Source organism: Thioalkalicoccus limnaeus, assembly GCF_041197575.1.
Lineage (GTDB): Bacteria > Pseudomonadota > Gammaproteobacteria > Chromatiales > Chromatiaceae > Thioalkalicoccus > Thioalkalicoccus limnaeus.
On sequence record NZ_JBDKXB010000006.1, the window covers coordinates 1 to 57,671 of the forward strand.

The window sequence follows — 57,671 nt, forward strand, 5'->3', positions numbered from 1 at the left end:
CGACACCAACAGCCGAGCCGTTACCGACATGACGATGTCCGCCCCCCCCAGATCCGACAAACCAGGAGCGGCCGCAAGCGACCGCGACACGGGTTACGAGCCGGAGATCATCGCGGCCGCCAAATCGTTGCAGGCGGATCCGGCGGATCTGCGGCATCTGCTGCGCTTCATCGAGACCAAACAAGTTACACGCGAGCAGGTGCCGGACCTGCTCCGGCAGGGCCATGCGCGGCTCGGCGCGCTGCGTCAAGAAGGCGCGGACCTCGCCGACATCGCCGCACGGGTACCGCCGGCGGCGGCGCCGATCGAGCAGGCCGCGCAGGCGTTGCAAAGTGGCGCGGCGCTGTCGGTCGATCACGCCTTCGAGGCCTACGAGCAGGCGTTCCAGCGCTGTGTCCAAGGCCAGGGTTCGCGCGAGGATAGGGATAACTCGAAAACAAGCGGTACAGCTCGGCCCCCGATGTCGGGTTACGCTGCGCTAACCCGACCTACGAGTGCTCCGCGCGAAGGTTCTCGGATGGCCTTGTCGCGACCGTCGGCGAGAGGGATCTCGCCGTCGAGCCTACAGGGAGGTATTCACGGCGTGTCGCAGCAAGGCCATGCGAGGACCGAGCAACCCCCGCAGCCCGATGAAGCTGCGCTAACCCGACCTACGGAAGCACCGGGTGTGGCTCGCCCGATCGATAGGGCCCGGATCCGCGCCAGCCAGGCCCAGATCGCCGCGATCCGGCTCGAGCATCGGCGCGCCGCCGAGCTGTTCGCCGAGGCCGCGGCAATGGCCGGCCTCGACGCGCCGACGCAATGGCGGTACCAGACCGAGCGCGCGCTGATTCTGGAAGCGCTCGGCCGCGACCTCGTCGACAGCCCGGCCATCGAAGAGGCGATCGACCTCTACGAGAACAAGATCCTCGCGCTTGTGCCCCGCGACACCCGGCCCGACGATTGGGCCACGACCCAAAACCACCTCGGCACGGCGCTCGGGCTGCTCGGCCGGCGCCAATCCGGCACCGCGTTGCTCGAGCGCTCGGTGGCCGCCTTCGAGCAGGCGCTGGCCGCATATCATCGCGAGCGCGCGCCGCTCGAATGGGCCGCCGCGCAGAACAATCTCGGCAACGCCCTCGGAATCCTCGGACAACGCCGACACGACATCGAGATGCTGGAGCGCGCGGCCGCAGCGTTCGAGCAAGCACTCGAAGAACGCACCCGCGAACGCGCACCGCGCGACTGGGCCATGACCCAGAACAACCTCGGCGCCGTGCTGCAGGCGCTCGGGCAGCGCAAGAAGGAGCCGGCGTCGCTGCAACGGGCTATCGACGCCTACAAGGCGGCGCTAGAGGAATGGACGCGCGCGCGCGCGCCGCAGGACTGGGCAACGACGCTCGATAACATCGGCACCGCGCTGCGCTTGCTCGGCGAGCATGGCGAAGACCCGCGGGCGCTGGAACAGTCCGTCGCGGCCTACCGCAACGCACTGACCGAACGGACCCGCGAACGCGCGCCGCAGGACTGGGCGATGACCCAGAACAACCTCGGCGCCGCGCTGCACAAGCTCGGCGAACGCCAGGACACCCCGGCCGCTGTCGCCCAGGCGATCGAGGCCTACGAAAAGGCCCTCGAGGAATGGACCCGCGAACGGATGCCATTCGTCTGGGCCATGACCAAAGCCAACCTCGGGGCCGCGCGCAAACTTCTTGCCCGACACACGCGCGACGCCGACATCGCCCGTCTCGCCGTTGCCGACTTCGACGCCGTCCGCGACTTCTTCCGCCACGCGAGCCACGCCCAATATTACGAGCTCGCCGAAGAACAGCTCGCCCAGGCGCTGACCCTGCTCGACGAGTTGCTAGACGGTTGATGCCCGCGCGACGGGCCTCGCTCACCCGTTCTTCTGCAAGGCCAGCGCGTTGATGCAATAGCGCAGGCCGGTCGGCTCCGGGCCATCGGGGAAGACATGCCCGAGATGGGCTCCACAAGTGCGACACAGGGTCTCGACCCGCGTCATCCCGAATCCGTGATCGGCGCGATAGGCGATCGCGTCCTCGGTGACCGGCTGCGAGAAGGACGGCCAGCCGGTGCCCGAGTCGAACTTGTCGTCGGCCTCGAACAAGGGCGTGCCGCAGCCGACACAGGCGTAACGCCCCGGCTCCACCGACTGACACATCGCCGAGCTGAACGGCCGTTCGGTACCCTGCTCGCGGGTGATGCGATACTGCTCCGGCGTCAAGTGCGCGCGCCACTCGGCATCGGTCCTTGTCAGGATGGGCTCCGGAAGCGGCTGTTCGGTCAACCGTAGGACTGCTCGCCAAGTCAACATGATGGGTTCCTCGCTTAGATCAGCGTCTCCTCAGAGCTCCCGCGTAGCCAGGAAACGGACCTCTGGCCAGCGTTCCTCGGTGAGCGCCAGGTTGGCCCGCGTCGGGGCCAGGTAGACGAGCTGTTCATCGCCGTCGAGCGCGAGATTCTCGTAGGCCTTTTCCTTGAATTGCGCAAGGCGCTTGTCGTCGTCGCAGACGACCCAACGGGCCGTGTAGACGCCAACCGGTTCGACGATCGCCTCGACGCCGTATTCGTCCTTGAGCCGGTAGGCCGCTACATCGAACTGAAGCACGCCGACGGCCCCGAGGATCAGGTCGTTGTTCTTCAGCGGCCGAAAGACCTGGGTCGCCCCCTCCTCGCTCAGCTGGACGACCCCCTTTTGCAGCGCCTTCATCCGCAGCGGGTCCTTGAGCACGACGCGGCGGAAGAGCTCCGGCGCAAAATACGGGATGCCCTCGTACTTGAAGTCCTCGCCCTCGGTGAAGGTGTCACCGATCTGGATGGTGCCGTGGTTGTGCAAGCCGATGATATCGCCGGGCCAAGCCTCATCGACATGGCGGCGCTCATCGGCCTGGAAGGTGATCGCGTTGGCCACCTGCACCGTCTTGCCGAGCCGCACGTGGCGCATCTTCATGCCCTTGGTGTAGGACCCTGAACAGACCCGCAGGAAGGCGACCCGATCACGGTGCGCGGGGTCCATGTTGGCCTGGATCTTGAATACGAACCCGGAGAAACGCGCTTCGTCCGGCGCGACGACCCGCTGTTGCGTGGCCCGCGGTCGCGGCGGCGGGGCATAGTCGACGAAGGCGTCGAGCAGCTCCTTGACCCCGAAGTTGTTGATCGCCGAGCCGAAGAAGACCGGCGTCTGGCGGCCGGCACGGTAGGCATCGAGATCGAGCGGGTGGCTCGCACCTTCGACCAACTCGAGTTCGGCGCGCAGTTCCTCGGCCTGATCGCCAAGCAACTCGTCGAGCCGCGGGTTATCGAGACCCTCGATCACCTCGCCGGTTTGGATCCGACCGCCATGCTGGGCGCTGAACAGGTGTGTCTTGCCGGTGCGCAGATCATAGACCCCCTTGAAGCGTTGGCCCATGCCGATCGGCCAGGTCACTGGCGCACATTGGATACGCAGGACCTCCTCGATCTCGTCGAGGATCTCGATCGCGTCGCGCCCTTCGCGGTCGAGCTTGTTGACGAAGGTCAGGATCGGCGTATCCCGCAGGCGGCACACATCCATCAGCTTGATCGTCCGGTCCTCGACGCCCTTGGCCGCATCGATCACCATCAAGGCCGAGTCGACGGCCGTCAGCGTCCGATAGGTGTCCTCCGAGAAATCCTCGTGGCCCGGCGTGTCGAGCAGGTTCACGATGGCATCGCCATAAGGAAACTGCATGACCGACGAGGTCACCGAGATCCCGCGCTGCTTTTCGAGCTCCATCCAGTCCGAGGTCGCGTGGCGCGCCGCCTTGCGACCCTTGACGGTCCCGGCCATCTGGATGGCGCCGCCGAACAACAAGAGCTTTTCGGTCAGGGTCGTCTTGCCGGCGTCCGGGTGCGAGATGATCGCAAAGGTGCGACGCCTGTTCAGTTGTTCGTTGAGCTGGGTCATCTAGGAGGCCATCGCCAAGGAAAAACCGGATATGTTAACGCTTAAGGAGACGCTGATCTATTGACCGTCTTGGCCAAAGATCGGCACGGAAATCGACAGCGCGGCTTCCGACTTCTGTCTTGTTCCATCGCTGGTCGCGACCGAACACGTTGGAATTCCTGGCCCGCGCGGGAAGCGCTACGTTCTTCAGCACCGCCCTGACCATCCGGGCTGGGGCGACGGGTTTTCCTGTCAGCGCGTCAACAGCCGCAGCTCGCTTCGTTCATCATCGATGGTCAAACGGTAACGGCCAAGCACGTTCATACCCAATAGGGCGTGGCCCCCGAGACGCTCGTCATCGATGAAGGCGACATCGACATCGGCCACCCGTTTCTGGTCGAGCCAGATCCCGGACAACTGCCCGAGCCGGGCCAGGGTCCGGCCATTCGCGGTCTGAACCTCGCGATCCTCGAGCTGTGCCGGATCGAGCCCCAGCCTCGGCAGCAAGGAGGTCGGCAATACGACAAGCTCGGCCCCGGTATCGATCACCATCGCCTGTTGGACCCGCTGCCCACCGGTCCCTTCCAAGGCGACGACCACGGCATGCTGAGCACCGTGGCGGGTCGTCGCCAGGACGATGTCACCGATGTCACCGCCCTGCGCGGCGTCACCCGTGCTTGGCCGACCCGCGCCCGGCGGGGGTTCCGGCGGAGTCCACGGTGATTTCGCCCCGAGGATGATCAGCCGCGTGACGGCGCCGCCAGGGCCTGCAACCATGACGTAATCGTACTCCTCGAGGAGGGTCCGCAGGCGGCGTTGAAGATTCGCGTCCTCGACGCGCCCCCAGGCCCCTGCGGTATGAGACAGCCCGGTCACCGAGAAACCGTACTGACTCGCCAGCCGTTCGACCTCGTCGATGACCGGGACGCGATTCGCCGCGCGGGCATCGAGGAGGCCGAACCCAACCAAGGCACAAAGGCCCAGGATCGCACCACGGCCTGCACTGGACATATCGAGTCGCCTCCGGCTTTCTGGCACTTGGCCCATTAGGGAAGCGCCGAACGATTCAGCGCTTGCCGTGCGGGGCAGGAGCCCCGCCGTGTTCCGTCGCGATAAGGTGCGGCTTCAGCTGATGATTGCGGCTGAAGCCGCACCTACACCGATTCGCCTGCATCAGCCCCCGGCCGCCCCGGCGGGCAAACGCAGCGGACAGGTCGTTCGATCGTAGCGGTCGCCGAGCCGATCCCACGCATACTCCAACGCATGGATCACACGGGCAAAGAAATGATCCTCGCCCATGACCCGGATCAAGCCGGTTCGGCGAATCGTGTCCATGAATTGCTTCTTCATCCGCGCCACCAGCAATTCGATCCCCTGCGCCCGCAGCCGCTCGGCCAGGTGATGCAAGACCTCCTCGCCGGTCGCATCCAGCTCATGGATTCCCGCGCCGTCGAGGATGATGAACTCGAGCTCCGGGTTATCGGCGACGACGCCAAGGATCCGGGTCTCGAAATAACCGGCATTCGCGAAGTAGAGGGGCCCATCGAAGCGCACCACGGCAATCTTCGGACTGGTGGGCAAGGGATGGACTCGGACATCGCGCAGGGTGCCGTCGGAAAAACGCGACAACACCGCAAAACGCGGGCGCATACTGCGCGCCAGAAACAGGACCAACGACAACCCGACACCAGCGAGGATACCCTTGTCGAGATCAGGTGCCCAGAGCAGCGTCAGCGCGAAGGTCGTGACGGCGATGATCCCATCGGTCCGTACCGCCTTCCAGGCATGGATCACCGGCTGGATCTTGATCAGGTTGACGACGGCCATGATGATGACGGCGGCGAGCGTCGCCTGCGGCAGATGGAACAGCAACGGCGTCAACCAGAGCAAGGACGCGGCGACCACGAGACCCGTGACCACGGAGGCGAATCCGGTCACGGCCCCGGCGTTGATGTTGACCGCCGAGCGCGAAAAAGACCCCGACACCGGATAGCCGGAAAAACTCCCAGCCGTCAGATTGGCCAAGCCCTGGCCGACCAACTCCTGATTCGCGTCCAAGCGTTGGCGTGTCCGCGCGGCCATCGCCTTGGCAATCGACATGGCCTCCATGAACCCGACCAGCGAGATGGTCACCGCCGCCGTCATCAGGTGAACGATCGCGGACCAGTCGAAGACCGGCGCCACGAAGCTCGGCAGGCCGGCCGGGATATCACCGACGACGGCCCCACCGGCGGCTTGAAAGCCGGTGAAGTAGGACAACAGGGTGGTGACCACGACGGCTACGAGCACGGCCGGAACCTGGGGCGCGACCTGACGGAGGCCGAGCATGATAGCGAAGGCCAAGAGCCCCATCCACAAGGTCGGCACATGGGTCGAGGTGATGACGGCCTGGATCGTGTACCACAGCGTCTCGTAATGGTGCTCGGCCATCGGCACGCTGACGCCGAACAGCTTCCCGATCTGCGACGTCGCGATGATCAGGGCCGCCGCGTTCGTGAACCCGATCACGACCGGATGGGCGAGAAAATCGACGAGGATCCCGAACCGCAACAGACCGAGCATCAACTGAAACAGCCCCACCATCAACGCCAACAGCAGCGCGTAGGCCAGATAGCCTTCCGGGTTGGCGGTCGCGAGCGGCCCGAGCGCCGCCGCCGTCATCAAAGAGACAACGGCCACCGGCCCCGTCGCCAATTGCCGCGACGACCCGAACAAGGCGGCGACGATCGGCGGCAGGAAGGCGGCATAGAGCCCGTAGTGCACGGGGAGCCCGGCTAGCTGCGCGTAGGCCATCGACTGCGGGACCAACACCAGAGCGACGGTGATGCCAGCGATCAGGTCGGCTCGCAGCGTGCGCGTGTTCTTGAGCTCACCGATCCAGCCGAGGAACGGGAACAGCCGCCCGAGCCGTTGTCGGTTGATGATGGGATTGTCACGCACGGGTCGCTCTCCTCAGAGAAGAATCGCAGAAATAAACAAAATCGAATCGGTTAATATTAAAATACGGTTAAATGCTTTGGTAGACTGGACGCAGGCGATCGTCCGAGCCGCATCCCGGAAAGCCAAGGCGTGATCGTGATAGGATCGTAAATGGGCTGGTGACCGGGACTCAACCGGACCACATCCATAGATCCCCACCGCATTCCAGCATTGGGCTAGGGCGGCAGGCGCCGTTTCAGCCGACCAGTCGGATTGGCAATTGCAGGTATTTTCGATGTTGCATGTGATACGCGACCGGTCGGGACGCGACTTGCTCGTCGCCATCCTGTTCGCCGGCGCCGCGCTGTACCTCGGAACTCTGGTACCGACACCGGAGATCGCCTGGGTCCTGGCCTTCCTGCTGTTGACGATCTTCCTGTTCGCTTTCGAGATCGTGCCGATCGATGTCGCCGCGATCTCCGTCATGGTGCTCCTCGGTCTGACCGGACTGGTTGCGCCGCTGATGGGGATCGAGCAGGGACTGGTCCCACCGGAGCATCTGTTCGACGGCTTCGCGAGCAATGCCGTGGTCTCGATCATCGCCGTCATGATCATCGGGGCCGGCCTCGATCGCACCGGCCTGATGTCGCGGGTCGCCGCGGCCATCATGCGCGTCGGCGGGACCACCGAGCAACGGATCATCCCGCTGGTCTCCGGCACGGTGGCCGGGATCTCCAGCTTCATGCAGAACGTCGGCGCGGCCGCGCTCTTTCTGCCCGTGGTCAGCCGCATCGCCGCCCGCACCGGGTTGCCGATGTCGCGACTGCTGATGCCGATGGGCTTCTGCGCGATCCTCGGCGGTACCATGACGATGGTCGGATCGAGCCCCTTGATCCTCCTCAACGACCTGATTCAGACCTCGAACCGGTCGCTGCCGGACGATGTCGCGCCGATGGCGACCTTCAACCTGTTCGACGTGACCCCGGTCGGCTTGGCCTTGGTCGCCGCGGGCATCCTCTACTTCGTGATCGCCGGGCGCTTCGTGTTGCCGTCGCGCGGTACCGACAAGCTCGAGGGTAGCGACGCGACGCGCTATTTCGCGGAGCACTACGGGCTGTCCGGCTTCACGATCAACGAGGTTCGTGTGCTCGCCGAATCGCCGCTGATCGGCCTCGGCGTCGACGAGATCGAACAGACCTGGCGAGTGCGAGTCGTCGGCGTCGACAAGGGTGACGGCTTGCGGGTCGGCGCCGACGGAGTGGATCGCACCCTGGGCGTCGAACCCGGCTCGACCCTGGTGCTCTTGAGCGCACCCGCGCCCTTCAAGCGTTTCGCCGCCGCCAACCAGGCGCAAATCAAGCCACAACTGGATACGTTCGCCGAGGTCCTGGCGCCGACCAAGGCCGGGATCGCCGAGATCGTGATCCCGCCCGGCTCGTCGCTGGTCGGCAAGACGGCTCGCGACATCTGGATGCGCAAGACCTATGGGCTATCGCTGCTGGCGATCCATCGCGGCGACGACATCATCAACTTCGAGACCGGTGGTGTGCGCAACACGCCGTTTCGCCCCGGCGATGCCTTGGTCGTGCACACCACTTGGGTCGATCTGGCCCGGCTCGAGCGCAATCGCGATTTCGTCATCGTCACCACCGAGTACCCGCATGAGGAGCTGCGCCCGAACAAGGTGCCCCATGCGCTCTTCTTCTTCGCGGTGACGCTGGCCTTGGTGCTCTTCACGGACCTGATGTTGTCCGTGGCCTTGCTGGTCGGCGCGATTGGCATGATCCTCTCCCGGGTCCTATCGATCGAAGAGGCCTACCAGGCGGTCAGCTGGAAGACCGTGTTCCTGCTCGCGTCGCTGATCCCGCTCGGTCTCGCGGTCGAAAACTCGGGCACGGCGCGCTGGATCGCCGAACAGACGCTGGTATGGTTGGGCGATCAACCGATCTGGATCATCCAGGCGGCGCTGGCGATCCTCGCGACCTTCTTCACGCTGGTGATGTCGAATGTCGGCGCGACCGTGCTGTTGGTCCCGCTGGCCGTCAACATCGCGCTCGGCGTCGGGGCCGACCCGGCGCTGTTCGCGCTGACCGTCGCAATCGCCACCTCGAACTCCTTCCTGATCCCGACCCATCAGGTCAATGCGCTAATCATGGGACCAGGCGGCTACCGAGTCCCGGATTACCTGCGCGCCGGCGGCATCATGACGATCCTGTTTCTCGTCGTGGCGCTGTCCGTGCTGAACCTGATCTTTTGACGCAGGTTCGAAGGAGCGCGCCGGCATCGAGAGGCATCAAACCTCCTGAAGTGCGCACCGATCGGCCCATGAAGCTCTGCCGTCCTTCGAGGCAAATCCCGGGGTCGCGCCATACGCGGCACCTCGTAAACCGGGATCCCGACCGTCAGCGCGTCATACCGGAACTCTAGCCCGGACCCAGATCCCGGAACGAGTCCGGAACCAGCCCGTGATCCAGGCCCGACACGAAATATCGGAGCGTATTCGGACGCCGGTGGTACAGGTAGCGCTCAAACTCGGCCGTATTCGTGACATAAGGCCGCACCGGACCATAATAATCGACCTCCGGCCCGGCTGGGATGAAGCGAAAACCGATCCGCTTCAACATAAGGTGCAGGCCCCGCTCCATGGCAACCATCCAGTGCGTGATCGCGCGCCGCTTGGTCTCCTGATAGATCAAGCGCGACGCCCCAAGCAAGATCTCCGGACCGTCTCCGGGCTGCAGACTGAAATCCCGGCCATCGTGCCTCGGGTCTTCTGGCCTCCTCGGGGGGCCGCCATACTCGCTGTCGCCCTCGCGTTGCCGAAAGGTCTTCGAGACGGCCAGTCGGGATATCTCGGCAAACTTGGCCAGCGCCGGATGTCGCGGGTCGTTCAGGAACTCGTACTCGCCGGAAAACGTGCAATACCGCATCAACGGGAATCCCAGTGGCGACGGCAGAACGAGGCGCGCCGTGCCCGCCGGGTGGCCCGACCGATGCGTGGCGAGAATATGGATCGAGTGGTCGTCGTATTCGTCGCGCTCGACCCCCCCTGGACAATGCGCGGCCGAGACAAAACCGCGTTCGACGCAGTAGACCTGGTAGCGCATCCGATACACGGCCTCCAACTCGGAGGAGTCCCGCGCGAGAAAGTACACAAAGAAACCATCCGTCTGCTCGCCGACCCGAGCGGGCGCATCAACGGCGATACTATCCAGACTCATATCGGCCTGCCTTGATTCTGCGATCTCGAGGATCCCTCGGGCTGGACAACTCCCTTTCAGAGCTACTGGCAGTCATTTCAAAATCCAAAGCGACGGGAAGGAGGCTCGATTGCCCAACGGCCCGGGCAACGGGGCTACAGATACCAGTGGCCGAGAAACGAGGATCAGCCCATGAGACACTCACCACGGACGCTCCTCGGAGCGAGCGGCGCAGCTGGTCTTCCAGGCCGACGCTGATACCTCGTAAAGTGTAGGTTAACACGCCTCACGGGGCTCCCTCCAACCAGGTTCAGCCTCTTCCGTCCGCCGGTGAGGCCGAGAGATCGATCCCAGGTCCGGCCAGCACTGTCGGCAGGTCCATCACGAGCAGGTGCGGCGCCGGCGTCACCGGCTCGCCAGCGAGTAGGCGCACGACCAGGGTCGCGGCCAACGCGCCGACCGCGGCGGCACCGGGTGCGACCTGCGAGGCTGGGCAGGGGGCGCCGTCCGCCATCACCGTCAACGCTTGGGCGACGACCTCGACCACCCGCGGGTCGAGCCGATCGGCGAGCCGCTGCACCAGGGGCGCGAACGCGGCGGCATAAGAGACGTCGTCCACTGCGGCCTGGTCGGCAATCCCGAACACCCGGCGGAAAGGCCAGTCGCTATCCGGCGGAAAATAGATGCAACCAGCCCCCCACCCCACCGCCAGCGCGGTGATCGCAGGCTTGTGCAGGCTCCGACAAGTGTCATGCAGCCCGATGATGGCAGCCAGGTCGAGAAAATCGATCGTATCGAACACCAGGTCTGCGGCAGCGACCAGCTCCTGGGTGTTCGCCGCCCCGAGATTGGCCGCGACCTCACGGATCTTCACCTCGGGATTGATGGCGCGCAGCCGGTCGGCCAGCGCGCTGACCTTCGGTCGCCCGACATCGGCGGTGGCGAAGGCCTGACGATTCAGATTATGGCTGTCGACGACATCACCGTCAGCCAAGGTGAGGTGCTCGAACCCGAGCCGCACCGCCGTCTCGGCAAAGGTGCTGCCGATGCCGCAGCCGGCAACCAGCAGATGCGTGGTGCGAATACGATGCTGAACCGCAGGCGGAACATAACCGGTGTTCCGGCGGGTCAAAGTCTGGTAGTGTTCCATGGGGACTGTCGAGTTCTTGATTTTCGGCTATTGATCCATGACCGCGAGTGAGTGTACGGCTCGGCGAGGCTCCCGGACTCGTATCCGCGACACTGCGACCGTTGCGGCCCCATTCTACTCAGGTTCCCGCACCGAGGAGAATACTGCCCCAGTTTGCTACCCATCGTCGCATCAGGGCCACCTGGGCAGCGTGACAGACCTCTATCATCGTCGACCTCCTCGACGAAGAGGCCCAGCTTCAAGTCATCGGCTCCGCCGGGCGCGTCGCGCGCCGCTTCCTGGTCTTAAGCGGCCTCACGTCCTTATTGTGGTTCATTCCTGAATCGGAAATAACGAGTTCCACCGAAGTTTCATAGATCACGGACCTTGTGTTGTGCATTCGGGTCCGTTTAGACTCAAGCGACCCGTGTTCGGACCTTTGCGTGGCGCTGTTGGCCGAGTGAACCCCCCTCGCCGGACAATTGACCAGGATCGTTGGGATCGCGCCATGGGGCGGAGTCTCAAGGCATTGACGCTGCTAATCCTGTCTCTCGTGTCCCCAAGCGGGTCAACGCAGGTTTTCCTGATCGCTCACGAGAGCGCCGAGATCGCAAGCCTCACACGCAACGAGGCGAGACTGTTCTTCACGATGCGGCTCAAGAACTGGCCGAACGGGACCCTGACCAAGGTCTATGTCCTGAACGACAATCACGAGTTACATCGTCGTTTCGCCAACGAGATCCTGGGCCTTTACCCCTATCAGCTTCGGCGGGTCTGGGATCGTCAACTCTTCTCCGGGACCGGTCAGATCCCGATCACGGTCACGAACGAACAGGAAATGCTCGACCGCCTCCAGTCCACGCCCGGGGCCGTGGGCTACCTGAGTCATAAGATCGAACATTCGGCCCTTCGAGTGATTGAGGTGCAGTAAGCATAATGAGCCGCCGCGTTTTGACCATCGGCCTTGCCATTGGCCTCACCCCGCCGCTGACCCACGCCTTCGAGCTCGCGGATGGCCGTTTGCACATTCATGGATTCGCCAGTCAAACCGTGGTGCACAGCTCCGCGAACCGCTATTTCGGCAACAGCCCAAGCACTTCGTTCGATTTCACCGAACTGGGCCTCAACGCCTCCTATCAGATCGACCCGCGTCTCCTCCTAGGCGGCCAGGTCTTGTCCCGCCGCGCCGGCGAGATGTACGACGGCACCCCGTCGCTCGACTATGCCTTGATCGATTTCACGCCGATCGCTGATGCCGAACGGCGCGCCGGGTTACGGATCGGACGGATCAAGAATCCGATCGGGCTCTACAACGAGACCCGGGACGTCCCGTTCACGCGGCCGGGGATCTTCCTGCCACAGGCCATCTACTTCGACAAGATCCGCAACCTGCTCCTGTCATACGACGGCCTGATGTTCTACGGCGATCTGTTCAAAGACAACGGCAACCTGTCGCTCGCGCTCGGCGCCGGGCGCTCGGTGATCGACGAGAATGTCGAGTGGATCCTTTTCGGCACCGACTTCGACGGGGACCTGAAGGCGGAGGGCCCGAACTGGACGATCGGCAGCCTCTGGTATGCGACACCAGCCGAGACGTTCAAGATCGGCCTAAGTGCCTTGATGACCGAGATGTCCTTCGATGCCGGGCCAGCCTCGCCGGTTGCGCCGGGCTCCATCGACATCTCCGATTGGGTACTATCCGTGCAGTACAACGCCGAGCGTTGGACGCTGTCAAGCGAGTACGCGCGCACCCCGACCAGATGGAAAGACTTTGGACCCTTCTTCCCGTTCGAAAAACAGACTGCCGAGAGCTACTATCTGCAGGGCGCCTATCGACTGCGACCGAACCTCGAGATCATGACACGCTACGAGGAAGGGTTCGCGGACCGCACGGATCGCAGCGGGCGCAATTCCTCAGACCTGACCGGCGGTCTGGTCCCGCCCTTCGACTTCTTTACGAAGATCTGGACCCTGGGGCTGCGTTGGGACATCAATCCGCATACGATGTTGCGCCTCGAGTACCAGCGCCACGACGGGACCTATGCGCTGTCGATCCGCGAGAATCCAGACCCGAATTCGCTGGTCCGGGAATGGGACGTCTTCGCCGCGTCGATCTCGTTCCGCTTCTAAGGCCACGGCGTGGACGGCCCCAGCCCAGGACCCGGATCATCCCGCTACCTGAGTCTGCGTTGGAAATCGCTGATCGCGCTCAGTTTGGCGCTGATCCTGGTCAATGCCTCGCTAGCCCTGATCGCGAATGCCCAGTTCGCGCGCCAGTTCGAGCTCCAGCAAGGGTACGTCCGCGACCAGCAGGCGCGCCAGCTTCGTGCGCTGGTCGACGAGCGGAATCTGGAGATGTCGAAACTAGCCAGCCTCGTCCCGCTTCTCGGAACCGACGAAGTCGTGACCCCCGACCTGCTGGAGCGGATCGCCCAAGCCCTCGACAGCCACAGCGCCCTGCTCGATCTCGAATGGGACATCCGCTCGGTGCATTGGCTCCTCGCCGACGGGACCGAAACACTGGGCTGGCCGGAGAATGCAGCGGCCCTTCCCGCAGCCTTGATCGAGGACCTGCGGCACAACCCGGAACAGGCCCTCGCGGCCTTGTATTGCGACCCCGAATGCCGCCAATACCGCGCCACTCCCCTGCTCGTGGATGGGACCTTTGCCGGTAACCTCGTCCTGGGCCGGTCGGTCGCCGATGCCTTGCTGACCTTCCAGGCTTTGACCGGCGCCGAGGTCGCCATGGCTTGGGATGACGAACACGCCGCCGCCCATCGAGCACCGACCAATGACCTCGTTCACCCGTCATTTCCGGCGATGACCTTTCCCGATCAGACGCTTCCGGTCCTTCAGGCGGCGATGCCGGCTCTGACCACAAACCTGGGCCGGCAACCGATGTTGGTCCAGCATCGCAACCGTTGGTTCGAGGTCTTTCGCGTGCCATCGCTCGCTGCCGGCATCGACGCCCTGGTCGTCAACGACGTCACCGCTCAGCGGGCTGCGATCAATGCCGCGACGCTCGGCAGCCTGCTGATCGGGTTGCTCGGCCTCCTCCTCTCCGGCGGATTGTTGCTGCTGATCATCAAGGGACCGCTTTATCGGCTGCGGGATCTGGCGACCGTCGTCCCGCTCTTGGCCGAGAACCGCTTCGAGGATCTTCGCAATCAACTACCGCAGCGTCACCATTACCTCAAGCTCGGCGATGAAATCGATCTGATGACGGAGACGATCGGCAATCTGACCGATCGCATGGAGGAACTTCAGAGCGATCGCGAACGCGCTGAGAGCCGCTTGGTTTGGCTGGCCGATCACGATCCTTTGACTCACCTGTTCAACCGGCGCCGCTTCAACAAGGAGTTTCAACGGATCCTCGATCAAGCCAGGCGCTTCGGGCACCAGGGTGCCTTGCTCTTCATCGATCTGGATCAGTTCAAGGATGTCAATGACCTGAGCGGCCACCCCATCGGCGACTCGCTCCTGCAACAGGTGGCGGCACAATTGCGCCTGATCACCGAAACCAGTGACCTGCTCGCGCGCCTCGGCGGCGATGAGTTCGCGCTGGCGCTGCCCGAGGCTACCGAGGCCGATGCTGTCGTCAGCGCCGAATCGATCCAGCGGGCGATTCGGGGGATCAGCGTGCAGGCCAGCAACCGCCGCCACCAGGTCTCGGCCAGTATCGGGATCTGTCTCTTTCCGACCCAGGGCACGGAGGCCAGTCAACTGATGGCGTACGCCGATCTGGCCATGTATCAGGCCAAGGAACGAGGCCGCGGCCGTTGGTATCTGTTCTCCCCTCACGACCTCGAACAGGAGCGACTCGACGCACGCGTCCTGATGCGCGATCAGATCACGCGAGCCTTGCAAGAGGACAGCTTCGTGCTGCATGCGCAACCGATCATCGAGATCGCGACCGGGCGTGTCAGGTACTTGGAGACGCTATTGCGGATGCGCGGCAAGACAGGAGAGGTCGCGAGCCCCAGTCAGTTCATTCCGATTGCCGAACGGGACGGGTTGATTCATGCGATCGATCGCTGGGTCATCGACTCGGCGCTCGCCTGTCTCGATCGGGAACCGGACCTGCGCTTGTCCGTCAACCTGTCAGCCAACGCACTCGACGATCCATCCCTGCTGGGCTTCTTGCAGGAACGGCTGGCCGGCCGCGGTATCGCCCCGGAACGACTCATGTTCGAACTGACCGAGACGGCCGCGATCAATAGCCTGGCGCACGCAGCGCGACTCATGCAAGGAATGAAAGCGCTCGGCTGCCGCTTCGCCCTCGATGATTTCGGGAGTGGCTACGCCTCCTACGCCTATCTGCGCAATTTGCCGGTCGATGTCATCAAGATCGATGGGGCCTTTATCCGCGACATCGCGACGAACCCGGGAGACCGGATCCTGGTCAAGGCCATCACCGACATGGCCCACGGGCTCGGCAAACGGGTCGTCGCCGAGTTCGTCGAGAACGCGGCGATCCTCGAGGTCTTGGCCGAGCTGGGCGTCGACGACGCGCAGGGGTACCACCTCGGGAAGCCGCAACCCTTTTATCCGACACAGCGTGTCCTCAACACCGTCACCGGATGATGCTCCGGCGGCACGAAAGAATTGACGATGCCAATCATTGACCCAATCCGATTCCCTGTAGCATGCGAGGATAAGGCTATGGGCCAGACCAAACGGCGACCCCGTTGCGATACCCGGTATCGCCAATGGCCTGCGGCCACCCTGATGTTGCGGCTCGGTGACTCATGAAGCGTTTTGCGATCGTTACGGCCTCCGACCGAAAATACGGTGATTTCCTGATCGAGCATTGGCTTGCGTCGCTGGTGGACAATGTCCGCCTGACCGAAACCGATGTCGTCGTGCTCGACTACGGTCTGTCGGTCGCACAACGCTTCTATCTCGAGCATCAGGGCGTGCTGCTGCGTCCCGGAACGCGTGATGGGCATGTCACGGTGCTGCGTTACCGCGAGACCCTGGCCCTGCTCGCGGACCGTCCGTACGAGCAGATCTGCCTCTGCGATAGCGGCGACATCATCTTCCAGGACGACATCTCGACGCTTTTCGAGCGCAGCCCCGACCGGTTTCGTGCCGTTTGTGAAGACTACAAACCGGTCTTCTCGCTGTTTCTGAAGGACGAGGTCTTCCGCCCCGAGGACAAGCCGCGCATTGCCGAGGCCTTCGCCAAGAATCGGATGGTCAACTGTGGCTTCATCATCGGCCCGCGCGAACCGATGAAGGCGCTCTGCGAGCGGTTTCTGCAAATCCTCGTCGACAAGAGCCGGTTTGGCCCCGAACAGCTCGTCGTCAACTATCTGTTCCATCGCGACGGGTTCGACGAGCTCGAGCGTCGCTACAACTTCGTCATCGCCTCGTCGGCCGAGACGGTCCGGATCGAGGACGGGATCTTTCTCGATGAGCAGGGCCGACGCATCGCAGTCGTGCACAACGCCGGGCGGTACCCTTTCCTGCGGCCGATCGACAACTTCGGTTACGGCCGCCACTGCAACCTTCTGAAACGCGAGGTCTATACGACGTTGCGCGGCTTCTACGCCTCGCGTGTCGGGCTGGCCACTGCGCAAGAGACGGTGCAAAGGTCGCGCCGCGAATTGGCCGAGCTGATTCGGCGGCTCAAGCAGGACCAGGGGTAGGCCGACGTTCGACCCTCCGCGTCACAGCGCGTCGAGCGCCTCGCGGAGACCGCGGACCGGGACCAGTTCGAGGCCAGACACCCCGCCCTTCGGCGCGTTCTTGGCCGGCAGAATGGCCCGTTTGAGGCCGTGTTTGGCCGCCTCGCGCAGGCGGTCCAGGCCATTCGGCACAGGCCGCACCTCGCCGGACAAGCCCACCTCGCCGAAGACGACCAGATCGAGCGGCAGGGGTCGATCGCGAAAACTCGACAGCACCGCCGCGATCACCGCGAGATCGGCGGCGGTCTCACCGATCCGCACACCGCCGACGACATTGACGAACACATCGCGGTCGAACATTCCGATGCCACCATGGCGGTGGAGCACAGCCAACAGCATCGCCAGCCGATTCTGATCCAGGCCCAATGCCACGCGCCGAGGATTCGCCAACGGACTCTCGTCGACCAGCGCCTGGACCTCGATCAGCAGCGGACGGGTGCCCTCACGCGTCACCAGAACGACGCTGCCCGGCACGGGCTCATCGTGACGCGACAGGAAGATCGCAGACGGGTTCACGACCTCGCGCAGACCGCGGTCGGTCATCGCGAAGACGCCGAGTTCGTTGACCGCGCCGAACCGATTCTTGACCGACCGCACCAGGCGAAACTGGCTACCGGCCTCGCCCTCGAAATAGATGACCGTATCGACCATGTGCTCGAGGACACGCGGACCGGCGAGCGCCCCTTCCTTGGTCACATGCCCGACCAGGAAGACGCAGGTCGCGCTCTGCTTCGCGAAGCGGACCAACCGAGCGGCCGTCTCGCGGACCTGGGAGACGGAGCCCGGGGCCGATGACAGGTTCTCGGTGAACAGCGTCTGGATCGAGTCGATGACCATGACGCGTGGCCGTTCGCTGTCGGCGACGCCCAGGATCCGCTCGACACAGGTCTCGGCCAGGAGCCGCACCCCGTCCCCGGACACGCCGAGGCGCCGTGCACGCAGGCTGACCTGTTGCGGCGACTCCTCGCCGGTCACGTAAAGTACCGGCTGGTGCCGCCCGAGCGCGGCGCAGACCTGAAGCAACAGCGTCGACTTGCCGATCCCCGGATCCCCGCCGAGCAGAACGACCGACCCGGCGACCAGCCCGCCGCCGAGCACCCGATCCAGCTCCGCGATGCCGGAGCCACCACGCACCTCGCGTTCGGCGCCGACGGCCGTCAGATCCAGGACCTCCGGTTCGGCACCGGCATACCCACCATCCCGTGTGCCGCGAGCTGGCTCGGACAGCTCGAGGATGCTGTTCCAGGCCCCACAGTCAGGACACTGGCCGCTCCACTTGGGGAGCCGCGCGCCACAGGCCTCGCACGCGAAGGTCCCCCGGCGCCGTTTCGCAGCCTGTGTCACGGGGCACTGGGCGCCGGGCCTGATGAGCGCACCTCCAGCCGAACGCGGGGCGCCACGCGGCACAGCAATTCGTAAGGGATGGTGCCGGCGCAGGCAGCGACCTCCTCGACCGGCAGGCCACTCCCCCAAAGCGTCGCCAATTCGCCGACGGCTGCCTGCGGACACGGACGCAGATCGACGTGGATCATATCCATCGAGACCCGCCCGATCAGCGGTACCCGCCGACCGGCGATCAAGACCGGCGTGCCGGGGACCGCGTGACGCGGATAGCCATCGCCATAGCCGACGTTCACGACCCCGACCGGCATGTCCTCCGGACAGATATAGGTCCCGCCGTAGCCGACGGCCGCGCCGCGGCGCAATTGCTGGATCGCGATCAATCGCCCCTGCAGCGTCATGACCGGGACCAGCCCCAGATCCGCGCCGGTGCCGGTCGCGAACGGCGAGACCCCATAGAGCATGATCCCGGGACGCACCCAGTCCGAACGCGCCGCCGGCACCGCGATCAGCCCGGCCGAGTTACCGATGCTCAACGGCCATCGCGCTGCCCCGGCGAGCCGCCGCAGCTGCTCGCATTGTTCCGCCGAACGCGGATCCTCCGGCACATCGGCATTCGCGAGATGGGTCAGCAGGCCCGCGATCGGCACCCCTGAGCCGATCAGGTGATCCAACACCGCCGGCACCCGCTCGGGCGGGAAACCGAGCCGATGCATGCCGGTATCGACCTTGATCCAGACCTTGGGCAAGCGCCCGCGGACGACGGCCGGAAGCAGCTCGACCTGCCCCCACCGATGCAGCGCCAGCGTCAGGTCGAGCTCGACGGCGGCCTCGAGTTCATCGGTATCGACCGGACCTTCGAGGACCAGGATCGGGCGCGAGGCGCCGGCCCGCCGAAGCCTCGCCCCCTCGTCGGTGCGCGCGACGGCGAAGCCCTCGGCCGCGTTGAGCACTGCGGCGGCCCACTCGGCACCATGCCCATAGGCGTTCGCCTTGATGACGGCCCAGACGCGACTCGTCGGCGCATAGCGGCGAACCTGCGCCAGGTTGTGACGGAATGCGTCCGGGTCGAGCAGCGCCCGAGGAGTGAACCCGCTCAATAGCCCTCCTCGCCGTAGACATTGCCGATGAAGTTCTCGAACTTGGTGTAACGGCCAAGGAAGGTCAGGCGCGTCGTACCGATCGGGCCATTACGCTGTTTCGCGATGATGATCTCGGCCAACCCTTTATCCTTGCTGTCCTCGTGGTACACCTCATCGCGATAGATGAACACGATCAGGTCCGCATCCTGTTCGATGGCCCCAGACTCGCGCAGGTCCGACATCACTGGGCGCTTGTTCGGCCGTTGCTCCAGACTGCGATTGAGCTGCGACAAGGCGATGACCGGGACCTGGAGCTCCTTGGCGAGCGCTTTCAACGAGCGGGAGATCGCGGAGATCTCGGTGGTCCGGTTCTCACCGGACCCCGGTGCCTGCATCAGCTGGATATAGTCGAGCACGATCAGCGCCAGGTCGCCATGTTCGCGTTTCAGCCGCCGCGCACGGGCCCGAACCTCGGTCGGGGTCAGGGCCGGGGTGTCATCGATATAGAGCGGGACATCGGCAAGGATGTGGACCGCCGACGTCAAGCGCGGCCATTCATCGTCGGCCAGCTTGCCGGTTCGCACCTTGTGCTGGTCGATCCGGCCCAACGACGACATCATGCGCATCGCCAACGCATCACCCGGCATCTCCATGCTGAAGACCGCGACCGGCCGGCGCGTCTCGATCGCCGCATGCTCGGCCATGTTCATCGCAAACGAGGTCTTGCCCATCGACGGACGCCCGGCCACGATGATCAGATCGGACGGCTGCAGCCCCGACGTCATCATGTCGAAATCCTGAAAGCCGGTCGACAGCCCGGTGATCGGCTCATCGCTCTGAAACAGCTTATCGACGCGCTCGACGGCTTGCCGCAACAGATCCTTGATCGGCTGGAAGCCACCGCCGCCGCGCGACTGCTGCTCGGCGATCTCGAAGACCCGCCGCTCGGCCTCATCGAGCAGCTCCGCCACCTCCCGGCCCTGCGGATTGTAGGCGCTGTCGGCGATGTCAGTCCCGGCCGTGATCATCCGGCGCAGCACCGAATGCTCCCGAACGATCCGCGCGTAAGCCTTGATGTTCGCCGCGCTCGGCGTGTCTTTGACCAGGGTGCCCAGATACGGCAGCCCGCCGGCGTCATCGAGCTCGTCGCTGCGCTCGAGGTTTTCGGCCAGCGTGACCACGTCGAAGGGCTGATCGGCCTCCGCGAGCCGCGTGATCGCGCGGAAGATCAGCCGATGCTCGCGGCGGTAGAAATCCTGCTCCAACACCGCGTCGGCAACCCGCTCCCAGGTCGCATTGTCGAGCATCAAGCCGCCCAGCAAGGATTGTTCGGCCTGGAGGCTGTGCGGCGGGATACGCAAACCAGCCGCTCGGCCGTCGGTCTCCGACGGCATCGCGTGAACACTGACCATGGAATCAAGACGCCTGACAAGACGGTTGGAAACGAACTCGCAGCGCCAATCCGAGCGCCACACCAGGGCATGGCCCCGGGAAGAATCAGGCCCCGGCGAGCGGCACGCCGACGCGGCTGTATCGCGGCCCCGACGGCACGATCAGGGTTGACGGACTGACGGCCGCAGACTCGAGACCTGATCGGCCGCTGCGGCGCCACGAGATGGGATGCTACCTGAACGCAGGCCCGACGACCAGCGATGGATCGGCGCGCCTGTGCCGCCAATCGAACGGGCGGCGCGCGCCGTTCCCCGGCGCCCGGCGTGTCTGTTCAGACGCGATACGAGGCGGAGTCCACCGCACTCGAGCCTGTGCCTGGCCATCGCCGGCCGTGTTCACAGGCAAGAAACGGTGATCAGGCCTCGGCGACGATCTCGACCTTCAAGGTCGCCTCGACCTCGGGATGCAGGTGCAGCGCGACCTCGTGTTCGCCGGCCGCCCGCAACGGCCCACCGGGAAGTCGGACCTCCTTCTTCTCGAGATCCACACCGAGGGCCTGAACGGCCTCGGCGATATCGGCCGCACCGACAGAGCCGAACAAGCGCCCCTCATCCCCGGCCCGACGGGCGACGGTCACGGTCATGCCAGCGAGACGCTCACGACGTGCTTCGGCGGCGGCGAGAGCCGCGGCGGCCTCACGCTCCAGTTCCGCGCGACGCTCTTCGAAGGCATCCAGGTTCGCAGCCGTCGCGGCCACCGCATGCCCGCTCGGAATCAAGAAATTGCGGCCATAGCCGGCACGAACCGACACCTTGTCGCCGAGCGAACCGAGACCGACGACCTTTTTCAACAGAATGACTTCCACGGGAACGAATCCTCATTAAACAGAAACGCGATGTGATTGGTACAGGACACCGACGGCACCGGCGTCAGGGCCGTTCATCGTCTCGGCCCGAAAAACGGGAGCGCAGATCGACCCAGATATCGGCCAGACCAAGCCCGGCGACGATCATCTGTGGCAAGGGGAAGCCCAGAACGAAGAGCACATAGAGCCCCGCCAACCAACCCACGTGCGTCTGCCGAGCATAGGCCAGGGCATGGACAACGGCCAAGCCCTGCAAAACCAGCAAGGGACCGAGGATCAGCAACAGGGCGATGGCCCAGTGCGCCTCCCCCAGGAACACCACCAGCAGATAGACAGCGACCGTCACGACACCGAGCAGGGGATGAATGCGCAGCGCGCGGAATTCGGCCCCGAAGCCACCTGGGTTGTACAGCAAGGCCTGCCACCAACGGCCGATCAGCAACGATGAGACGACCATCAGGTAAACGGTCGCGGTCAGCAATCCCGGCATCCAGGCCGCCACGCGCTCGATCGCCGCGACGCTATCGGCCTCACCGAGCACCGCCGCTTCGACCAAGGCCAGCCGCAGAGGCTCGAGAATCTCGATCCACGGATCCCGAACCCCACCGGCGATCGCGTAGACCAAGACCAGGCCCAGCACCGCGAGGCCCGCAGCCGCCTGCACCGTCACGGACAAGGATCGACTCCAGCCCAGTGCGACCGCCAGCAGCCACACCGGAAACCAGAAGATCAGCAGGAAGCCGATCGCCGGCAACGGACTGCCCAAGGCCAGCCAGGCCAGAACGCCGCCACCGAGTCCGGCGAGCCCCGCCACGAGCAAACCCTCGCTCGGACCATGGCGAAGGGTAGCCAACGCTATCACGCCGGCGCTGATCAGCGCGGCCAGCAACCCGATGACCGGCAACACCGACAACACGGCCGTGGTTGCAGCGACCAGGGCCGCCTGGGAGCGACCGCGCATCGCGAAACGCGCAAGAACTTGCATGGATCGATCAGCCTAGCGGATCAGATGGCCGGGCGTTCCGGCCTTGCATCGAAGGCTCCGCACGCCGGCCTGGCGTCAATGGCCGTCCGTGTACGGCAATAAGGCCAGGAAGCGGGCGCGCTTGACGGCCAGGGCCAACTGCCGCTGGTAGCGGGCCGAGGTGCCCGTGATCCGGCTCGGCACGATTTTCCCGGACTCGCTGACGTAGGCCTTGAGCAGATTGAGATCCTTGTAGTCGATCTCCTCGATGCCCTCGGCACTGAAGCGGCAATAGCGTTTGCGGCGAAAAAAACGAGACATGGTGGTGTGCTCCTGATCGAGTGTCGTCGGTTACTCTTCGTCTTCGGTGAAATGGCCCACGCGCCCGGAGGCGTCGGCCGACTCCCGATCCTCGGCACCCTTCGCCAGCGGCGACGGGTCGGTGACCGCCGACTCACGTTTGACGATCAGGTTGCGCAATACCGCGTCGTTGAACCGGAAGGCGCTCTCGAGTTCGTCGAGCGCCTCCTGATCGCACTCGATATTGAGCAGGATGTAATGTGCCTTGTGCACCTTGTTGATCGGGTAGGCCAATTGACGCCGACCCCAATCCTCGAAACGGTGCACCTTGCCACCGCGCCGCTCCAGATTGCCGCGATAGCGCTCGACCATCGCCGGCACCTGTTCACTCTGGCTCGGATGCACCAGAAAGACCACTTCGTAATGTCGCATGAAAGCTCCTTACGGATCAGATAGCCTCCCACCGTCGGCGGTGAGGCAAGGAGTAAACCCCTGGCCGGGGTAAAACGGTTGATTATACGACCGATCAAGCCGCTGTCAAAAAGCGATTCGGCACCGGCGAATACCGAGCTTCGCGGGTCGCCGCCGAGGCATGCCCGTCCTACATGGGTTTTTCGCTAAGCGCGGCGCCCAGGCATAGTCGACTCGACGGCGAGGAGCCGCGACACCGCTACCGGATGCAGGAGTCGTGCATCGCGGCCGAAAATCCATCTGCCATCGGGTATCTATCAGGCACCCAGGCGACGCAGGGCGGCTTCGACGGTCGTGAAGGATCCGAACACCAGGATCCGGTCATCGGGATAGGCAGCCTGGGTCGCGCCGTCGAGCGCGGCATCGATCGTCGCGTGGTGGTTGATCCTTGTGGAATCGACCAGGCGCCCGAGGGCCTCGGCGAGTTCGGCCACCGGCAGCGCGCGTGGATCGCTGGTTTGGCCCAGATGCCAATGGTCGACGAGCGGGACGAGTGGCCCGGCAATGGCTTCGGGCTCCTTGTCGGCCAGGACAGCGAGCACGGCGTGCAGGCGGCCGTCGCGACCGAGGGTCTTGACGTTCCCGGCCAGGATTTCGGCGGCATCGCCATTGTGCGCGACATCGAGGATCCAGGTCGGGCGTCCGGGTCTGACCTCGAAACGACCGCGCAGCCGAACCCGGTGCAGGCCTTGACGCATCGCGTTCAGGGGCACCGACAAACGATCGGCGAGCCGGTTCACGGCCATCAGGACGGTGGCGGCGTTGTCGAGCTGAGCGGGGCCGCGCAGCGCCGGGTGCGGTAATGTCAGGCGGGTTCGGTCCGGACCCGTCCAGCTCCAGGCGCCGGGGTCGTCGCCAGGGCGCCAATCGAACTCGCGGCCCAACTGGAAAACCGGGGCGCCGAGGGCCTCGGGACGTGCACGCAGCGCCGGCGGCGCTTGGCGCTGACCGATCAGCGCCGGTCGGCCAGCGCGAAAGATGCCGGCCTTCTCGAGCGCGATGTCGTTCGGGTCCTCGCCGAGCCAGGCCATGTGATCGCGGCCGATCGTCGTGACCAACGCGACATCGGCATCGATCAGGTTGACTGCATCGAGCCGCCCGCCGAGCCCGACCTCGAGGATGACCAGATCCAGGCCGGCCCGCGCAAAGAGGTCGAGGGCCGCGAGCGTCCCGAACTCGAAGTAGGTCAACTCGGTGTCGCCGCGGGCCGCCTCGACACGCGCGAAGGCCTCGCACAGCGCGGCGTCATCGACCTCGGCACCGTCGACGCGAACCCGTTCGTTGTAGCGCAGCAGGTGCGGCGAGCTGTAGACGCCGGTGCGGTAGCCGGCGGCCTGGTAGATGGCCTCGGCGAGGGCGACACAAGACCCCTTGCCGTTGGTGCCGGCGACGGTCAGGACCGGACAGGACAAGCCATGTGGTCCCAACCGCGTCCAGATCTTGGCGACGCGTGCGAGGCCCAGCGCGATCGCACGCCGATGCTGGCGCTGTGCCCAATCGAGCCAATCGGCCAGTGTCCGGGGACGCATGCGAGGAGAACCAATGACGGGTGCGACAGACAGCCGCCGACGCAACCGCTAGGCCGTCGACTCGCGTGTCGCATCCGGTTCGCTGTCGGCCTCTGCGGCAGGCGTGTCCTCGGCAGCCGGCGGCGACTCGGGTTCCGGCGGTGCTTCGACGAACTTTGGCCGGTGTGCGAGGATCGCGAGCAGATCGGCGATCCGCTCGCGCAGTTCACGACGATCGACGATCCGATCCAAGGCGCCATGTTCGAGCAGGAATTCCGCGCGCTGGAACCCTTCGGGCAGCTTCTCCCGGACCGTCTGTTCGATGACCCGCGGCCCGGCGAAACCGATCAGGGCGTTGGGCTCGGCGATATTGACATCGCCGAGCATCGCCAGGCTGGCCGAGACCCCGCCCATCGTCGGGTCGGTCATCACCGAGATGAACGGCAGTCCCTCGGCACGCAGGCGTCCCAGCGCCGCGCTGGTCTTCGCCATCTGCATCAACGAAAACAGCGATTCCTGCATCCGCGCCCCGCCGCTTGCGGAGAAGCAGATCAAGGGCACCTGGTCAGCCAGCGCCGCCTCGACGCCGCGGACGAAACGCTCGCCGACCACGGACCCCATCGAGCCACCCATGAAGCCGAATTCGAAGGCCGCGGCCACGACCGGCTGCCGCTGCAAGGCCCCGCGAAAAACCACGAGCGCATCCTTCTCTCCGGTTTCCTTCTGCGCCACCGCCAGGCGGTCCTTGTATTTCTTCAGGTCACGAAACTTCAGTGGATCGACGGACTCGATATCGGGTGCGAGTTCCTCGCGCGGCTCCGGATCGAGAAAGGTGTCGAGTCGGCGACGGGCGGTCAGGCGATTGTGATGACTGCATTTGGGACAGACCTCGAGATTGCGCTCGAGCTCGGCCCGATACAGGATCGCATTGCAGCCGGGACACTTGGCCCAGATCCCCTCCGGCACCGCACGTTTGCTGACCACCTCGGTGCGGATGCGGCTCGGCATCAGCTTTTCGAACCAGTTCATCGTCATGTGGACCCGTCGTTGGGTTGTCAGGTGCGCGCGGCCGCGTCGATCGCCTGGCGCATGGCCGCAAGCCGTTCGCCGACCGCCGCGGGGACCGCCTCCGGAGTCGCCGCGAGCGATTCGATCAGGCCGACCAGCGCGCTGCCGACGATGACCGCGTCGGCGATCCCGGCGACGCGCGCGGCCGTCTCCGGGTCCTTGATGCCGAAGCCGACGCCGACCGGCAGCCGCGTATGGCGACGAATCCGCTTAAGCTTGTCGGCCACCTCATCGAGATTCAGATGACTCGCGCCGGTGACCCCCTTGATCGAGACGTAATAGACGAACCCGGAGGCCACCGCGGCGATCTGCGCGATCCGCGCATCACTCGAGGTCGGCGCGATCAGGTAGACGAGATCGAGCCCCTCGGCGCGCAGGGCCGCGACCAGTTCGCTGCCCTCCTCCGGCGGCACATCGACGACCAACGCGCCATCGACGCCGGCCTGCCGCGCCGCGGTCGCGAAGTCCGCATAGCCGAGAACCTCGATCGGATTCAGATAGCCCATCAGGACCACCGGGGTCTGATCGTCGCGTTCGCGGAACTGCCGCACCATCTCGAGGACGCGCCGGATCGAGACGCCCTGGGCCAAAGCCCGCTCGGTCGCGCGCTGGATCACGGGACCGTCGGCGATCGGATCGGAAAAGGGCACGCCGAGTTCGATCAGATCGGCGCCGGCCGCGACCAGACTGTGCATCAAGGGCACCGTGACCTCGGGGTGGGGATCCCCGGCCGTCACGAACGGGATCAAGGCCTTGCGGCCGCTTTCGGCCAGGTCGGCGAAACGCCGCGCGATTCGGCTCATAGCGAGAGTCCTTCGAGGGACGCGACCGTATGCATGTCTTTGTCGCCGCGTCCGGACAGGTTGATCAGGATACTCTGGTCGGGACGCATCGTCGGCGCGAGCCGCGCGGCATGGGCCAGCGCGTGGCTCGATTCGAGCGCCGGGATGATGCCCTCGATCCGGGTCAGGGCGTGGAACGCGGCGAGCGCGTCCCGGTCGGTGACCGCGACATAGTGCGCGCGACCGCTGTCCTTGAGCCACGCATGTTCCGGGCCGACGCCAGGGTAATCGAGCCCGGCGGAGACCGAATGGGTCTCGATGATCTGACCATCGGCATCCTCCATCAGGTAAGTCCGATTGCCGTGGAGCACGCCGGGCCGCCCGGCGCACAGGGGCGCGGCATGGCGGCCGGTCTCTAAACCTTCGCCGGCGGCCTCGACGCCGTGCAGCGCCACCTCGGCGTCATCGAGGAATGGATGGAAGAGGCCGATCGCATTGGATCCGCCACCGACACAGGCGACCAGCACATCGGGCAAGCGGCCGGTGCGTTCGAGCATCTGCGCGCGCGCCTCGCGCCCGATCACCGACTGGAAGTCGCGCACCATGGCCGGATACGGATGGGGACCTGCGACCGTGCCGATGATGTAGAAGGTGTCGTCGACATTCGTCACCCAGTCGCGCATCGCCTCGTTGAGCGCATCCTTCAGCGTCTTGGAGCCGGAGCCGACCTTCGCGACCCGAGCGCCGAGCAGGCGCATCCGGTAGACGTTCGCCTCTTGGCGCGCCGCATCGACCTCGCCCATGTAGACGACGCACTCGAGACCCAGGCGCGCCGCGACCGTGGCCGTCGCGACGCCGTGCTGCCCGGCACCGGTTTCGGCGATCAGGCGGGTTTTGTTCATGCGCCTCGCGAGCAGCGCCTGGCCGATCGTGTTGTTGACCTTGTGGGCGCCGGTGTGGTTTAGATCCTCGCGCTTGAGGAAGATCTGGGCACCGCCGAGCTCGCGGCTCCAGCGCGCCGCGTGATAGATCGGCGAGGGCCGCCCGACATAGTCGCGCAGATCGGCATCGAGCTCGGCGAGGAACTCGGGATCCGCGAGGTAGCGCTGATAGGCCTCGCGCAACTCCTCGAGCGGATACATCAGGGTCTCGGGCGCGAAACTACCCCCATAGGGACCGAAGTGCCCCCTGGCATCGGGCCAGTGGTAGCCATTATTCGGGCTGATCGCCATCTCTTACCCCTTGCATGAAGGCTGCTATCTTGGCCGCGTCTTTGACCCCCTTGGCCGCCTCGATCCCCCCGCTCACATCGACCGCGTAGGGTCGTACCTGGCGGATGGCCGTGGCGACATTCGCCGGCGTCAGACCACCGGCGAGGATGATGCGCCGCGCCAGGCGTACCGGGATCCGCGTCCAATCGAAACACTGGCCCGTGCCGCCCGGTCGTGCCGGATCATAGGCGTCGAGCAAGAGGCCGGCGGCCTCCTGGTAGCGCGTCGCGACCGCAGCCAAATCGACTCCGGGGCGCATCGCGACGGCCTTGATCCAGGGCCGCGCGAAACCGCGGCAATAGTCCGGATCCTCGTGACCGTGAAACTGCAACAGATCGAGCGGCACCTCCGACAGAACCCGCCGCACGGCTTCGGGCGTCTCGTCGACGAACAGGCCGACGGTCGTCACGAAGGGCGGCACGCCGCGGATCAGGGCCTGCGCCTGTGCCGGCGTCACGGCGCGGGGGCTCGGCGACCAGAACACCAGACCGATCGCATCGGCACCAGCGGCCACGGCGGCGTCGACATCGGCCTCACGGGTCAGACCGCACAGTTTAACCCGCGTGCGGCTCGGCGGTAAGGCCATCGACGGCGATCGATCGGTCATGGGCACCCCATCGGGCTCGGTGTTCGGCTGCAATCGGGCACCGGTGCGCACGGCAACCCGAAGGCGTCCGGATAGTCGACAGCGGCCAGATACAGACCATGCGGCGGGGCCGTCACACCGCCGCGGGTTCGATCACGCACCACGAGCAGGTCGCGCGTCCAGGAGGCCGGGGCCTCGCCGCGACCGATCGTGATCAGGACCCCGGCGATGTTGCGTACCATGTGGTGCAGGAACCCATTGGCCCCGATCCGCAGTTCGATGATCTCGCCGTCGCGTGCCAGTTCGAGATAATGCACCTCGCGAACCGGGCTCTTGGCCTGGCAAGCCAGCGCCCGAAAACTCGAGAAATCGTGCTCGCCGAGCAACGCGGCGGCGGCCTCCCGCATCGGTGCGAGGTCGAGCGGGCGATGTATCCAGACTGCCCGGTCGCGCGACAAGGCCGAGCGCGTTGGTCGCGTCAGGATCCGATAACGGTAGTGCCGCGCCGTGGCGCTGAAACGCGCGTGAAAGCGATCGTCGACCGGCACCGCCCAACGGACCGCGACATCCGGCGGCAGGTTCGAGTTCGTCCCCAGGACCCACGATCGCATCGGCCGCTCGGCGGCGGTGTCGAAATGGATCACCTGCTCCAACGCGTGGACCCCGGCATCGGTCCGCCCCGCGCAATGGACGGTCACCGGATGGGCGGCCACCCGTCCGATCGCGGTTTCGACGACCCGCTGGACCGTACGCTGCGCCGGCCCCTGCTCCTGCCAACCCGAGAAATCCCGACCATCGTATTCGAGCCCCATCGCGATGCGGCGGGCAGCAGACGGCACCGGAGCCACGATCGAGGGTCAACGAGCCGCGCCGCAACCGACCATGGGGCGCACGAGGATCCCACAGGACATCACTTGATCTGCGCGAGCAGCTGTCGCGCCTCGGCCCGTTGCGCATCGGTGCCCTCTTCGGCCACCTCATCGAGGATCGTCCGAGCGGCATCCGGGTCCTGCATCTCGAGGTAGGCCCGGGCCAAGTCGAGCTTGGTCGAGACCTCGTCCCAGGGGCTCGTATCCCGCTGCAACGAACTGGATTGCGCGAAATCCGACTCGGTTCCTTCGCTGAAGGAGAAGGGATCCAGCGGAGCTTCGTCCCGTGCACCCGGCTTGGATCCATGCCCGGATCGATCGCCGGACGACCCCTCGGGTCGACGACCGATCTCGTCAGCGGACACCAGCAGATCACCGAGATCGAGATCCAGCGGGGTCGGCTTCGCCGGCGCCGCGCCGGCCACCTCGCGTTGGCTTGCCCCGCCCTTGTCCAACTTGGGTCGACGCGGTTCCGGCTGGCCTTCGCGCCCCTCCCAGTTGATGCTGTTCCACTCCTGGTCCGCATCGACGTCCAACGTCAGGTCTGGCCCCTGGGGACGATCCGGTTTGGGCGCCGGCCTCGGCGGCACCCTTGACTGCCCACCCCCTCGCGACTGATTGGCTCGGTCCGATACCGAGCCGATCAGGTCGTCGAGATCGAGATCGAGATCCATCAGCGGCGGAACCCGTTGCGGCTCGCGCGGTTGAGCGAACGAATTCTTCTCGGTACGCACCTCGGTGCGCGGCGTGGCGGACGATGGAGTCGGCGTCACGGGCCGCTCCGCCGCGACTCTTGGCTGATTCGATTCCGCCATCGAGCCGCCGGTCGCCTCCCCAGCCCCGCCCGGGGGCTCGGTCATGGCAGTGGCTGGCGGTGTTGCACCCGGTGGCTCGCTGCGACCCGACGGCTCACCATCCGATGACGTGCTTTGCTTGCGCAGCGACGACAGCATCATGGTCACGCGGCGCCACTGCTCGGGGCTCGACTCCTCGGCCCCGGCGACCTTCATGGCATCGATCAGTTCGACCAGGGAATCGATGTCCTTCATCCCGAACAAGGCCTCAGCCAGTTTGAACTTGAGATCGAGCCTGGCTGGGGCGCGGGAGATCTCGTCGCGAAGCAAGGTCTCGGCCTCGCGATAGCGACCGTAGGCGATATAGATATCGGCCTCGGAGAAGACGTCGACCTCGGATTCCTCGTCACTCAGCCGCAGTGTCGAATCCGGGGAAATATCGGGCCCGGCCGGACTCGGCGCCGGGGCTGCGGCTGGCGCTCCCGCCGATCCCCTCGCCTCGGTCGCCGGCGGTGGCGTCGACGCCACGACCTCGTCGGGCGGCAACCCGTGGTCCGCATAGGGGACGACCTCGAGTCGGCGCCGCCGCCGAATCAAGTAGAGGGACCCGAGGCCGATCACCACCGCCAGCGCCGCACCCAGACCGAGCGGCGATGCGATACCGGCGCGCGTGGGCGAGTCGGCTGGGGATGTAGCGACCGGTGCGGCGGATTCGACCGCTTCCATCACCGGAGCCGGTGCGGGCTCGGTCGCGCTCACCGGCGCATCGTCGGGCGTCTGCGGCGCGACCGGTGGCACCTCCGGCCTGACGGGTTCATCGTCAGCCGGTGGGGACGCCCCCTCGAGGACGGACTCGGGTCGGTCGGCCGTGACAGGTGACATCTCATCCGGCAGCGCAAGGACCCCTTGATCGAGCCCGATCGGAAGACTGTCATCGGGCGGTGGCAAGACATCGGGTTCAACCTGGACTCGAGGAAGCTCGGTGTGTGGCGGCAGCCCTTCCCCGGGCTGCGCCGGCCGCGGCTCCGCGGCCAGGGCCTCGGCGAGCCGCAATTCGGCGAGTTGCTCGTCGCGCAGAATCAGCAGGGCCTGGATGTCGGTGAGTTGCTCCTCGAGCTGCCGGATACGGGTCTGGAGTTCGGCCGTCTCTTGGCGCGTGCTCTCGTTCTCCTCTCGCACGAGCAGAAGTTCCCGCTCCAATTCCGCGACCCGCGAGGGTGCCGGGCCATCGACCGATGGGGCGGGAATGCTCGGCGCAGGCGCCTCGGTCGGGGTCGCGATTCGCAAGCGGGCGTCATCCGACGCCGGCGGGTCGGTGACCACCGTGAGCGGTGCGCGGGCGACCGGCTGCCCGCGGATCGCTGCCGCCAAGTCCCGCTCCGCGGTCGCGGCATCGAGCGCAAAGAGCTCGGCCGCACTTGGAATGACCAAGCGCTCGCCAAGCCGCAGCCGGTTGATGTCGCCGGCGATGAAGGCATCGGGGTTGTTTCGATACAGGGCCAGGGCCGTTTGGGCCGTCGTTGCCCCGGGCGGATCCAGACGTCTCGCCATCTGCAATAGGCCCGATCCGGACGGGACCGGACCGGTAAGCAACGGGAAAGCCGTCGCATCGACTCCCGCAGGGATGCGTGGCGGCGCGGCCCGCAGCGGTCGATCAGGATCCGATTCCACCGCTGGCGCGCCTCGGCGCGTCTCGGTCACCGGCGTTGGCCGTGCCACGGCGCGGCGTTCCCGGATCGTCGGTGGATCCAACAAAACCGTGTACTCGCGGACCAGGCGACCCGCTGGCCAGTTCAGCTCGACGAGGAAATTGACGAAGGGTTCGCGGATCGGCTCGCGACTCGTCACACGCAAAACCGTACGCCCGTCCGGCGCGATCCACGGCTCGAATCGCAAACCTGTCAAGAAGTAGTGACGCTCGGCACCGGCCCGCCGGAACTCCCCTTCCGATGCCAGCACGGCCTTGATGGTATCGAGCTCATCGGAACGCGCGTCGACGAGCTCTATCTCGCCGACGAAGGGCTGATTCAGACCGGAATCGGTGCGTAGCTCGCCGAGGCCCAATGCCGACACGCCACCGGGGAGCAACGCCAAGGACACCGCCGACGCCAGGATTATTCTGCGAAACATGCCCCCTCCAGGGTCACCAGGGCGGCGGGCTACACCAGAGACCCGCCGGCTCGGTCATGGCCACGCTGGCTCCTCGATCCGATCGGGGTCGCGCGGCACTGGCGCCAACTATAGCGGAAGAATGGGTTTCCTCCAAAAAAACGGGGCTGTTACTGTGACCTTTCGCTCAATTTGTCACGCCCGGTCACGCAGCAGCGTCAGCATCCGTCTCAAGGGCTCGGCCGCACCCCATAACAATTGGTCTCCAACCGTGAAGGCCGACAGGTATTCGCCGCCCATCGACAGCTTGCGCAGGCGTCCGACCGGGACCGTCAGCGCACCTGTGACGGCCGCCGGCGACAAACGACGGACCGTCTCCTCGCGGTCGTTCGGAATCACCTGCACCCACGGGTTGGCGGCTGCGATGATGGTCTCGGCCTCGGCCAGCGGGATGTCCCGTGTGAGCTTGATGGTCAAGCCCTGACTGTGACAGCGCATCGCGCCGACCCGCACGCAGATTCCGTCGACCGGGATCGGCCGATCCTCGCGGCCGAGAATCTTGTTGGTTTCGACCTGACCCTTCCATTCCTCGCGGCTCTGTCCGCTCGGCATCGGACTGTCGATCCACGGGATCAGGCTGCCGGCCAGCGGCACGCCGAACTGCTCACGGGGGAAGCGGTCGGCGCGCATCGCCGCCGTGACCGCGCGATCGATGTCGAGGATCGCCGCGGCCGGATCATCGAGCGCCGCACCGGCCGCATCCTGCAAGGCCCCCATCTGCAGCAACAGCTCGCGCATGTTCTTGGCCCCGGCGCCGGAGGCCGCTTGGTAAGTCATCGCGCTGACCCATTCGACCAAACCTTCGCGGAACAGGCCGCCGATCGCCATCAGCATCAGGCTGACGGTGCAGTTGCCGCCGATGAAATCGCGCTTGCCGGCTGCGAGCGCCGCGTCGATGACCGGACGATTGACCGGGTCGAGAACGATCACACTGTTGCGTTCCAGCCGCATCGCCGACGAGGCATCGATCCAGTACCCGCCCCAGCCACGCTCGCGCAACTGCGGATGGATCTCCTTCGTGTAATCGCTGCCCTGGCAAGTGACGATGGCATCCAGGGTCGACAGAAGATCGAGATCGTAGGCATCGGACAAGGTCACGGCACCGCGCCCGACATCCGGGCCGGCGGCACCGATCTGCGACGTCGTGAAGAACTCGGGCTCCGGGATCCACGCGAAGTCGCCCTCTTCGCGCATCCGATCCATCAGGACCGACCCAACCATCCCGCGCCAACCGACGAAACCGACCCGCCTCATAGCCGCACCTCTCGTTCCATAGGATGATGACACCAAGCCCGCGCCCGGATCAGTCGCGCAGCGCCGCGACGACGGCATCGCCCATCTCGGCGGTGCCGACCCGACGGGTACCGGGCGACAGGATGTCGCCGGTGCGCAGACCGAGATCGAGCACACGGCCGACGGCGGCCTCGACACGCCCCGCGGCCTCGGGCTCATCGAGCGAATAGCGCAGCATCATCGCGACCGACAGGATGGTCGCGAGCGGATTGGCGACCCCTTGTCCAGCGATATCCGGCGCCGAGCCGTGGATCGGCTCGTACATCCCCTGCCGCTCGGCATTCAGCGACGCCGACGGCAACATGCCGATCGATCCGGTCAGCATGGCTGCGGCATCCGACAGGATGTCGCCGAACATGTTATCCGTGACCAGCACATCGAACTGCTTCGGCGCACGCACCAACTGCATCGCCGCGTTATCGACATACATGTGGCTCAAGGTCACGTCCGGGTAATCGCGACCGACCTCGATCGCGATCTCCCGCCACAGCTCGGTACACTCGAGCACATTGGCCTTGTCGACGGAACAGACGCGCCGGTTGCGCTGCATCGCGACCTCGAACGCGACTCGACAGATGCGCCGGATCTCCGATTCGGTGTAGACGAGCGTGTTGATGCCACGCCGCTCGCCGGACGGCAAGGTATCGACCCCGCGCGGTTCACCGAAATAGATGCCGCCGGTCAGCTCCCGGACGATCAGGATATCGAGCCCCTCGACGACCTCGGCCTTGAGCGTCGAGGCCGCGGCCAATTGCGGATAGAGGATCGCCGGCCGCAGATTGGCGAAGAGCCCGAGCCCCGAGCGCAGGCCGAGAAGACCCTTCTCGGGACGCACGGCGATCGGCAAAGGCTCCCATTTCGGGCCACCGACCGCGCCGAGCAGGATCGCATCGGACGCGCGGGCTGCCGCCAGCGTCTCCGGAGGCAACGGATGGCCAGTCGCGTCGTAAGCCGCGCCGCCGACCAATGCCTCGTCCATCTCCAGATCGACGCCGAAGCGGTCGCGCAGCGCGACGAGCAGCTTGACCGCCTCGGCGACGATCTCCGGGCCGATCCCATCGCCGGCGAGGATCAGAATCTTCTTGCTCAATGTCTCGGTCTCCAAGCAGCCCGCCCGATGCGGGCGTCGAAACAGCGTGTGGTCAGTCGAACAGCCAGGGTGCCTCGGTGCGACGACGCGACTCGTAGTCCTGAATCGCCGCGACATGCGTGAGGGTCAGGCTGATATCGTCGAGACCTTCGAGCAGGCAGTGCTTGCGAAAGGCATCGACATCGAAGCGGATCTCCTCTCCGGTCGAGGTCACGAGCATCTGGCCCGGCAGGTCGACACGGATGCGCAAGGGCGCGTCGCCGACCGCGTGCGCGAAGAGACGCGATACGGTGTCCGCCGGCACACGGATCGGCAGGATTCCGTTCTTGAAGCAGTTGTTGAAGAAGATGTCGGCGAAGCTCGGCGCGATCAGCACCCGAAAGCCGTAATCGAGCAGGGCCCAGGGCGCGTGCTCGCGCGATGAGCCACAGCCGAAGTTCTCGCGGGCCAGCAGGATGCTGGCGCCGGCGTAGCGTGGGTCGTTGAGCACGAAGTCCGGGTTCAACGGACGCCCGCGATTGTCGCGGCCCGGTTCGCCGCGGTCCAGGTAGCGCCACTCGTCGAACAGGTTCGGGCCGAAACCGGTGCGTTTGATGCTCTTCAGGAACTGCTTCGGGATGATCGCGTCGGTGTCGACATTGGCCCGATCGAGCGGACAAACGACCCCGGTGAAGGACTCGAAGGGTTTCATCACAAGGTCCTCACGTCGACGAAACGGCCGTGCACGGCGGCCGCGGCGGCCATCGCCGGGCTGACGAGGTGGGTGCGCCCCCCCGGCCCCTGACGGCCTTCGAAGTTGCGGTTCGAGGTCGACGCGCACCGCTCGCCCGGCTCGAGCCGGTCGGCATTCATCGCCAAACACATCGAGCACCCCGGATCGCGCCATTCGAAACCGGCGTCGATGAAGACGGCATCGAGCCCCTCGGCCTCGGCTTGCGCCTTGACCAGCCCTGACCCCGGCACGACCAGGGCCAGGCGGATGCCGGGGGCGACGCGCCGCCCCTTGGCAATCGCGGCGGCCGCGCGCAGATCCTCGATGCGGCCATTGGTGCAGGAGCCGATGAAGACCTTGTCCAGCGCGATCTCGGTAATCGGTGTGCCCGGCTCCAAGCCCATGTAGTCGAGGGCCAGACGCATACCGGCCGCCTTGACCGGATCGCGCTCGAGGGCCGGATCCGGAACCCGGGCATCGACCGCAACCACCATCTCCGGCGAGGTGCCCCAGGACACCTGCGGCTTGATCGCCGTCGCGTCGAGCGTCACGACGCGATCGAACTCGGCACCTGGGTCGGTGACCAGGGTCCGCCAGTGGGCGGCGGCCTGCTCGAAGCGTTCGCCGCGCGGGGCATAGGGCCGACCACGCACATAGTCGATCGTCGTATCGTCGACCGCGATCAGGCCCGCCCGGGCCCCGGCTTCGATCGCCATGTTGCAGACCGTCATCCGGCCTTCCATCGAGAGAGCGCGAATCGCCTCGCCGGCGAATTCGATGACGTGATCCGTGCCACCGGCGGTGCCGATCTCGGCGATGATCGCCAGCACGATGTCCTTCGCACTGACCCCGGGTCCCAGCGCGCCCTCGAGCCGGACCAGCATCGCCTTCGATTTGCGCTGCAACAGACACTGGGTCGCGAGCACATGCTCGACCTCGGAGGTTCCGATCCCGAAGGCCAAGGCACCGAAGGCACCGTGGGTCGCGGTGTGCGAGTCACCGCAGACGATGGTCATACCGGGCAACGTGAAGCCCTGTTCCGGGCCGATCACATGAACGATGCCTTGACGCGGATCGCCCATCGCGAGTTCGGTGATCCCGAAATCCCGACAGTTCGCGTCGAGCGTCTCGACCTGAACGCGCGAGACCGGATCGGCGATCCCGAGATCGCGATCCTTGGTCGGCACGTTGTGATCTGGCACCGCGAGGTTCGCGCCCGCCCGCCAGGGCCGGCGGCCAGCGAGGCGCAGGCCCTCGAAGGCCTGCGGCGACGTGACCTCGTGGACCAGTTGCCGATCGATGTAGAGCAGCGCCGTCCCGTCATCGTCGACGCGGACAACGTGCTCATCCCACAGTTTGTCGTAGAGGGTTCTCGCCCCCATCGCTCACCTCGGGCTCAAGGGAAAAACGGATAAGACTAGACGGGCCTCGACCCAAACTCAAATGCTGGCCAGCAGTCACGAACGAAGCTGACGCGAGCGGCACAGAGCCTGGCGCACGGGTCCCGCGAGAATCAGGCGACCCATCAGGGATGCCCGCCGCCGTCCTGCAGCATCTGCTGGAGTTGCCTGAGCATCTCTTCCATCTGTTCGGCCGACGGCCCGCTTCCGTCATCGAACATGCCCGGCAGCATCTCGGACAAGCCCATGGCCTCGTGCAGACTCGCGACCTCCGTGTACCCGTCCGGCAGCTCGAACAACTGGTCGGGTTGCGGCCCGATCTCGATATTTTCCAATTGAACGGTGACCGTTTCGACCCCGAGACCCATGTGGGCATTCGCGGGCACGGTCACCTCATGGCGAACCGGATAATCCAAACGCTGTGCGTACCAGACCTTGATCGGCATCGGCGGCAACCCGGCCTCGAGCACGACTTCACCCTGATAGATCCGGGTGTCGAAACCCTGGATCTTTTCGGCACCCTGCTCGGTCAGGCCCTGAGCGGCCACCCAGCTCTGAAAATCGCCCGACTCCCACGGCCGCAACTCGCCCGATGCGCCCGAGGACGACTCTTCGACGTTGGTCACGACATAACGTTTCGTGTCCTCGAAGAGCTGGTAGATGAAGGGGTACTTGTTGATCGTGATCATCCCCATCGATTCGCTGCGCGTGACCGCGGGACTCTTCACGTACAGCCGACCGGATTCACGATCGCCCTGAAAGCTCGCGACCTCGTCAGCAGAAAACTCGGTCGCCTGAGCCCCGGCCGCCAGGGCCAGACATGCACACGCAATCACGACAAGCCTTCGCATCATCATCGATCTCCCCCTCGTCGGAGCCGGACCATCCAATCATGTGGACCGGCGTAGATTTCGAGCCCCGACCGACCGGCGCCCGGTCGCAGGGCAGGCGACGCGGCACGCATCGGTCCGCGCCGGCCCGGGCCAGCGCCGCGATCACGACAAGACCCGGCTGACTTCAAACGACGAAAGCCGGCACTAGGCCGGCTCTCACAACAGACAGACGCGCAAACCCCGGTCGCCGCAACGCCGATCAGGCCATCGCCTTGATATGCGCATTGAGCCGGCTCTTGTGCCGGGCGGCCTTGTTGGCATGAATAAGTCCCTTGTTCGCGGCCCGGTCGATGATCGGAACGGCCTCGACATAGGCCTTCGTCGCGCCTTCCTTGTCACCGATCTGGATCGCCTTCACGACCTTCTTGATGTAGGTCCGGAGCATGCTGCGGCGCGAAGCGTTGTGTTGGCGGCGCTTCTCGGCCTGACGGGCGCGCTTCCGGGCTTGGGCAGAGTTGGCCAAGACTGAACTCTCCTAAAAAACCGTCGTACTTGGATTGAATGATGGTAGACCGGCAATCTTGGTCAATCCGCACGCCCTTGTCAACCATTGCTCGCGGAGCCATCAACACCACGGACGCGGCGATCGGCGTCGGTGAGCTCCTCGCTCAGCGCCCAGACACGGCGGTTGATCTTAGGATCGCGGGCCTGGGACGGGGGCTCGATCGGGCGACCGCGGGCCGCGACATAACGACCATGGAGCCCCGCCGCTTCGGCCTCGGGCGCCAGGATCAGGTGAAGCACGCGCTCGGCGGCCTGCGCCGCCGAAGGCATCGCCCAGCCCGCCAACAGACCGACGATCCGCCAGAAGGCGCCCTGGGCCCCATCGGTCTTGCCCAGGTTCGACATGAAGACGCCGGGGAAGACACAGAACGCGCTGACCCCGGTGCCCTCCAGGCGTCGCGCGAGCTCATGGGTGAAGTGGATATTCCCGAGCTTCGATTGGCCATAGGCCGCCATCATCCGGTAGCGGCGCCGCTGCCAGTTCAGGTCGGCGAGATCCATGCTGGTATCGATGCGGGTGCCGACCGTGATGACCCGCGACGGGGCGCCGGCCACGAGCCGGTCGCGCAAGAGATTGGTCAGCAGGAAGGGCGCCAGGTGGTTGACCGCCAGCGACATCTCGATGCCATCGGGGCTGAGGCGACGCTCCGGAAACGCGGTCCCGGCGTTGTTGATCAACCAATCGAGCCGATCGAACCGCGCCTCGAACGCCTCGACCAGGCCCCGGATCTCCTGCTGCGATGACAGGTCGGCCACCAGCAGATGCAGTGACGGGTTCCCGGTCTGGTCCCGGATCTCGGCTTGGGCCGCCGCACCGCGGACCGGATCGCGGGCGACCATGATGACCGTTGCGCCGCGCTCGGCGAGCGCGGTCGCGGTCGCCTTGCCGAGCCCCGAGTTGGCCCCGGTGACCAACGCGATACGACCCATCAAGGATGTCCGTGTGTCGCTCATCGGCTGCTCCTGTCTCAGGATCTGGACCCTGTGACCGCCAGCGACGGACGCAGATCCCGCCTCAGCGGCGCGTGATACGCCAACATCGATGGATCTGCGGGTTGCGCGCGAAATCGCGCGGGCAAGTCGCCGCGGTGATGTCGGCGCACTGAAGGTCGCACAATGCCTCCTGGTCGAGCTTGAAACGCCGCCGATTGGTCGAGAAGACCAGGATACCATCGGTGGCCAGGTGGGCCAGTGCCGCACGGATCAATGCGACATGATCCCGTTGGATATCGAGGGTCGCCTGCATCCGTTTCGATGTCGAAAAACTCGGCGGATCGAGCAGGATCAGGCCGAACGGCCGCCGGCGCGGCGAGTCGGTCAACCAGCGCAGGCAATCGGCCTGGATCAGCTGGTGGTGCGGTCCGGCGAAGCCATTCAACGCGAGATTGCGCCCCGCCCAGTCGAGGTAGGTCCGCGACAGATCGACCGTCGTGGTCGATAAGGCACCGCCAGCGGCGGCATAGCAACTCGCGGTGCCCGTGTAACCGAACAGGTTCAGGACATGGCGACCGTCGGCCAGGTCCCGGATCAAGGCACGAACCTGACGGTGGTCGAGGAACAACCCGGTGTCCAGGTAATCCTCGAGGTTGACGAGAAACCGCAAGCCGCCCTCCGAGACCTCGCGCAGGCGCCCGGTCTGGCCGAGCCGGGCATATTGAGCGGCGCCCTTTTGCGGCTGCCGGACCTTGAAGAACAAACGATCGTCCGGCAGGTCCAGGACCTCTTGGATCACCCCGAGCGCCTCGCGCAGGCGCCGGCGCGCGACCTGGGGATCGATGCTGCTCGGGGCCTGGTATTCCTGCACATGGACCCACAGCTCGTGGCCTTCGTAGAGATCGACGGCCAACGCGTACTCGGGGAGATCCGCGTCATACAGGCGATAGCAATGGACCTGCTCGCGCCGCCGCCACTTCGCTAGCGCCTGCCGATTCTTGTGCAGCCGATTCGCCAACATCTCGGCCCCGGTGCCACGCTGCTCCGGCGGCAGCGCACGCGGCCGATTGGCCACGAAGGCGTCTGGACTGACCGCGAAGTGCAGCAAACGGCACGGGATCGGGCCATTCATCAGGCTATGCATCCGATGCGCGCGCAACCCCATGTGCTTTCCGAGCGCCGGCTGCCCGGTCAACAGGCTCGCGTGCCACCCGTCGAAGTGCTTTCGCAGGTGCGCGCCGAGGCGGGCGTAAAGGCCTGGCAACTCGCTCTCTTCACCGAGCCGCTCGCCATACGGGGGATTGACGACGACGAGCCCCCGCTCATCGGCACGAATCGGCACGGCCTGCGCCAGTTCGCGCCGCTCCAGATGAACGACGCCGGGACCGAGCTCGGCCCGCGCCAGGTTGGCCAGGGCCTGGCGGATCGCCACGGGATCCTGATCGTAGCCGCGGATCCGCCGGTCCTGCCCGGTCAGTCCGGCGTGGCGCCGGTCGTCTGCCTCGTCGAGCAGGCCGCACCACAGCCGCGGGTCATGGCCGGCCCATCCGAGAAAACCCCAATAGGAGCGCCGTCTGCCCGGGGCGATATCGGCGGCGATCAGCGCTGCTTCGATCGGCAAGGTGCCCGAACCACACAGGGGATCGACCAAGGAGCCCCCAGCGGCCGCGATGGCTGGCCAACCGGCACGATACAGGATGGCCGCGGCCAGATTTTCCTTCAACGGGGCCGCCGCACCCTGTTCACGGTAGCCGCGCCGATGCAGGGATTCGCCAGTCAGGTCCAGACTCAGCGTCGCCTGCTCGCGATCCAGGTGGACGTGAATCGGCACATCGGGTCGGTCGATGGCCACGCTCGGGCGCGAGCCGACTCGTTCGCGAAAGCGATCGACGACCGCGTCCTTGACCTTCAGGGCCTCGTAATGACTGTGGCCAGTCCGCGAGCCCGCGCGATCGACGCGGATCGCGAAGGTCCGCTGCGGCGACAGATGATCTTCCCACTGGACATCATGGGCGGCCGCGTAGAGGGCCTCCGGGTCCGGCGCGGGGCAGCAGGCCAGACGCAGCAGCACGCGGTTGGCGATCCGCGACCACAGGCATACCCGATAGGCCAGCGCCAGATCAGCGGTGAAGGCGACGCCACCGCGGGTGGCCTCGGGATCGGCGACACCGAGCCCACGCAGCTCGTCGGCGAGCAGGTCTTCGAGGTGTTTCGGGGCGGTGGCGAAAAGGTCGTGCTTGGACATGATGATGGTCAGTGAGCCGGACAGCGGCGACAGGAATCCGATCGGGACCGAACGACGTCAGACTCAGCCGACGCGAGCGCTGACCATCCGCGCGCGGCGATAGCTGCGACAGCAGTCACGGCGGGTAGGGCTCCAGCGACAGCGAATCGACGAATTCGATACCCAAGGAGACGATTTCGAGGAACAGCAAGTTGTAGGTCAGATTACCGAGCAGCATCGGGATCATCGACTGCCAGAACGGGTACCTCGTCAGCCCCAACACGAAGCACAGGATGTCCTTCGGAAACGGAAACACCGCCGCATAGACGTAGACGAATACCCTGATCCATTTCGGCGGAAGGCGCCCGACCCACCTCTGAAGGCGTCTGGCCTTCTCGGCATGCCGGGTCTCCTTCGCCAGGTCCCCGCTCTTGCGACCGACGTAGTAGAAGAAGGTGTCGCCGATGGTCAGCCCGACGGCACCGATGACGACCAGCAGCCACAGATCCAAGCCGCCGGCATGAAAGGCCGCCATCGTCGCGTAGAAGGACGCCGAGGTCAGCGCGGATACACCGCCGAAGATCGCGAAAAAGAACAACACCAGATAGCTGGTGACGATCCCCGTGCTGTCGACCAGTTCGGCCGGCCCCTGGACGAACACGAACGCGGTCACGGACACCATCAGCAACAGGGCCGCGCCGAGGCCGACGAGATTCAGAAGGGCCCGCGTCCATCTGTCCCGAAGCTTCGCCTGTTCGTGCATCTCGTCGTCGTGGTCATGATACGCGACACGAGCCCTTGCCTCGACGCCGATCGACCGACGAGGAACCATGGCTCCGTCGATGGGCGGCGGCCCCTTTTAGGACGTCGCGTGTTCGCCGGCCAGCTGGCGCAGACGCTGGACCATCGCAGCCAGGCCATTGCGACGAGTCAGACTCAGGTGTTGGTCGAGCTCGATGCGATTGAAAAAGGCCACCGCATCGAAGGCCAGGATCGCCGCGGCCGACTGCCCGGAAAAGAGCTGTTGCAGCAGTGCGATCAGACCCCGCACCAGCGCGGCATCGCTGTCGGCGAGAAACTCGATGGTATCACGTGACCCTGGCCTCACGCGCAGCGCCAAATGGACCTGGCTCTGGCATCCGGCGACGAAGTGTTCCGGCGTCTTGAGCTCTGGCGGCATCGGTGGCAACTGCTCGCCGAGCTCCAGCAGCTGCTGATAGCGCATCGGCCAGTCCGGGAGGATCTCGAACAATTCGGCGATCTGCTCGGCTGCCGCCTGCGGCGATTCGGCCACCGCGGCGGGATAGGCCAGCGGCTCAGCCGAGGTCGGGCACGCTCCGGCCGCCCGTTGTCGACTGACGCCATCCGGATCGGGGCCAGCGGGCGACCGGTCTCGCGCCCGCTCGAAGATCGCCGTCAGCGCCGTCGCCAAGCGATCGACTTCGTCGAATGTATTGTAGAGACCGAACGAGGCCCGCGCCGTGGATGCGACCCCGAGCCGGTCCATCAGGGGTTGGCAGCAATGGTGGCCGGTACGAACGCAGATCCCTTCCAGATCGAGTTGCACCCCCATGTCGAGCGTCGCGATCGGCGGGTCGACGGCGACCCACGAGATCACCGCGGCCTTGCGCCGCGCCTGCCCCTTGATGTCGAGCCCCCGGATCGCGGACAGCCGGTCGGTCGCATAGACCAGCAAGCGATCCTCGTGCGCTGCGATCGCTTCCAGCCCGATCTCCTCGATCCATTCGATCGCGGCGGAGAGACCCACGGCGCCGGCGATATGCGGGGTACCGGCCTCGAACCTGTTCGGCAGTCCCGCATAAGTGGTCTCGACGAAGGTCACCCGCTCGATCATGTCGCCACCACCTTGGTAGGGCGGCATCGCCTCCAACAGGGCCCGTTTCCCGTAGAGCACGCCGATGCCGGTCGGCCCGTACAGCTTGTGTCCGGAGAAGGCGTAGAAATCGGCATCGAGCGATTGCACATCGGTGTGCCCATGCGCGACCCATTGGGCACCATCGACCAAGACCACGGCACCGACCGCGTGGGCGGCGACCACCATCTCCGCGACCGGATTGATGGTGCCGAGCGCGTTCGAGACATGGTTGACGGCCACGATGCGGGTCCGCGGCGACAGCAGTCGATGATAGGCATCGAGCTGCAACTCGCCCTCATCGTTGATCGGGATGACCCGAATCCGGGCGCCGGTCCGCTGAGCGATCATCTGCCAGGGGACGATATTGGAATGGTGCTCGAGAACCGACAAGATGATCTCGTCACCCGGCGAGAGATTCGCCGCCCCCCAAGACGCAGCTACCAGATTGATGGACTCGGTGGTGCCGCGGGTGAAGATGCACTCGACGGGGTCCGCGGCATTCAGAAACCGAGCGACCCGTTCGCGCGCCTCCTCGTAGAGCCTGGTGGCCATCTGCGAGAGCTGATAAGCCCCGCGGTGGATGTTGGCGTGTTGGCCGCGATAGTAATCGGCCATCGCATCGATCACGGCCGTGGGCTTCTGGGTGCTAGCGGCGCTGTCCAGGTAGGCCAACGGCCGGCCGCGTACCCTTTGACCGAGGATCGGGAACTGGGCGCGGATCGCCGCCATATCGAGCAGCGCTGGATCCGCGAACGAAGGTACGGCTTCCGGTTTCATGGGGGGTGCGTGCGAACCTCGAACTGACGGCCGCATGGCTGGCGCGACCTCTCTGAGTTGCAGATTAGGCCGAGCTCACGCGACCTGCAAGCCAATCCGGGCATAACCCGGCGAACTCGATGGGAAACCCGAGGCCAGGCCACCCCGATCGCGCTTAGCGATCGGGGTGGCCGGCGATCGGCTAGAATCGGCCCTTGACGCGAACGCTGACTGGCTTCATTGCGGCTCGCGGCGACCGAAGTTCAGGACCTACACACGGAGAAACGACGCATGATCAAGCGGCTGGCCCTGATCGGGATCCTCGTTCTCGGGGCGCTGATCGGTTACCCCTACCTGAGCGGATTGACTGGCCTCGATGGAGGTGTGATCGAACCACCATCGACACGGTCCGAGTCCCCGTCGGCGCTGGTCGTGCAAGACGTGAAGGTCTACGATCTCGACGGGCGACTGGCCTTTCACGGGGATGTCGACCTGACCCCCGAGCTCGCCCGCATCGAGCGCGGCGAACCGGACCCGCATCGGAATGACGGATCGGTGTTTCAGAACCGCGAGCGGCTGTTGCCGATCCAGGAACGCGGCTATTATCGCGAGTATGTCGTGCGCACGCCGGGGATCCGTCATGCCGGTCCGCAGCGGCTCGTGATCGGTGCCGGCGGAGAGGTCTATTACACGGCCGATCACTATCGGAGCTTCACGAGGATTCGATGACCACGACCGACGAACTGGTCGAACAGATCCTGACCGCCGAGTCGGCGATCCTCACGGTGCCGCGCGAGTGGCTGGTCGCGGCTGTCGGCACGGCCCTGGAAGGTGCCGGGTATCGGGTCGTGCTCGTTGACCGCGCACCGGTCTTCGACAAGGACACGCTGTTGCACGCGCTCTATCAGGGGTGCGCATTTCCGGCCTACTTCGGCTTCAACTGGGATGCGCTAGCGGACATGCTGACCGCGAAACAGACCGACGACGACCGACCGATGATCCTCGTCTTTCAGCAGTTCGAGTCGTTGCGCCGCCGCGCGCCAGAGGTCGCCGAGACCTTCCTCGAGATCGTCGGCGAGGCCTGCGGCACCGCTGGCGGTGCCGTGAAACGCTTGATTTTACTCAACGGTGAGTGACCCCGAGCCGGTCACAACAGAACGCTGACGAGCTTCACCGCCGAGCGTTCGACGGCCTTGTTGACGATGGCACCAACCAAGGCCTTACCGAACAGTTGCCCGACCTGGCTCGAAGCATCGGCACCCCGAGCCATGACCCCGGCACAACCGGCGTCCTCGAGCACCGCGAGCAACTGACTGCGCGTCACCAGATCAGGGTCGTACTGCACGGTGATGCTGCCGGCGCGTGGATTCAGTCGCACATGGCTCACGCCGTCCATCGCCATCAACTGATCATGCGCCGTCTGCGCGGCGGCTGTCCGGCAGCGGAAGGAGTTCGATCGAACACGAAGACGCCCGGGGATGTGATGGATATAGTGACTCATGGGGACCTCTAGCGCACATCGAAGCCAGTTGGAAACGCGACTAGTTCCGATTCTAATTCGACTGAGCCCAGGGTGCAAACGTTTCTCAGTTGCGCGACCGGCCCGCGACTGTTATCGTCCCGGGCCTGCGGCAAGAACCGCCATCCGAGATCTAACCAACTGTTTCATGGGGTAAACAACGCGATGAAAGAAGCCGAGTGGCAGGTCTTCGAGCTCGACGACCTGGTCGCCAAGGTCGAACGCAACGGGGTCACCCTGAAGGAGTTTCTTCGGACCCCATCCCTCTCGTGCTCGATCTATCATCTACCGGCGGGCTCGAAGGACATGGCCAGCGCCCATGAGGAGGATGAGCTGTACCTGGTCCTCGATGGCCGCGCTCAGCTGCGGGTCGGAGAGACCGAACATCAGGTTCGGAAAGGCACCTTGATGTACGTCCACGCGGCCTGTAGCCACGCCTTCTTCGACATCACCGAAGATTTGACGGTGCTGGCCTTTTTCGGAGCACCGGCGCGCAATCTGAAGGCGCGCGGCTGACGCGTCGCCTCGATCAGGCTCCTCCTGCGTCCTGTCGGTGACGCCGGCAGCCGTTCGCACCTCTTCGGTCAAGGGCCGGCAAAACGTGCAGACAACGCAAGCACGAGACCGATCGCGAGCAGTACCGAGACGGCCGCCCGGCCATGGGCCCGCCAGCGCAGCCGCGACAGGATCTCGGATTCGTCGAACGTCGAGATGATAAAGGGCTGGCGACCGTCACCGGTGGCAGATACGCGCGACAGCGGCGGCTTGGCGCGGAGCCGGGACTCGGCGCGCGCGGCGAGGCGTTCGGCCTCCTCGCGCGCGCGTTCCCAGTCGGCAAGGTCGATCTCGCCATCGCCGTTGCGGTCGAACGCGGCAACGCGCGCCGGGTCGCGCTTCCAGCGCGCAAGCAGCCGGCGGACCAATTCCTGCTTCTCGGCGTCGCCGCGGCGCGGCGTCTCGAAGCGGCCGAGGACATACAGCGGCTCACCATCCATGATGCGCTCCTCGCGGAACCGGTAGCGCGATCGCACCTGGACCCACACCCGTTTGACCGGCTTCGGCGTCTGCCGCGAGCCGCCGTACCAGACATCGGCGGTGCGACACTTGAAGGTCCCACCGGCCGGCTCGACCAGGCACCGCCCAGTGCCATCGTCGAGCAGGAACGGGGCCGGATGCTCGCCGTGCTCGACGGTCACCCAACGTCGGTTGCGCCCCGCGCCCTGTTCTCTCTCGACACGATAGCGATACCAGACGCAAGGCAGTCGCGTCAGTGGCGCAACGGCCGACTCACGATGGCGCCGCGCCAGACCGATCAGCTCGACGTAACCCTGAGGTGCCGACCGGATGCGGGCCGTCGGCGTATCGGCCACGATGCGCAGGCGCCAGAAACTGGTCAGCGCCGAGCGCAACAGGAACGCGGCGAGACCGGCGGCGACCAGGGCGCCGATCCAGAACTCCTGGCTCTCCAGCGCCCGCAGTTCGGTCGCGATCGACGCAAACATCAGCCAAACAGCGCGCGCAGATCGACATCTTGCCGTTCGCTTGCGAACTCGAGCAGCTCCCGTGGACCGAAGGCGAACAGGCGCGCGACGAATAGATCCGGAAACTGCTCGATGCGGACATTGTTCCGGTTGACGCTCTCGTTGTAGAGCTCGCGCCGATCGGCGATCGTCTCCTCGAGGCCGGAGATGCGCGTGGACAGGTGCCGGAAGCTGTCGTTGGCCTTGAGATCCGGATAGCCCTCGGCCAGCGCGAACAGGCTGCCGAGGCCGGCACGCAATGCCCCCTCCGCGGCCCCGAGCCGTTTCGGATCACCCTCCGCGCTGGCCTCGAACACGGCCCCGCGGGCTCGTACGACGCGATCGAGCGTCTCCTGCTCGTAGTGCATGTACTGCTTGCAGACCTCAACCAGCTTCGGGAGCTCTTCATGGCGCTGTTTCAGCGCCACGTCGATATTCGCCCAGGCCTTGTCGATCCCGTGCTTCAGGCGCACCAGGTTGTTGTAGATCTGGACCGCGTACAGAACGGCAACGGCCAAGATGACCAGCGAGATGACGGCGACGACCATGGCAAGACTCCAACGCTAGCGATATTCGCAGCGCGATTCTAGCCGCATCGCGCGGGTCCGGGTTCGCACCCGTTCGCACATTCGGCTCGAACATGGATCGTGCCCGTCATTTGGGGCATGCCTTGGGCAACGATAGGGTCCTCTCTAATCGAAGAGGATCCGTAACCGTTCCAGTTCTGACTCGCTCCAGCCCTCAGGCTCGGTCAGAGCGAGCCAGGCGTCGATATAGTGGGTCGGGGCGAACTCATGACCGAAACCGCTGGGCGCGGTGCCGACCATCATGTCGGCCGCCAGCTGAAGCATGGTCACCACCGGGAACCAGCGCAGCTCGGGCGACACGTCGGGCGCACGGGGTTCGCGCATCCAGTCGGGTTCGCGCCACGCCGCGCCGGGGCTGAAGAAGGTGATCGGATCGCTGGGGTACTGGAGGAAGGCAATCCGGAAATTCCCCCACTCGGCCTGGCCCCGGTCGAGACCCAACTCCTGGTTCATGACGCGGACCACCGAGCCGCCGCGAAACTCGGGCAGCCAGGCCGGCGACCCAGGATCCCGCTCGGCCGTCATCCGCCTCCAGGTCGCATGGCGGAACGGCGGGCCGCTCCACAACACGCCATCGAAGGGATCATCGATGATGTCGTAGAGATCGAAGGACAGATCGGAATTCAGCGAACCCAGACTGAGGCCGCTGAGAAAGAGTCGCGGACGGCTATCCCGAGGTAGGGTGCGCCAGTATCCATAGATCTCCGCGAACAGTGCGCGCGCCATGTCGGCACCATAGGATGCCTGTGTAAGCAAGGCCAACGGGCTGTTGAGGTATGAGTACTGCGCGGCCACGGTGGCGATGTCACCGCGATGCAGATACTCGAGGGTATCCTGTCCGGCCGGGTCCACCCATCCAGTCCCGGTCGGCGTGACCAGCACCAGGATCGAGCGCTCGAACCCGCCCGCGCGTTTGAGTTCCTCGAGGGCCAACCGGGCGCGCTCCTCGGCATCACCGGCTGAATTCAGACCGACGTAGACCCGGATCGGCGCAGGCGCCGGCGCGCCGAGAAACTCGCTCAATTCGTCGGAGGTCGGACCGCCCGCCACGAACCGGCGCCCCTGGCGGCCCAGATCCCTCCAGTCGACCAGCGACGCAGCGCTACCGGTCTGCAGCGTCCCAACAGGCCGCGGCAGATCATCCTCGATCAACGCGTCCAGTTGTTGAAAGGACCGGTCGGCAAGCCGCAGCGCCGACGACACGAGCACACCGTCGATGACCGTCCAGAACAGCAGGATCGCTGCGGTGATGCCGGCCAGATGGGAAATACGGGCCGGCAGGAATCGGTGAAGCCATCGTGACAGGAGGCGAAATACCCAGCGAAACAGCCGCGCGAGGCCGATCAGCACGACAGCCACGAGGATGGCCACGAGACCGATCAGAAGCGGGTGCGCGCCGGGAGACGCCTCCATGCCCATCAGCGCGCGGAGTGAGTTCTGCCAATGCGAGGCCTGCCAGAGGAAACCCACCGTGATCACGAGACCGATCACGGCCGCGAACCCGTTGGCTATCGGCACCGCGCGCCCCCGGACCAAGGGCAGTTGCAGATACTTCCAGAGAAACACGGCGGCGACACCCAGACCATAGCCGGCTGCGAACGACAACCCGGAGAGGGCGCCCTGGACTAGGAAAGGGCGCGGCAGCAGCGACGGGGTCAGGGAAAAGGCGAAAAACATCGCGCCAACGACCAGGCCGACGATGCTCGGAGGCGCCCTCATTCCGAATGCCCCCCGGCGGCGAGGTCAGGACCACCCGCGCCGATATCTGCGACGACACCCTCATCCAAGTTAACCAAGGCATTCTCCTCTCGGGCTAAAGCCGTTATCAAGGTATCCATCGCACGTGTTGCATCGGTTCAAGGCAGACATCCGCCCACGAAACCGGCGTAGGGTACACTTCGGTCACGGCCAGTTCCACAGCCGCACCGCCGTCGCGGTTCGCGATAGGCAGGCCCTTGGCTTCTCGAGCAACCATTGCTTCCCTGGCCAACGACGGCGCGGCGCCCTGATGAGCCGCCGTGCAAGAGGTCCACTAGAACCCGCGCTATGCCGGAGGTAACGATGCCCGGACCGAGCCCCGACACGAAGCACCCGATGCCGGGTTTCCCGCAGGTCTGCTTCATCCGCAACACTGTGCGGAACCCTCGCATCATCGTCGGCGACTACACCTATTACGATGACCCGGAGAACTCCGAGGACTTCGAGCGCAACGTGCTCTACCATTTCCCGTTCACCGGCGACCGCCTGATCATCGGCAAATTCTGCGCGATCGCGCGCGGCGTGCGTTTCATCATGAACGGTGCCAATCACGCGCTGTCGGGTATCTCGACCTACCCCTTTTACATCTTCGGCAACGGCTGGGAGACGGCAGAGCCCGAACCGGCCGACCTTCCGTACAAGGGCGACACCATCATCGGCAACGATGTCTGGATCGGGTACGAGGCCTTGATCATGCCCGGGGTCCGGATCGGCAACGGCGCGATCGTCTCGGCACGCGCCGTGGTGGTGCGCGACGTACCCGCATACAGCATCGTCGGCGGCAACCCGGCTCAGCCCATTCGCCAGCGCTTCAGCGCCGAGACCATCGCGCGACTCGAGGCCATCGCCTGGTGGGACTGGCCGGTCGAGAAGATCACCGCCCATCTGGACAAGATCACGGGCGCCGATGTCGATGCCCTCGAGGCCGCTGCCGGGAACGCACACGGACGCTCCGATAGCGCTCGTTAGCATTCTGACAGGTCATCGACGGGACGCGCTCTGCCGGGCGAAGCTGACGGGCCTTGTGGCTCAACCGTGGTTCTTCCCTTCGGCGCCTCTCACGCCTTGTACACAACTGTCACCGCGGTGCCTTCGGCGACAACAGGGTAACCTCATCCTTGTTGACCCTACTTTTTCCTTTGTTGTCTATTGACGAGTCCTCTTCTAGGCTTGTAAGCACAACGAGTCCGCGAGGGATAGGTGGAGATGAACGAGCCGCGCTTGGCTGGTAAGCTGTTGCTGGCGCTGTCGCTGGGCATGCTGACGTCGGGCCTCGGCGGCTGCGTAACCTTGCCAGCGGACGGCGCCTCCCCGGTCGCCCGAAGCGCCAGCTCACCTCCCGACTCAGTGGAGGATTTCGTCCTGTGCGACTGCATGCTCCCAGGTCAGGTGCGCCAACTCGGCACCATGGTGACCTACCTCGGCCCGCGGCGGCTCGTGAAGACGACACCGAGGGATTGCGCGATCCGCGGCGGCGAATATGTGGTCTTCGATCGCGCCAATTACGCCTCGGCGCGGGATAGCCTGCTGCCGAAGGCTCAGCAGGGAAATGCCGTAGCCCAAACGCACCTTGGCGAGATCTATGAGAGAGGGTTGGGCCTACCGGCTCGGGATTATGAGCGCGCGGCGGAGTGGTACCGCAAAGCCGCCGAACAGGGACACGAGGCGGCTCAGATCCGACTGGGGGCGCTCTATGAACGTGGCTTAGGAGTCCCGCAAGACAGGCAGGCTGCGCTTGAATGGTATCGCCGCGCGTCCGGGTTGGATCAGGACGAGATCGTCTTTCGCTCGACATTGGAGGCGGAACGTGCCGCCTTTCGCCAGGAGGCCGCTAAGCGTCGCAGTCTGCAAGCGTCACTTCAGAGAGAGCTGACATCTACCGAACACCGCCTCCAGGCCCAGACGAGGGAAAAGGAGGTCCTCCAGCAAGAGATCCAGAACCTACGCCGCCAGCTCGAAGGTCAGGCACAGGCGCGCAGCCCTCCAGGGACAGGCGGCGGCGATGCCGCGGAGGGACTGCGGCGACAACTGGCCAGCCTCGAGCAGCAGTTGGCCGCGAAGGACCAGGCACTGGCCTCCGCCGAGGCGGCGTTGTCCGAGCAACAATCGGTGTTGACGAGCCAATTGCGGGAGGCGCAGAGCCGCGCCGATCAGCTCGCGCTCGAGATCGAGGCGACACAGCGGCAACTCGACGAGGCATCTCGGGAGCTTCAGCAGGCAAGAGGCCAGCTCGACGAAGCGTCATCGGAAGGCGGTCGACGGATCGCCGAACTCGAAAACCAGGTGGCCCGGCTGGAAAAGCTCCAAGCCAGCCGCAAGGAGCAAAGGGATGAGGTGCTTGGCCTCCTCGCCCAGCGGTAAGTCCTGCGCGCTTTTCGGCGCCGAATCCGGCCGGCCATGAGTGCGTCGCCACGGCGGACCCTTGCGGAGACATTGAAGGCATTCGTGGCCCATTGGGGCACACTTGTCGCCGTCAGCAGCTTTCTCGTGTATCTCTTCGGCTATCTCTCGCTGCGGTTTCACCTCACCACGCTCGGCATCGAAACCGACCTCAATCTCCTCGACGAGCGCTACCTCTTCGCCGGAGCCCGGTTTCTCGTCTACACCGTGTCCGCGATCCCGATTCTCGTCCTGCTGGCTTTGATCGCCGTCGGCCTCGCCGCGCCTCTGTTCCTGCTCGCTCGGATCATTTCGTCCTGGCTACCGGCGCCGGTCGGCCGCGAGCCAGCGCCGAGGGACGTCGCGGGGCTGCGCGCGCTGTGGCGACGTCCGGCAACACCAGTGCTGCTCGGCATCCTGTTGGCCACCGCGCTGATCCAATTGGTCATGCGGCAATGCTTCGTCATGAGCAACCTATTGGTTCGCGAGACCCTGCCGGGGCCAGACTGGCTGCAGGCATTGCTGTTGGCAGACAACGAAGCCGTGCGATCACTCTATATCGCAGCATTGCTCGCCGCGCTGATCGCCTGCTGGGGTCTCTTGATGGCGGCGCTCGGACGCGAGCCGATCGGTAAACCATGGATGCGTCCTCTGCAAGCGCTGCTTGCCCTCCTGATCGCGATCGCCGTGCTGCTTCTGCCCGTGAATCATGGCATCTTGATCGCCGGCAAAACGGTCCCCAAGGTCGTAGTACATGACTCCAACTATGGCTCGCTCGATCGATGCGCCGACACCTGGCTCATTTGGAATGGCAGCCGCCTGGCGGTGCTTTCCTGTCGCGAAGACGCAGGAGCTGCGTCCCGCTGGAGCCTACTGATGCTGGATCGCTCGATCGAGCAGCAGATGAGCATCGTACGGTTCGATCCGATCCTGACGCTTCGTTTCAGAGGTTGACGGCCCTGGGACGACGCAGCCTGCTGGTGCTCCTCTTTTGCCTAGGTCAAGCCGCCGCCGAAGAGGAGCCGCCATGGCGCGTTTTCGAGACGGGGGGACACACGGGAAAGATCCGCGACCTCGCATTCACGTCCGATGGCAAGCTGCTCGTATCGGGCGGCTACGACAAGACGGTCCGCATTTGGGACACGAAGACTGGCGAGACGACTCGTGTCCTTCGCGGCGAGATCGGCGATGGGCTTTCCGGCGCCATCTACGCGCTGGCCCTGTCGCCCGATGACGCGATCCTGGCTGTCGGCGGAAATCTACCGGGCCATGAGCCTGGTCAGCATCCGATCCGCCTGCACGATGTTCGCGATGGCGTCGTAACGCACCTGCTCGTCGGCCACGAAGATGTGGTCTTGGGTCTCGACTTCTCCCCGACGGGGACACATCTCGTATCTGCCGGCGCCGACGGGCAAGCGATTGTCTGGGACACTAGGGGGTTTTCGCTCCGCCATCGACTGACGGGACATGACGGACCCGTTCCGGCGGTGGCCGTCTCGCCCGACGGCGTGCGCGTCGCCTCAGCGGACACCGAAGGGCTGGTGCGTGTCTGGGATCTGGCATCGGGGGCGCTGACCCATCAGTTCGAGGGACACGACGGGGCCGTGCTGTCCCTGGCCTTCTCGCCTGACGGCCGCCTGCTCGCGTCCGGCGGAGAAGACGAGAGGGTGCGATTCTGGGAGACCGACGACTGGACGGCCGTGCTCGGCGAGGACGGCCGCGAGCCGATCATCGGCCGGCAAGAGAGCGACGTCACCAGCATCGCGTTCAGCCCCGACGGGCGGCTTGTGCTGACCGGCGCCGGGTACGGGGCCGGTGCCTATTCTTCGGTCTTCGAGGTCGCGACCGGGAAGCTGGTCTACCAAACCGGCTACGACAATCTTGTCTTGGCCGTGGCCATATCGCCGGACGGGCATACGGCCGCCATCGCGGGTGGCGATCGTGATGAGATCTTTCTCAGGGACCTGGGATCCGGAAACCTGAAAGCCAAGCTCTCGGGTCTCGCGCGCATGGTCTGGGCCGTCGGATTCGCCCGCAACGGCGACAGCATCGCCTATGGGCAAGAGTTCGATATCGACAGCCCCGACCACTATCTTGGGCCGCTGCAAAGGGCAATCAGCTTCCGCAGCAATGGCGAATATCACATCGAGCTCGGCGAGACGCTCCGCGCTGACGACGCCGACACCTACCTTCGCGCCAGAAGCCGGCACGGCAGCTACGAACTTCGGACGCGCGACGGCCCGTTCGGCTATCAAGGCGTGATGCAGGTCTATCGGGACGGCATCCTGATGTATGAAATCGAGCGCGACCAGACCAGCGGCTTTCGGCACCGCTCCTACAGCTTGACGCAGGATGGCGAGCACTTCATCAGTGGCGGCAGTAACGGCACCCTGGCGATGTTCGAGACGGCCACCGGTAACAAGTTGCGGGATCTGGTTGGTCATTCGGGGGATGTCTACGATGTGGCCGTGGCGCCGGACGATTCGACGCTCGTCACGGGGTCGGCCGACGGCACGATCCGTCTGTGGGATCTTGCCACGGGCAGGGAACTGGTGACCATCTTCGTCGCAGCGGACGACCAGTGGGCCGCTTGGACGACTACAGGCTACTACGCCTCGAGCCCGATTGGAGACCGTTACATTGGCTGGCACATCAACCGCGGACCAGCGCGCGCCGCCGACTTCTTCCGCGCCCAACAGTTTCAGCAAGAGCTCTATCGTCCCGACGTCGTCGGTAACATGCTTGAGATGCGCGACATCGAGGCCGCGCTCGGCCAAGCAAACCGACGCCGCGGCGGAACCCTGGCTGAACGAACCGACGGGCCACTGGAAAGCGTGGCCGCGATCGTGCCGCCGTTTCTGCATGTCGAGCCCTTTCGCCGCGATCGCTTCCGCGTCGAGGATGAGACCCTACCGGTTCGCATCGTGGCCAAGTCGTACCATTGGCCGATCACCGAGATCAGAGTGGAACTGAACGGAGGGCTCGTGTTGGCCCAGCCCTTCGCTACCGCCGACGCGCACGAGCCTCTCGACGGTGACGGTCTCGACGAGCAGGTCCTGGAGCTGGATCTGGATCTCGAGGAAGGACAGAACACACTGAAGGTGGTGGCCCTGAACGGCAAAGGGATCTCGGAGCCAGAAGTCCGTCAGGTGGTCCTCGAGCCGCGAACGCCGATCGAGGAGATCAAGCCCAACCTGGTCCTGCTGGCTATCGGCGTTGCGCGCTATCCGGCCGATGCCTTGCGCCTCGAGTTCGCGGCCAAAGACGCCGAAACCATCGCCGAGCTCTTCGCAAGCCAGGTGGGCGGCCTCTTCGGTGAGGTGCACGCAAAGGTCGTGCTCGACGCTGACGCGACACGCGACGGCATCATACGGGCCATCAACTGGCTGGAGCGCACGGGAACACAGAACGACGTGCGCATGTTGTTCATCTCTGGACATGGCGTGCTCGATCACCGTGGCGACTATTACTTTCTGCCAGTCGACCACTCGCCAGAGGACGAGGTGAACGTAAGGGGTGTCGGCGCGGCGCATCTCTATGAACCGCTGGTGCACATTCCGGGTAAGAAGCTGCTGATGGTCGACACCTGCCGTGCCGGGGCCATCTCCGGGACCCGTTACAAAGGCGCATTGGTCGACAAGACGCGCCTCGTGAAGGAGCTCAACGCCACCAATTCTGGGCTGGTCACTTTTACCGCCTCGACAAGCCGTCAGCTGTCCGTCGAGAAGGCGGAATGGGGGCTCGGCGCCTTCACCGAGGCGGTTCGCAGTGGGCTTTCAGGCAAGGCCGACGGCTACGGTGGGCCGAAAGACGGCGTGATCTACGTCCATGAGCTAGGCTCCTGGATCATCGAACAGGTACGTCAATTGACCGAGGGTCGCCAGCATGCCATCTTCGACTCCCCCGCCGACAGCCCGTCTTTTCCGCTCTTCGTCCTGCATTGAGTCCCGTGACCGCTGGAAGCGCCCTCCCCTGAGCCGCCGATACAGCTCGCCTGGGCAACGCCTCGCCCGCGGGGCCGTGTTCGGGCGAATCGGCTTGTTAACTCTGCTCCTCCTAGCGCCTGCTGCGGCAATATCGGACAGCGAGGCACGAGCGTCGCCATGGCTCTTACAAGTACTCGACTTCTTAGGGGTATCGGCCACCCCGAGCAACCTCAAAGGGGAGACCGAGCCAGGGGCTGGTGAACTGTGGGTGGCCGATCTCACGACAGGTGTGCGTCTCCGCTTCGCTCATGGGCCCTACCGCTCACCGATCTTCCTATCGAACGGCCAGGCCATCCTGGCCTTGAGCGGAAATAATCTAATCCAGATTCATCAGCTTGGCGCAGAGCCGACGCTCGTCGCCACGATTCCCGGTGTCGTCAAGCTTGTCGGTGCCCATCGCGAGGATCCCAACCAACTACTGGTGCTCATCACAGACGCGGACGGCGAAGCCATTAGACCCGCGGTCTTCGACCGTCAGGAGCGCCGCGTTGTCCGATCCCCACCACAGCAAGACCAGACCGAGCAACGCCTCGTCCCACACCTGCTCGGCGACGACCGCGAATACGGCGACAGGCGGCTCTCTGTCCGCGAGGAGCACGGCGAGGTCGAGGGGGTTTCCGTGACCTGGACCGATGTCTTCATCGAGACGGCAGGTGTTGGGGAAGCGCGCAACATCTCGCGATGCCGGCCGGCCTCGTGCCGACAACCGTCCCTCTCGCCCGATGGGGGCCGTGTCGTCTATGTCAAAGGCACCGGCGAGTGAGCGGAGACTGACCGCCGTCCGCGTGCGACCAGAGCGGTGGCCGCTTGCCGGCGCCGCGACCCGTGGCCGACCCGAGCGGCGGTTTGTTTCGCCGCTCCGCAGCGCCGCCTGGGCATGATCCCACCCAGTCGCGCTGCGCTGCGGGTCACGGGGGAAGGACTCCAACGGCACTCGAGACACCGCACTCGCCGCTCCATCTGGGCTGGCTGGCTATGCCTGAGCGCACTGATCTGGCTTTGCAGCTGCGCGACTCCGGCCGAGCGAATCGATGCCGCCGCGGCGGGTATGGACCTCGAGCGCGGTGTCCTGGATGGCTCGGGTTTCATGCATGTCACCTACCGGAACAGAGTGCCTATCGATCCCGCTGGTATTCTCCATGTCTATCTCGACGGCGACGGCTCGCCGTGGCTCAACCGCTACACCATTGCACCCGACCCGACCCCGCGCAAGCCGCTGGCCCTCGCCTTGATGGCACAGGATACCGATGCGAGCCTGTATCTTGGCCGACCTTGTTATCATGGCATGGCGACAGCGCCCAGATGCCATGCTGCCATCTGGACCAGCCGACGCTACGGACCCGAGGCGTTGGACAGCCTGGAGGCCGCGCTGCGACGCTATTTACAAGGCCTGACGCCGGTGCGCCTCGTCTTCATCGGGTACAGTGGCGGTGGCACGCTCGCGCTGCTCCTCGCAGAGCGGTTCCCTGAAACGGCAGGCGTCGTCACCGTCGCCGGAAATCTCGACCCGACCTCATGGACCACCTATCACGGTTACTCGCCGCTGATCGGCTCGCTGAACCCCAACACCCGGCCGCCATTGAATCAGGAAGTGTACCAACGACACTTCTTGGGGACGGACGATCGTCTTGTGCCGCCCTCGCTATCGGCTCCGGCCGCGGAGGCTGGCCGCTTGCGCGGCCGCGTCCTGATTGCCGGCTTCGACCACGTCTGTTGCTGGGTCGAGGCGTGGCCGAGGCTGCTCGCAAGCGTACGGGAAGGGCTTTGAACGGCGACCGCGCCAAGGCCTGACACGCCAAGTGCGGCTCGCATCTGGCCTAGGCGAACCGGTCGCACCCCGTCCTAGAATTCCAATCTCACGCCTGCCGAAATGGCGTGGAAGGTCACATCGTCGTAACCGAGCAAGGTGTTGTAAGCGACGAATGCCGATCGGCCTT

General features: G+C 65.3%; 50 protein-coding genes (1 of these 50 running past the window's edge). 15 read left to right on the top strand and 35 right to left on the bottom strand.

What is annotated here, in order from left to right; translation table 11 throughout:
- Nucleotides 1–1,855, top strand: a 1,855-nt coding sequence (locus tag ABC977_RS06635) for a tetratricopeptide repeat protein (protein ID WP_369666468.1), incomplete at its 5' end; no start/stop codon positions are given.
- Nucleotides 1,856–1,876: 21 nt separating this feature from the next.
- On the opposite strand, the gene msrB is transcribed toward ABC977_RS06635, so the two are convergent.
- The 4 genes from msrB to ABC977_RS06655 all read right to left on the bottom strand — a co-directional run bounded on the left by msrB (nt 1,877) and on the right by ABC977_RS06655 (nt 6,844).
- Nucleotides 1,877–2,314, bottom strand: a complete 438-nt coding sequence (gene msrB / locus ABC977_RS06640) for a peptide-methionine (R)-S-oxide reductase MsrB (protein ID WP_369666469.1) — start codon at nt 2,312–2,314, stop codon at nt 1,877–1,879.
- 30 nt (nt 2,315–2,344) lie between these two features.
- Nucleotides 2,345–3,925: a peptide chain release factor 3 gene (locus ABC977_RS06645; RefSeq protein WP_369666470.1), complete on the bottom strand. Its 1,581-nt coding sequence runs from the start codon at nt 3,923–3,925 to the stop codon at nt 2,345–2,347.
- A 231-nt stretch (nt 3,926–4,156) separates the two neighbouring features.
- Entirely contained in the window at nt 4,157–4,915 is a 759-nt protein-coding gene (locus ABC977_RS06650) for a retropepsin-like aspartic protease family protein (RefSeq protein WP_369666471.1), read from the bottom strand.
- Between the two features lie 162 nt (nt 4,916–5,077).
- Nucleotides 5,078–6,844: a SulP family inorganic anion transporter gene (locus ABC977_RS06655; RefSeq protein WP_439849170.1), complete on the bottom strand. Its 1,767-nt coding sequence runs from the start codon at nt 6,842–6,844 to the stop codon at nt 5,078–5,080.
- Between the two features lie 274 nt (nt 6,845–7,118).
- On the opposite strand from ABC977_RS06655, the gene ABC977_RS06660 reads away from it, so the two are divergent.
- The gene (locus ABC977_RS06660; protein ID WP_369666472.1) at nt 7,119–9,080 is read left to right on the top strand and encodes an SLC13 family permease; all 1,962 of its coding nucleotides are present in this window, start codon (nt 7,119–7,121) and stop codon (nt 9,078–9,080) included.
- A 166-nt stretch (nt 9,081–9,246) separates the two neighbouring features.
- On the opposite strand, the gene ABC977_RS06665 is transcribed toward ABC977_RS06660, so the two are convergent.
- The gene (locus ABC977_RS06665; RefSeq protein ID WP_369666473.1) at nt 9,247–10,044 is read right to left on the bottom strand and encodes a PEP-CTERM/exosortase system-associated acyltransferase; all 798 of its coding nucleotides are present in this window, start codon (nt 10,042–10,044) and stop codon (nt 9,247–9,249) included.
- A gap of 289 nt (nt 10,045–10,333) precedes the next feature.
- On the bottom strand, nt 10,334–11,173 hold the full coding sequence (locus ABC977_RS06670; protein ID WP_369666474.1) for a HesA/MoeB/ThiF family protein: 840 nt from the start codon (nt 11,171–11,173) through the stop codon (nt 10,334–10,336).
- Nucleotides 11,174–11,660: 487 nt separating this feature from the next.
- On the opposite strand from ABC977_RS06670, the gene ABC977_RS06675 reads away from it, so the two are divergent.
- The 4 genes from ABC977_RS06675 (at nt 11,661) to ABC977_RS06690 (ending at nt 16,803) form a co-directional block, all read left to right on the top strand.
- On the top strand, nt 11,661–12,083 hold the full coding sequence (locus ABC977_RS06675; protein ID WP_369666475.1) for a hypothetical protein: 423 nt from the start codon (nt 11,661–11,663) through the stop codon (nt 12,081–12,083).
- Nucleotides 12,084–12,088: 5 nt separating this feature from the next.
- A complete protein-coding gene (locus tag ABC977_RS06680) occupies nt 12,089–13,282 on the top strand; it encodes a putative porin (protein WP_369666476.1) in 1,194 nt (397 codons plus the stop codon).
- A gap of 9 nt (nt 13,283–13,291) precedes the next feature.
- A complete protein-coding gene (locus tag ABC977_RS06685) occupies nt 13,292–15,736 on the top strand; it encodes a putative bifunctional diguanylate cyclase/phosphodiesterase (RefSeq protein ID WP_369666477.1) in 2,445 nt (814 codons plus the stop codon).
- Nucleotides 15,737–15,900: 164 nt separating this feature from the next.
- Entirely contained in the window at nt 15,901–16,803 is a 903-nt protein-coding gene (locus tag ABC977_RS06690; protein WP_369666478.1) for a hypothetical protein, read from the top strand.
- A 21-nt stretch (nt 16,804–16,824) separates the two neighbouring features.
- On the opposite strand, the gene radA is transcribed toward ABC977_RS06690, so the two are convergent.
- From radA to ABC977_RS06810, 24 genes are all read right to left on the bottom strand, one after another.
- Complete coding sequence (gene radA, locus ABC977_RS06695) at nt 16,825–18,186, bottom strand: DNA repair protein RadA (RefSeq protein ID WP_369666479.1); 1,362 nt, start codon at nt 18,184–18,186, stop codon at nt 16,825–16,827.
- The gene (gene alr, locus ABC977_RS06700; RefSeq protein WP_369666480.1) at nt 18,183–19,283 is read right to left on the bottom strand and encodes an alanine racemase; all 1,101 of its coding nucleotides are present in this window, start codon (nt 19,281–19,283) and stop codon (nt 18,183–18,185) included. The genes radA and alr overlap by 4 nt, the downstream gene beginning before the upstream one ends.
- Nucleotides 19,280–20,677, bottom strand: a complete 1,398-nt coding sequence (dnaB, locus tag ABC977_RS06705) for a replicative DNA helicase (protein WP_369666481.1) — start codon at nt 20,675–20,677, stop codon at nt 19,280–19,282. Before dnaB ends, alr begins: the two co-directional genes overlap by 4 nt.
- 395 nt (nt 20,678–21,072) lie before the next feature.
- On the bottom strand, nt 21,073–21,522 hold the full coding sequence (gene rplI / locus ABC977_RS06710) for a 50S ribosomal protein L9 (protein WP_369666482.1): 450 nt from the start codon (nt 21,520–21,522) through the stop codon (nt 21,073–21,075).
- A gap of 64 nt (nt 21,523–21,586) precedes the next feature.
- The gene (locus tag ABC977_RS06715) at nt 21,587–22,507 is read right to left on the bottom strand and encodes a YybS family protein (protein ID WP_369666483.1); all 921 of its coding nucleotides are present in this window, start codon (nt 22,505–22,507) and stop codon (nt 21,587–21,589) included.
- Nucleotides 22,508–22,582: 75 nt separating this feature from the next.
- Nucleotides 22,583–22,807, bottom strand: coding sequence for a 30S ribosomal protein S18 (gene rpsR / locus ABC977_RS06720; protein WP_369666484.1), 225 nt, complete (start codon nt 22,805–22,807; stop codon nt 22,583–22,585).
- A gap of 30 nt (nt 22,808–22,837) precedes the next feature.
- Nucleotides 22,838–23,218: a 30S ribosomal protein S6 gene (rpsF, locus tag ABC977_RS06725; protein ID WP_369666485.1), complete on the bottom strand. Its 381-nt coding sequence runs from the start codon at nt 23,216–23,218 to the stop codon at nt 22,838–22,840.
- 296 nt (nt 23,219–23,514) lie between these two features.
- Nucleotides 23,515–24,786: a bifunctional tetrahydrofolate synthase/dihydrofolate synthase gene (gene folC / locus ABC977_RS06730; RefSeq protein WP_369666486.1), complete on the bottom strand. Its 1,272-nt coding sequence runs from the start codon at nt 24,784–24,786 to the stop codon at nt 23,515–23,517.
- 48 nt (nt 24,787–24,834) lie between these two features.
- A complete protein-coding gene (gene accD / locus ABC977_RS06735; protein ID WP_369666587.1) occupies nt 24,835–25,794 on the bottom strand; it encodes an acetyl-CoA carboxylase, carboxyltransferase subunit beta in 960 nt (319 codons plus the stop codon).
- Nucleotides 25,795–25,820: 26 nt separating this feature from the next.
- Nucleotides 25,821–26,636 (bottom strand): tryptophan synthase subunit alpha, encoded by an 816-nt coding sequence (gene trpA, locus ABC977_RS06740; RefSeq protein ID WP_369666487.1) that lies wholly within the window; start codon nt 26,634–26,636, stop codon nt 25,821–25,823.
- Nucleotides 26,633–27,847: a tryptophan synthase subunit beta gene (gene trpB / locus ABC977_RS06745; RefSeq protein WP_369666488.1), complete on the bottom strand. Its 1,215-nt coding sequence runs from the start codon at nt 27,845–27,847 to the stop codon at nt 26,633–26,635. The genes trpA and trpB overlap by 4 nt, the downstream gene beginning before the upstream one ends.
- Nucleotides 27,828–28,472: a phosphoribosylanthranilate isomerase gene (locus ABC977_RS06750; RefSeq protein WP_369666588.1), complete on the bottom strand. Its 645-nt coding sequence runs from the start codon at nt 28,470–28,472 to the stop codon at nt 27,828–27,830. The genes trpB and ABC977_RS06750 overlap by 20 nt, the downstream gene beginning before the upstream one ends.
- Before the next feature lie 17 nt (nt 28,473–28,489).
- Entirely contained in the window at nt 28,490–29,284 is a 795-nt protein-coding gene (truA, locus tag ABC977_RS06755) for a tRNA pseudouridine(38-40) synthase TruA (RefSeq protein ID WP_369666589.1), read from the bottom strand.
- 98 nt (nt 29,285–29,382) lie between these two features.
- Complete coding sequence (locus tag ABC977_RS06760; protein WP_369666489.1) at nt 29,383–32,265, bottom strand: motility hub landmark protein FimV; 2,883 nt, start codon at nt 32,263–32,265, stop codon at nt 29,383–29,385.
- Between the two features lie 174 nt (nt 32,266–32,439).
- The gene (gene asd, locus ABC977_RS06765) at nt 32,440–33,558 is read right to left on the bottom strand and encodes an aspartate-semialdehyde dehydrogenase (protein ID WP_369666490.1); all 1,119 of its coding nucleotides are present in this window, start codon (nt 33,556–33,558) and stop codon (nt 32,440–32,442) included.
- A gap of 49 nt (nt 33,559–33,607) precedes the next feature.
- Nucleotides 33,608–34,687, bottom strand: a complete 1,080-nt coding sequence (leuB, locus tag ABC977_RS06770; protein ID WP_369666491.1) for a 3-isopropylmalate dehydrogenase — start codon at nt 34,685–34,687, stop codon at nt 33,608–33,610.
- 52 nt (nt 34,688–34,739) lie between these two features.
- Entirely contained in the window at nt 34,740–35,378 is a 639-nt protein-coding gene (leuD, locus tag ABC977_RS06775; protein ID WP_369666492.1) for a 3-isopropylmalate dehydratase small subunit, read from the bottom strand.
- The gene (gene leuC, locus ABC977_RS06780) at nt 35,378–36,781 is read right to left on the bottom strand and encodes a 3-isopropylmalate dehydratase large subunit (RefSeq protein ID WP_369666493.1); all 1,404 of its coding nucleotides are present in this window, start codon (nt 36,779–36,781) and stop codon (nt 35,378–35,380) included. The genes leuD and leuC overlap by 1 nt, the downstream gene beginning before the upstream one ends.
- 143 nt (nt 36,782–36,924) lie before the next feature.
- Complete coding sequence (locus ABC977_RS06785; protein WP_369666494.1) at nt 36,925–37,656, bottom strand: hypothetical protein; 732 nt, start codon at nt 37,654–37,656, stop codon at nt 36,925–36,927.
- A gap of 235 nt (nt 37,657–37,891) precedes the next feature.
- Nucleotides 37,892–38,155 carry a 30S ribosomal protein S20 gene (gene rpsT / locus ABC977_RS06790; protein ID WP_369666495.1) on the bottom strand — a complete coding sequence of 88 codons (264 nt, stop codon included), beginning with the start codon at nt 38,153–38,155 and terminating at the stop codon, nt 37,892–37,894.
- Between the two features lie 80 nt (nt 38,156–38,235).
- A complete protein-coding gene (locus tag ABC977_RS06795) occupies nt 38,236–39,150 on the bottom strand; it encodes an SDR family oxidoreductase (protein ID WP_369666496.1) in 915 nt (304 codons plus the stop codon).
- A 61-nt stretch (nt 39,151–39,211) separates the two neighbouring features.
- Entirely contained in the window at nt 39,212–41,374 is a 2,163-nt protein-coding gene (gene rlmKL / locus ABC977_RS06800) for a bifunctional 23S rRNA (guanine(2069)-N(7))-methyltransferase RlmK/23S rRNA (guanine(2445)-N(2))-methyltransferase RlmL (RefSeq protein WP_369666497.1), read from the bottom strand.
- A gap of 115 nt (nt 41,375–41,489) precedes the next feature.
- The gene (locus tag ABC977_RS06805) at nt 41,490–42,185 is read right to left on the bottom strand and encodes a VTT domain-containing protein (RefSeq protein ID WP_369666498.1); all 696 of its coding nucleotides are present in this window, start codon (nt 42,183–42,185) and stop codon (nt 41,490–41,492) included.
- A gap of 27 nt (nt 42,186–42,212) precedes the next feature.
- Nucleotides 42,213–44,006 carry a SufS family cysteine desulfurase gene (locus tag ABC977_RS06810; protein ID WP_369666499.1) on the bottom strand — a complete coding sequence of 598 codons (1,794 nt, stop codon included), beginning with the start codon at nt 44,004–44,006 and terminating at the stop codon, nt 42,213–42,215.
- Between the two features lie 270 nt (nt 44,007–44,276).
- On the opposite strand from ABC977_RS06810, the gene ABC977_RS06815 reads away from it, so the two are divergent.
- A complete protein-coding gene (locus ABC977_RS06815) occupies nt 44,277–44,714 on the top strand; it encodes a guanyl-specific ribonuclease (protein ID WP_369666500.1) in 438 nt (145 codons plus the stop codon).
- Complete coding sequence (locus ABC977_RS06820) at nt 44,711–45,121, top strand: barstar family protein (protein ID WP_369666501.1); 411 nt, start codon at nt 44,711–44,713, stop codon at nt 45,119–45,121. The genes ABC977_RS06815 and ABC977_RS06820 overlap by 4 nt, the downstream gene beginning before the upstream one ends.
- A gap of 11 nt (nt 45,122–45,132) precedes the next feature.
- On the opposite strand, the gene ABC977_RS06825 is transcribed toward ABC977_RS06820, so the two are convergent.
- A complete protein-coding gene (locus ABC977_RS06825; protein ID WP_369666502.1) occupies nt 45,133–45,486 on the bottom strand; it encodes an HMA2 domain-containing protein in 354 nt (117 codons plus the stop codon).
- 183 nt (nt 45,487–45,669) lie between these two features.
- Between ABC977_RS06825 and ABC977_RS06830 the strand changes: the two genes are divergently transcribed.
- Nucleotides 45,670–46,020 (top strand): cupin domain-containing protein, encoded by a 351-nt coding sequence (locus ABC977_RS06830; RefSeq protein ID WP_369666503.1) that lies wholly within the window; start codon nt 45,670–45,672, stop codon nt 46,018–46,020.
- Nucleotides 46,021–46,088: 68 nt separating this feature from the next.
- Here ABC977_RS06830 and ABC977_RS06835 read toward each other — a convergent pair whose 3' ends face one another.
- The 3 genes from ABC977_RS06835 to ABC977_RS06845 form a co-directional block, all read right to left on the bottom strand.
- Nucleotides 46,089–47,006, bottom strand: coding sequence for a GIDE domain-containing protein (locus tag ABC977_RS06835; protein WP_369666504.1), 918 nt, complete (start codon nt 47,004–47,006; stop codon nt 46,089–46,091).
- On the bottom strand, nt 47,006–47,572 hold the full coding sequence (locus tag ABC977_RS06840; RefSeq protein WP_369666505.1) for a LemA family protein: 567 nt from the start codon (nt 47,570–47,572) through the stop codon (nt 47,006–47,008). Before ABC977_RS06840 ends, ABC977_RS06835 begins: the two co-directional genes overlap by 1 nt.
- A 144-nt stretch (nt 47,573–47,716) precedes the next feature.
- Entirely contained in the window at nt 47,717–49,330 is a 1,614-nt protein-coding gene (locus tag ABC977_RS06845; protein WP_369666506.1) for an alpha/beta hydrolase, read from the bottom strand.
- A 342-nt stretch (nt 49,331–49,672) separates the two neighbouring features.
- On the opposite strand from ABC977_RS06845, the gene ABC977_RS06850 reads away from it, so the two are divergent.
- The 6 genes from ABC977_RS06850 (at nt 49,673) to ABC977_RS06875 (ending at nt 57,502) form a co-directional block, all read left to right on the top strand.
- The gene (locus ABC977_RS06850; protein WP_369666507.1) at nt 49,673–50,338 is read left to right on the top strand and encodes a Vat family streptogramin A O-acetyltransferase; all 666 of its coding nucleotides are present in this window, start codon (nt 49,673–49,675) and stop codon (nt 50,336–50,338) included.
- A gap of 237 nt (nt 50,339–50,575) precedes the next feature.
- Complete coding sequence (locus tag ABC977_RS06855; RefSeq protein WP_369666508.1) at nt 50,576–51,730, top strand: tetratricopeptide repeat protein; 1,155 nt, start codon at nt 50,576–50,578, stop codon at nt 51,728–51,730.
- Nucleotides 51,731–51,766: 36 nt separating this feature from the next.
- Nucleotides 51,767–52,702 carry a hypothetical protein gene (locus ABC977_RS06860; RefSeq protein WP_369666509.1) on the top strand — a complete coding sequence of 312 codons (936 nt, stop codon included), beginning with the start codon at nt 51,767–51,769 and terminating at the stop codon, nt 52,700–52,702.
- Entirely contained in the window at nt 52,699–55,692 is a 2,994-nt protein-coding gene (locus ABC977_RS06865) for a caspase family protein (protein ID WP_369666510.1), read from the top strand. Before ABC977_RS06860 ends, ABC977_RS06865 begins: the two co-directional genes overlap by 4 nt.
- 250 nt (nt 55,693–55,942) lie before the next feature.
- The gene (locus ABC977_RS06870) at nt 55,943–56,497 is read left to right on the top strand and encodes a hypothetical protein (protein ID WP_369666511.1); all 555 of its coding nucleotides are present in this window, start codon (nt 55,943–55,945) and stop codon (nt 56,495–56,497) included.
- 114 nt (nt 56,498–56,611) lie between these two features.
- Nucleotides 56,612–57,502 (top strand): alpha/beta hydrolase, encoded by an 891-nt coding sequence (locus ABC977_RS06875; protein ID WP_369666512.1) that lies wholly within the window; start codon nt 56,612–56,614, stop codon nt 57,500–57,502.
- 74 nt (nt 57,503–57,576) lie between these two features.
- Here the strand turns inward: ABC977_RS06875 and ABC977_RS06880 are convergent, their stop codons facing one another.
- A protein-coding gene (locus ABC977_RS06880) for an autotransporter outer membrane beta-barrel domain-containing protein (RefSeq protein WP_369666590.1) crosses the window boundary here: on the bottom strand, nt 57,577–57,671 show its 3' portion. Its footprint extends 1,216 nt past the window's final position; only the last 95 of its 1,311 coding nucleotides appear in the window; its start codon lies off the right edge, out of view; the stop codon is at nt 57,577–57,579.

Excerpts from the sequence above, each read along its gene's own strand:
- msrB (WP_369666469.1), bottom strand. The coding sequence starts at position 2,314 with ATGTTGACTTGGCGAGCAGTCCTACGGTTGACCGAACAGCCGCTTCCG.
- ABC977_RS06645 (WP_369666470.1), bottom strand. The coding sequence starts at position 3,925 with ATGACCCAGCTCAACGAACAACTGAACAGGCGTCGCACCTTTGCGATC.
- ABC977_RS06650 (WP_369666471.1), bottom strand. The coding sequence starts at position 4,915 with ATGTCCAGTGCAGGCCGTGGTGCGATCCTGGGCCTTTGTGCCTTGGTT.
- ABC977_RS06660 (WP_369666472.1), top strand. The coding sequence starts at position 7,119 with ATGTTGCATGTGATACGCGACCGGTCGGGACGCGACTTGCTCGTCGCC.
- ABC977_RS06665 (WP_369666473.1), bottom strand. The coding sequence starts at position 10,044 with ATGAGTCTGGATAGTATCGCCGTTGATGCGCCCGCTCGGGTCGGCGAG.
- ABC977_RS06670 (WP_369666474.1), bottom strand. The coding sequence starts at position 11,173 with ATGGAACACTACCAGACTTTGACCCGCCGGAACACCGGTTATGTTCCG.
- ABC977_RS06675 (WP_369666475.1), top strand. The coding sequence starts at position 11,661 with ATGGGGCGGAGTCTCAAGGCATTGACGCTGCTAATCCTGTCTCTCGTG.
- ABC977_RS06680 (WP_369666476.1), top strand. The coding sequence starts at position 12,089 with ATGAGCCGCCGCGTTTTGACCATCGGCCTTGCCATTGGCCTCACCCCG.
- ABC977_RS06690 (WP_369666478.1), top strand. The coding sequence starts at position 15,901 with ATGAAGCGTTTTGCGATCGTTACGGCCTCCGACCGAAAATACGGTGAT.
- dnaB (WP_369666481.1), bottom strand. The coding sequence starts at position 20,677 with ATGGTCAGTGTTCACGCGATGCCGTCGGAGACCGACGGCCGAGCGGCT.
- ABC977_RS06715 (WP_369666483.1), bottom strand. The coding sequence starts at position 22,507 with ATGCAAGTTCTTGCGCGTTTCGCGATGCGCGGTCGCTCCCAGGCGGCC.
- rpsR (WP_369666484.1), bottom strand. The coding sequence starts at position 22,807 with ATGTCTCGTTTTTTTCGCCGCAAACGCTATTGCCGCTTCAGTGCCGAG.
- rpsF (WP_369666485.1), bottom strand. The coding sequence starts at position 23,218 with ATGCGACATTACGAAGTGGTCTTTCTGGTGCATCCGAGCCAGAGTGAA.
- folC (WP_369666486.1), bottom strand. The coding sequence starts at position 24,786 with ATGCGTCCCCGGACACTGGCCGATTGGCTCGATTGGGCACAGCGCCAG.
- accD (WP_369666587.1), bottom strand. The coding sequence starts at position 25,794 with ATGAACTGGTTCGAAAAGCTGATGCCGAGCCGCATCCGCACCGAGGTG.
- trpA (WP_369666487.1), bottom strand. The coding sequence starts at position 26,636 with ATGAGCCGAATCGCGCGGCGTTTCGCCGACCTGGCCGAAAGCGGCCGC.
- trpB (WP_369666488.1), bottom strand. The coding sequence starts at position 27,847 with ATGGCGATCAGCCCGAATAATGGCTACCACTGGCCCGATGCCAGGGGG.
- ABC977_RS06750 (WP_369666588.1), bottom strand. The coding sequence starts at position 28,472 with ATGGCCTTACCGCCGAGCCGCACGCGGGTTAAACTGTGCGGTCTGACC.
- truA (WP_369666589.1), bottom strand. The coding sequence starts at position 29,284 with ATGGGGCTCGAATACGATGGTCGGGATTTCTCGGGTTGGCAGGAGCAG.
- ABC977_RS06760 (WP_369666489.1), bottom strand. The coding sequence starts at position 32,265 with ATGTTTCGCAGAATAATCCTGGCGTCGGCGGTGTCCTTGGCGTTGCTC.
- asd (WP_369666490.1), bottom strand. The coding sequence starts at position 33,558 with ATGAGGCGGGTCGGTTTCGTCGGTTGGCGCGGGATGGTTGGGTCGGTC.
- leuD (WP_369666492.1), bottom strand. The coding sequence starts at position 35,378 with ATGAAACCCTTCGAGTCCTTCACCGGGGTCGTTTGTCCGCTCGATCGG.
- leuC (WP_369666493.1), bottom strand. The coding sequence starts at position 36,781 with ATGGGGGCGAGAACCCTCTACGACAAACTGTGGGATGAGCACGTTGTC.
- ABC977_RS06785 (WP_369666494.1), bottom strand. The coding sequence starts at position 37,656 with ATGATGATGCGAAGGCTTGTCGTGATTGCGTGTGCATGTCTGGCCCTG.
- ABC977_RS06795 (WP_369666496.1), bottom strand. The coding sequence starts at position 39,150 with ATGAGCGACACACGGACATCCTTGATGGGTCGTATCGCGTTGGTCACC.
- rlmKL (WP_369666497.1), bottom strand. The coding sequence starts at position 41,374 with ATGTCCAAGCACGACCTTTTCGCCACCGCCCCGAAACACCTCGAAGAC.
- ABC977_RS06805 (WP_369666498.1), bottom strand. The coding sequence starts at position 42,185 with ATGGTTCCTCGTCGGTCGATCGGCGTCGAGGCAAGGGCTCGTGTCGCG.
- ABC977_RS06810 (WP_369666499.1), bottom strand. The coding sequence starts at position 44,006 with ATGAAACCGGAAGCCGTACCTTCGTTCGCGGATCCAGCGCTGCTCGAT.
- ABC977_RS06815 (WP_369666500.1), top strand. The coding sequence starts at position 44,277 with ATGATCAAGCGGCTGGCCCTGATCGGGATCCTCGTTCTCGGGGCGCTG.
- ABC977_RS06820 (WP_369666501.1), top strand. The coding sequence starts at position 44,711 with ATGACCACGACCGACGAACTGGTCGAACAGATCCTGACCGCCGAGTCG.
- ABC977_RS06825 (WP_369666502.1), bottom strand. The coding sequence starts at position 45,486 with ATGAGTCACTATATCCATCACATCCCCGGGCGTCTTCGTGTTCGATCG.
- ABC977_RS06830 (WP_369666503.1), top strand. The coding sequence starts at position 45,670 with ATGAAAGAAGCCGAGTGGCAGGTCTTCGAGCTCGACGACCTGGTCGCC.
- ABC977_RS06835 (WP_369666504.1), bottom strand. The coding sequence starts at position 47,006 with ATGTTTGCGTCGATCGCGACCGAACTGCGGGCGCTGGAGAGCCAGGAG.
- ABC977_RS06840 (WP_369666505.1), bottom strand. The coding sequence starts at position 47,572 with ATGGTCGTCGCCGTCATCTCGCTGGTCATCTTGGCCGTTGCCGTTCTG.
- ABC977_RS06845 (WP_369666506.1), bottom strand. The coding sequence starts at position 49,330 with ATGAGGGCGCCTCCGAGCATCGTCGGCCTGGTCGTTGGCGCGATGTTT.
- ABC977_RS06850 (WP_369666507.1), top strand. The coding sequence starts at position 49,673 with ATGCCCGGACCGAGCCCCGACACGAAGCACCCGATGCCGGGTTTCCCG.
- ABC977_RS06855 (WP_369666508.1), top strand. The coding sequence starts at position 50,576 with ATGAACGAGCCGCGCTTGGCTGGTAAGCTGTTGCTGGCGCTGTCGCTG.
- ABC977_RS06860 (WP_369666509.1), top strand. The coding sequence starts at position 51,767 with ATGAGTGCGTCGCCACGGCGGACCCTTGCGGAGACATTGAAGGCATTC.
- ABC977_RS06875 (WP_369666512.1), top strand. The coding sequence starts at position 56,612 with ATGATCCCACCCAGTCGCGCTGCGCTGCGGGTCACGGGGGAAGGACTC.